General features: G+C 40.9%; 44 protein-coding genes, 2 tRNA genes and 3 pseudogenes (2 of these 49 running past the window's edge). 32 read left to right on the top strand and 17 right to left on the bottom strand.

Translation table 11 applies throughout. The annotated features are described in order from the left end of the window. Window positions 1-470 carry the end of an MFS transporter gene (locus tag CXF95_RS08365; RefSeq protein WP_101198256.1) on the top strand. It extends 1,000 nt beyond the left edge of the window, so 470 of the gene's 1,470 nt are visible here — the last part of the coding sequence; the start codon falls outside the window, past its left edge; it ends in the stop codon at window positions 468-470. A 216-nt stretch (window positions 471-686) separates the two neighbouring features. Here the strand turns inward: CXF95_RS08365 and CXF95_RS08370 are convergent, their stop codons facing one another. The 6 genes from CXF95_RS08370 to CXF95_RS08395 all read right to left on the bottom strand — a co-directional run bounded on the left by CXF95_RS08370 (window position 687) and on the right by CXF95_RS08395 (window position 11,593). Continuing rightward, window positions 687-2,186: a tryptophan halogenase family protein gene (locus tag CXF95_RS08370; RefSeq protein WP_101198257.1), complete on the bottom strand. Its 1,500-nt coding sequence runs from the start codon at window positions 2,184-2,186 to the stop codon at window positions 687-689. Between the two features lie 65 nt (window positions 2,187-2,251). Next, entirely contained in the window at window positions 2,252-3,268 is a 1,017-nt protein-coding gene (locus CXF95_RS08375) for a cupin-like domain-containing protein (RefSeq protein ID WP_101198258.1), read from the bottom strand. A gap of 32 nt (window positions 3,269-3,300) precedes the next feature. Continuing rightward, the gene (locus CXF95_RS08380) at window positions 3,301-4,029 is read right to left on the bottom strand and encodes a SapC family protein (protein WP_101198259.1); all 729 of its coding nucleotides are present in this window, start codon (window positions 4,027-4,029) and stop codon (window positions 3,301-3,303) included. A 60-nt stretch (window positions 4,030-4,089) separates the two neighbouring features. Then, window positions 4,090-5,655 carry a tryptophan halogenase family protein gene (locus CXF95_RS08385; protein ID WP_101198260.1) on the bottom strand — a complete coding sequence of 522 codons (1,566 nt, stop codon included), beginning with the start codon at window positions 5,653-5,655 and terminating at the stop codon, window positions 4,090-4,092. A gap of 275 nt (window positions 5,656-5,930) precedes the next feature. After that, window positions 5,931-8,924 carry a TonB-dependent receptor gene (locus CXF95_RS08390; RefSeq protein WP_101198261.1) on the bottom strand — a complete coding sequence of 998 codons (2,994 nt, stop codon included), beginning with the start codon at window positions 8,922-8,924 and terminating at the stop codon, window positions 5,931-5,933. A gap of 95 nt (window positions 8,925-9,019) precedes the next feature. Beyond that, window positions 9,020-11,593: a carbohydrate binding domain-containing protein gene (locus tag CXF95_RS08395; protein WP_101198262.1), complete on the bottom strand. Its 2,574-nt coding sequence runs from the start codon at window positions 11,591-11,593 to the stop codon at window positions 9,020-9,022. Between the two features lie 891 nt (window positions 11,594-12,484). Between CXF95_RS08395 and CXF95_RS08400 the strand changes: the two genes are divergently transcribed. The 4 genes and pseudogenes from CXF95_RS08400 to CXF95_RS30485 form a co-directional block, all read left to right on the top strand. Then, window positions 12,485-15,931 carry a hypothetical protein gene (locus CXF95_RS08400; RefSeq protein WP_101198263.1) on the top strand — a complete coding sequence of 1,149 codons (3,447 nt, stop codon included), beginning with the start codon at window positions 12,485-12,487 and terminating at the stop codon, window positions 15,929-15,931. A gap of 39 nt (window positions 15,932-15,970) precedes the next feature. Continuing rightward, window positions 15,971-16,858, top strand: coding sequence for a glycosyl hydrolase family 17 protein (locus tag CXF95_RS08405; protein ID WP_101198264.1), 888 nt, complete (start codon window positions 15,971-15,973; stop codon window positions 16,856-16,858). Next, window positions 16,848-17,801 (top strand): glycosyl hydrolase family 17 protein, encoded by a 954-nt coding sequence (locus tag CXF95_RS08410; protein ID WP_101198747.1) that lies wholly within the window; start codon window positions 16,848-16,850, stop codon window positions 17,799-17,801. Before CXF95_RS08405 ends, CXF95_RS08410 begins: the two co-directional genes overlap by 11 nt. A gap of 13 nt (window positions 17,802-17,814) precedes the next feature. Next, window positions 17,815-18,067 (top strand): annotated as a pseudogene (locus CXF95_RS30485) (transposase); the annotation flags it as partial. 103 nt (window positions 18,068-18,170) lie between these two features. Here the strand turns inward: CXF95_RS30485 and CXF95_RS08420 are convergent. Then, on the bottom strand, window positions 18,171-19,742 hold the full coding sequence (locus tag CXF95_RS08420) for a sugar porter family MFS transporter (RefSeq protein WP_101198265.1): 1,572 nt from the start codon (window positions 19,740-19,742) through the stop codon (window positions 18,171-18,173). Window positions 19,743-20,134: 392 nt separating this feature from the next. Between CXF95_RS08420 and CXF95_RS08425 the strand changes: the two genes are divergently transcribed. From CXF95_RS08425 to CXF95_RS08435, 3 genes are all read left to right on the top strand, one after another. Then, window positions 20,135-21,142 carry a sensor histidine kinase gene (locus CXF95_RS08425; protein ID WP_101198748.1) on the top strand — a complete coding sequence of 336 codons (1,008 nt, stop codon included), beginning with the start codon at window positions 20,135-20,137 and terminating at the stop codon, window positions 21,140-21,142. After that, window positions 21,139-21,960 carry a LytTR family DNA-binding domain-containing protein gene (locus tag CXF95_RS08430; protein WP_101198266.1) on the top strand — a complete coding sequence of 274 codons (822 nt, stop codon included), beginning with the start codon at window positions 21,139-21,141 and terminating at the stop codon, window positions 21,958-21,960. Before CXF95_RS08425 ends, CXF95_RS08430 begins: the two co-directional genes overlap by 4 nt. Before the next feature lie 341 nt (window positions 21,961-22,301). Beyond that, window positions 22,302-22,850 carry a chemotaxis protein CheD gene (locus CXF95_RS08435; RefSeq protein ID WP_101198267.1) on the top strand — a complete coding sequence of 183 codons (549 nt, stop codon included), beginning with the start codon at window positions 22,302-22,304 and terminating at the stop codon, window positions 22,848-22,850. A 187-nt stretch (window positions 22,851-23,037) separates the two neighbouring features. On the opposite strand, the gene CXF95_RS08440 is transcribed toward CXF95_RS08435, so the two are convergent. Next, a complete protein-coding gene (locus CXF95_RS08440; protein ID WP_101198268.1) occupies window positions 23,038-24,327 on the bottom strand; it encodes a DEAD/DEAH box helicase in 1,290 nt (429 codons plus the stop codon). Window positions 24,328-24,617: 290 nt separating this feature from the next. Between CXF95_RS08440 and CXF95_RS08445 the strand changes: the two genes are divergently transcribed. From CXF95_RS08445 to CXF95_RS08475, 8 genes are all read left to right on the top strand, one after another. Continuing rightward, a complete protein-coding gene (locus tag CXF95_RS08445) occupies window positions 24,618-25,097 on the top strand; it encodes a CreA family protein (RefSeq protein WP_101198269.1) in 480 nt (159 codons plus the stop codon). A gap of 32 nt (window positions 25,098-25,129) precedes the next feature. Beyond that, entirely contained in the window at window positions 25,130-25,654 is a 525-nt protein-coding gene (locus tag CXF95_RS08450; RefSeq protein WP_232787728.1) for a rhodanese-like domain-containing protein, read from the top strand. A gap of 333 nt (window positions 25,655-25,987) precedes the next feature. Beyond that, window positions 25,988-26,110, top strand: a complete 123-nt coding sequence (locus CXF95_RS29545) for a sigma factor-like helix-turn-helix DNA-binding protein (RefSeq protein WP_157828105.1) — start codon at window positions 25,988-25,990, stop codon at window positions 26,108-26,110. A 24-nt stretch (window positions 26,111-26,134) separates the two neighbouring features. Then, window positions 26,135-26,509: a DUF6768 family protein gene (locus tag CXF95_RS08455; protein WP_101198270.1), complete on the top strand. Its 375-nt coding sequence runs from the start codon at window positions 26,135-26,137 to the stop codon at window positions 26,507-26,509. A gap of 11 nt (window positions 26,510-26,520) precedes the next feature. Continuing rightward, complete coding sequence (gene modA, locus CXF95_RS08460) at window positions 26,521-27,300, top strand: molybdate ABC transporter substrate-binding protein (protein ID WP_101198271.1); 780 nt, start codon at window positions 26,521-26,523, stop codon at window positions 27,298-27,300. Beyond that, entirely contained in the window at window positions 27,297-27,992 is a 696-nt protein-coding gene (gene modB / locus CXF95_RS08465) for a molybdate ABC transporter permease subunit (RefSeq protein WP_101198272.1), read from the top strand. Before modA ends, modB begins: the two co-directional genes overlap by 4 nt. Continuing rightward, the gene (modC, locus tag CXF95_RS08470; protein ID WP_101198273.1) at window positions 27,982-29,112 is read left to right on the top strand and encodes a molybdenum ABC transporter ATP-binding protein; all 1,131 of its coding nucleotides are present in this window, start codon (window positions 27,982-27,984) and stop codon (window positions 29,110-29,112) included. Before modB ends, modC begins: the two co-directional genes overlap by 11 nt. Window positions 29,113-30,069: 957 nt before the next feature. Further along, window positions 30,070-30,798 (top strand): hypothetical protein, encoded by a 729-nt coding sequence (locus CXF95_RS08475; RefSeq protein WP_232787729.1) that lies wholly within the window; start codon window positions 30,070-30,072, stop codon window positions 30,796-30,798. Window positions 30,799-31,371: 573 nt separating this feature from the next. On the opposite strand, the gene CXF95_RS08480 is transcribed toward CXF95_RS08475, so the two are convergent. Beyond that, the gene (locus tag CXF95_RS08480; RefSeq protein WP_101198274.1) at window positions 31,372-32,274 is read right to left on the bottom strand and encodes a LysR family transcriptional regulator; all 903 of its coding nucleotides are present in this window, start codon (window positions 32,272-32,274) and stop codon (window positions 31,372-31,374) included. A 141-nt stretch (window positions 32,275-32,415) separates the two neighbouring features. Here CXF95_RS08480 and CXF95_RS08485 point away from each other — a divergent pair, with 141 nt between their 5' ends. The 11 genes from CXF95_RS08485 (at window position 32,416) to rpsO (CXF95_RS08535) (ending at window position 44,040) form a co-directional block, all read left to right on the top strand. Further along, window positions 32,416-32,865, top strand: a complete 450-nt coding sequence (locus CXF95_RS08485; protein ID WP_101198275.1) for a MaoC family dehydratase — start codon at window positions 32,416-32,418, stop codon at window positions 32,863-32,865. 299 nt (window positions 32,866-33,164) lie between these two features. Next, window positions 33,165-35,879: a TonB-dependent receptor domain-containing protein gene (locus tag CXF95_RS08490; RefSeq protein WP_101198276.1), complete on the top strand. Its 2,715-nt coding sequence runs from the start codon at window positions 33,165-33,167 to the stop codon at window positions 35,877-35,879. A 176-nt stretch (window positions 35,880-36,055) separates the two neighbouring features. Further along, window positions 36,056-36,358 (top strand): 4a-hydroxytetrahydrobiopterin dehydratase, encoded by a 303-nt coding sequence (locus CXF95_RS08495; RefSeq protein WP_101198277.1) that lies wholly within the window; start codon window positions 36,056-36,058, stop codon window positions 36,356-36,358. Window positions 36,359-36,595: 237 nt separating this feature from the next. Continuing rightward, a tRNA-Met gene (locus CXF95_RS08500) sits at window positions 36,596-36,672 on the top strand. A gap of 120 nt (window positions 36,673-36,792) precedes the next feature. Next, window positions 36,793-36,869: transfer RNA gene (locus CXF95_RS08505), tRNA-Met, on the top strand. Between the two features lie 620 nt (window positions 36,870-37,489). Continuing rightward, the gene (gene rimP, locus CXF95_RS08510) at window positions 37,490-37,948 is read left to right on the top strand and encodes a ribosome maturation factor RimP (protein WP_101198278.1); all 459 of its coding nucleotides are present in this window, start codon (window positions 37,490-37,492) and stop codon (window positions 37,946-37,948) included. A 50-nt stretch (window positions 37,949-37,998) separates the two neighbouring features. Further along, window positions 37,999-39,492 carry a transcription termination factor NusA gene (gene nusA / locus CXF95_RS08515; RefSeq protein ID WP_101198279.1) on the top strand — a complete coding sequence of 498 codons (1,494 nt, stop codon included), beginning with the start codon at window positions 37,999-38,001 and terminating at the stop codon, window positions 39,490-39,492. Window positions 39,493-39,513: 21 nt separating this feature from the next. Then, the gene (infB, locus tag CXF95_RS08520) at window positions 39,514-42,114 is read left to right on the top strand and encodes a translation initiation factor IF-2 (protein WP_101198280.1); all 2,601 of its coding nucleotides are present in this window, start codon (window positions 39,514-39,516) and stop codon (window positions 42,112-42,114) included. Between the two features lie 103 nt (window positions 42,115-42,217). Then, window positions 42,218-42,661, top strand: coding sequence for a 30S ribosome-binding factor RbfA (gene rbfA / locus CXF95_RS08525; RefSeq protein ID WP_101198281.1), 444 nt, complete (start codon window positions 42,218-42,220; stop codon window positions 42,659-42,661). A gap of 5 nt (window positions 42,662-42,666) precedes the next feature. Next, the gene (truB, locus tag CXF95_RS08530) at window positions 42,667-43,623 is read left to right on the top strand and encodes a tRNA pseudouridine(55) synthase TruB (RefSeq protein WP_101198282.1); all 957 of its coding nucleotides are present in this window, start codon (window positions 42,667-42,669) and stop codon (window positions 43,621-43,623) included. Between the two features lie 147 nt (window positions 43,624-43,770). Beyond that, the gene (gene rpsO, locus CXF95_RS08535; protein ID WP_101198283.1) at window positions 43,771-44,040 is read left to right on the top strand and encodes a 30S ribosomal protein S15; all 270 of its coding nucleotides are present in this window, start codon (window positions 43,771-43,773) and stop codon (window positions 44,038-44,040) included. 12 nt (window positions 44,041-44,052) lie between these two features. Here the strand turns inward: rpsO (CXF95_RS08535) and CXF95_RS30490 are convergent, their stop codons facing one another. Further along, complete coding sequence (locus CXF95_RS30490) at window positions 44,053-44,196, bottom strand: hypothetical protein (RefSeq protein ID WP_157828106.1); 144 nt, start codon at window positions 44,194-44,196, stop codon at window positions 44,053-44,055. Between the two features lie 167 nt (window positions 44,197-44,363). Here CXF95_RS30490 and CXF95_RS08540 point away from each other — a divergent pair. Next, window positions 44,364-44,809: pseudogene (locus CXF95_RS08540) on the top strand (transposase); the annotation flags it as partial. A gap of 91 nt (window positions 44,810-44,900) precedes the next feature. On the opposite strand, the gene CXF95_RS29935 reads toward CXF95_RS08540, so the two are convergent. Beyond that, window positions 44,901-45,212, bottom strand: a complete 312-nt coding sequence (locus CXF95_RS29935; RefSeq protein WP_198556565.1) for a DUF6444 domain-containing protein — start codon at window positions 45,210-45,212, stop codon at window positions 44,901-44,903. 168 nt (window positions 45,213-45,380) lie between these two features. On the opposite strand from CXF95_RS29935, the gene CXF95_RS08545 reads away from it, so the two are divergent. Continuing rightward, a complete protein-coding gene (locus tag CXF95_RS08545) occupies window positions 45,381-46,832 on the top strand; it encodes a hypothetical protein (RefSeq protein ID WP_101198284.1) in 1,452 nt (483 codons plus the stop codon). A gap of 450 nt (window positions 46,833-47,282) precedes the next feature. After that, window positions 47,283-48,451 (top strand): IS3 family transposase gene (locus tag CXF95_RS08550; protein ID WP_101198285.1). Its coding sequence is split into 2 segments (ribosomal slippage): window positions 47,283-47,529 and window positions 47,529-48,451, totalling 1,170 coding nucleotides; the frame shifts between segments, so codons are not numbered across the junction. 378 nt (window positions 48,452-48,829) lie between these two features. Here the strand turns inward: CXF95_RS08550 and CXF95_RS08555 are convergent. The 6 genes from CXF95_RS08555 to CXF95_RS08585 all read right to left on the bottom strand — a co-directional run bounded on the left by CXF95_RS08555 (window position 48,830) and on the right by CXF95_RS08585 (window position 55,476). Next, window positions 48,830-49,615 carry a hypothetical protein gene (locus CXF95_RS08555; protein WP_101198286.1) on the bottom strand — a complete coding sequence of 262 codons (786 nt, stop codon included), beginning with the start codon at window positions 49,613-49,615 and terminating at the stop codon, window positions 48,830-48,832. Window positions 49,616-49,919: 304 nt separating this feature from the next. Further along, window positions 49,920-51,176 carry an IS4 family transposase gene (locus CXF95_RS08560; protein ID WP_369809307.1) on the bottom strand — a complete coding sequence of 419 codons (1,257 nt, stop codon included), beginning with the start codon at window positions 51,174-51,176 and terminating at the stop codon, window positions 49,920-49,922. A 244-nt stretch (window positions 51,177-51,420) separates the two neighbouring features. Further along, window positions 51,421-51,693 carry a GIY-YIG nuclease family protein gene (locus CXF95_RS08565; RefSeq protein ID WP_101198287.1) on the bottom strand — a complete coding sequence of 91 codons (273 nt, stop codon included), beginning with the start codon at window positions 51,691-51,693 and terminating at the stop codon, window positions 51,421-51,423. Window positions 51,694-52,004: 311 nt separating this feature from the next. Next, window positions 52,005-52,838 carry a hypothetical protein gene (locus CXF95_RS08570; protein WP_101198288.1) on the bottom strand — a complete coding sequence of 278 codons (834 nt, stop codon included), beginning with the start codon at window positions 52,836-52,838 and terminating at the stop codon, window positions 52,005-52,007. Window positions 52,839-53,011: 173 nt separating this feature from the next. Further along, window positions 53,012-54,180 (bottom strand): IS3 family transposase gene (locus CXF95_RS08575; RefSeq protein ID WP_101198285.1). Its coding sequence is split into 2 segments (ribosomal slippage): window positions 53,012-53,934 and window positions 53,934-54,180, totalling 1,170 coding nucleotides; the frame shifts between segments, so codons are not numbered across the junction. Window positions 54,181-54,912: 732 nt separating this feature from the next. Continuing rightward, window positions 54,913-55,476 carry a hypothetical protein gene (locus CXF95_RS08585; RefSeq protein WP_101198290.1) on the bottom strand — a complete coding sequence of 188 codons (564 nt, stop codon included), beginning with the start codon at window positions 55,474-55,476 and terminating at the stop codon, window positions 54,913-54,915. A 63-nt stretch (window positions 55,477-55,539) separates the two neighbouring features. Between CXF95_RS08585 and rpsO (CXF95_RS08590) the strand changes: the two are divergent. Together rpsO (CXF95_RS08590) and CXF95_RS08595 are read left to right on the top strand one after the other, a co-directional pair. Beyond that, window positions 55,540-55,719: pseudogene (gene rpsO / locus CXF95_RS08590) on the top strand (30S ribosomal protein S15); the annotation flags it as partial. Window positions 55,720-56,182: 463 nt separating this feature from the next. Then, window positions 56,183-57,671, top strand: the 5' portion of a protein-coding gene (locus CXF95_RS08595; protein WP_101198291.1) for a tetratricopeptide repeat protein. 89 nt of this gene lie beyond the right edge of the window; the window shows 1,489 of its 1,578 coding nt (coding positions 1-1,489); the start codon lies at window positions 56,183-56,185; its stop codon lies beyond the right edge, outside the window.

The raw sequence follows: 57,671 nt of genomic DNA on the forward strand, positions 1-57,671 counted from the left end.
CATTTTATGTGGCGACTGTTGTATCTATTGTAGGTTATGGATTGAAGTGGGTTTGTTACCATCCCGATTATCCGTTACTGACCTTAGTACCCGCTCCTTTTATGGCTTTTGGCTTGGGTGCACTCTTTACCTTGATGGGTTCAATGATTGCCGACGTATGTGATATGGATGAGTTAGCGACGGGGGAACGACGTGAAGGTATGTTTGGTTCTATTTATTGGTGGGTAGTAAAGTTAGGTATGGCTGTCGCATTAGCTGCAGGCGGATTTTTGCTTAATATCACAGGTTTTGATGTTGCCTTGGGTGGCGCGCAAACTGCCGAGACGATTCATATGATGAGATTATTTGATGTGGTTATTCCTATAGTGGCTTCTGCCATCGCAATATGGATGGTGTATACCTATCCGATTACCGAACAAAAAGCCCATGAAATCCGCGAAGAGTTAGAACAGAGAAGACAAGCGGCGTAGACGTCATAAGAGCATGAAATCAATGATTTCATGCTCTTATGACAAAACATCAAGAGACACGCGTTTTTATACACGGTTGAATACCCGATATTTATTTGGTTTATTCACCCAAGACGCACGCGACTTAGGGGCTGACTGTTCGTCAATAGGGTTCAACACCCCTCTTTTATCTTCTGGAATGTAGCTATGATTTTTGGGTGTAAATAGTGTAAAAGGCTATGTATTCACGCTCGACGGGCAATAGTGTTTGATAAAGTCATTGTGATCTGGCCAGCTTTGTACTTTCTTTTTCACCCCAGACTTAATTGTATTTAAAAAATTACGCAGTTCTTCATCACCCATCATATCGACAATAGGATGATATTGCTCTGGCATTAGTCCCTGTCCCAACATTACCTGCACCCATGATGTTTCACCAAATAACTCCTCATCTTTTTGAAATGCTTGGGCGCTTTCTTTGAATAAGGCCATCCGATGTTTTAGGGATTCGGGCACATCCATCGTTTTGCAATATCGCCAAAAGGGTGTGTCTTTGCGATCGGTCAAGTGATAATGAAGAATAATAAAGTCTTTTATGTTTTCTGCTTCTTCTCTTGTTTGATCATTATACTCTTCTACATCTGACTGTTTGATGCCTTGCGATGGAAACATAAGCAATAAGCGTAAAATGGCTTTTTGAAATAGATGTATGCCAGTGGACTCTAAAGGTTCAATAAATCCAGACGAGAGCCCCATTGCTATACAGTTTTTGTTCCAACGTTTCCTGCGTTGACCTGTTTTAAATTTTATGACACGAGGCTCGTTTAAGCGCTCGCCTTCAATATTATTCAGCAGTATCTTAGTCGCTTCGGCGTCTGACAGATACTTGCTACAGAATACAAAACCATTACCGGTTCGATTTTGCAAGGGGATACGCCATTGCCAGCCCGCGTCTCTTGCAATGGCGCGCGTGTAAGGTATTGGCTTACTAACCGTTTTAGTTTGCACGGCTATTGCACTATCACAGGGTAATACATGGCTCCAATCGTCGTAACCAGTGTGCAATGCTTCTTCAATTAACAAACCTCTAAAACCAGTACAATCAATGAATAAGTCTCCTTCGATAAGCTGACCCGAGTCTAGGGTGAGTGAATCGATGTAACCCGAGTCATCGTCCAAGCTGACCTTATCAATCTTGCCTTCAATACGTATACATCTATTTTTTTCAGCAATTTTTCTCAAAAACTTGGCGTATAGGCCGGCGTCGAGGTGATAGGCATGGTTTAGTTCTTGGCCAGCCATGACGCCAAATCTTCCTTCTCTGGCACCTAAATGTTCTGGAACATAGTCACCAATGTCCGAGACTATGCCGCGCTTTTGTCCTTTTAGCCAAAAGTGCTGAAAATCAGCCGCCCAGCAACCTTGTCCTAAAAAACCAAAAGAGTGAAGGTAGTCTTTATTAACGTCGCGCCAGTTTTCAAAATTAATACCCAGTTTGAATGTTGCGTTAGTGGCGGCCATAAATTCTTGTTCATTAATTTTCAATAACTGATGAAAAGTATGTAGCGAGGGAATCGTCGCTTCTCCTACACCTACTGTTGGTATTTCATCTGACTCCACTAACACTACTTCGAGATTTTTACCAATTAATTTCGATAGTGCGGCCGCGGCCATCCAACCTGCAGTGCCTCCGCCGGCAATAACCACTTTGTTAATTTTTCTGTCTTGTTTTTTCAAAATACTACCTTAGTAAGTAATCTTTATCTGTAATCTGAGTAATGAAAAAGGCTAGGGCGATGCGTTTATTGTTTTAATTTGTTTAATAGATAGGCTCTTAATTTTCTTGCCGCTAACTCATTCAGGGGTTTTGACAACATCCCTTTAGCTTGCTCGGGAATATGATCCATATTGTCGTCGTCGTGATCAAAAACATAGTGCTCAAAATGTGCTTTCCAGGCCTGTCGTTGTGCCAGTGGTAAATCACGTAAACTCAGCATGGCTAACATTAATGCGTTATCGGGACGGCCCATAAAAGCGGGACTGTCACGCCACCAGTGGCTGACCAACACATTAAAGGCATCTAAACTTTGGACATGATGCCACCACATGCTAGGAAGAAAAAGTGCATCTCCTGCTTCTAAATCGGCTATTTGGGCTGCAGCCATTGCCTGTTTGAATTTTGGGTATTTAACAAGGTCGGGTTCATCAAAATCTACCACGCTTATATCCTGCCCACCAGGCGCGAAGCCCATTGGTCCAACATATAAATTAGCAATTTGTTCCGGTGGAAATAAGGTGAATTTGCGTCGTCCCACCACACAACAAGCTAAATTGTTTGGAAAATCGTAATGCGCCGCTATTTTACTGCGATTACCGATCCATACACTGATTAATGGGTGAAGATGGTCTATCGACGCATTATTGTGTTCATTGAACCCTGGTAAACAGCTATTGATTTCAGTTGAGCCTACATAGATGGTAGGAGGATTAGAATCGTTTGTATGTGCCAGTAACTTATCGAGAACTTGATTCAGGTTTGCTTTTGACCCGGTAAAATTAAACCCGGTCATTTTGTCATCGTAAAAAATACGTCCTTTATATTCTGCTTCGATATAGTTGGTGTTTACTGGTTTATCAGAATAAAAACTACGCAAATAATCTGCCGCCTTCTCAGGCGACTCTTTACCTGTAATCACTACCGGCCATTTGTCGGCAAAGCCTTTCAGAATTAAAGGCTGGGTTGAGGCTAAGACAAAATCAGGAATATCACCGGGCTGGCAATGATTAATTTCTTTCACTTTGTTATTTATCGTTAGCACCCAAATCCCCCTTATATCATGAGCTTGTAATATTACAGACCAAGTTTTCTGTTTTTACGATTTAATAGTCCACGTATATTAGATTGCGACGCGATAGCCATATAAATGGCTTGTAGATAGCCTCTGGCGTGCAATTTTGCCAAGGTTTCGGTATTAAGTTCACTTAACTTTTCTTCATTAATCGTATAAAAACCTACCATTTGGTGTTTGCTGTTGTCGTTTAATTCAAGGTCTAAAGTAAAAGTCTCTAACAATTCATGTTCAATTAACAGGTCTATAAATATTTTACTGTCCACAATACCATGATGAATGGCTTCCAGCATATCGGCGACCGTATCTAAGTAAGGTGTATTGCCTCCAAATTCTAAAAATAACGCTTTGCCGTGCTCCTGGTTGACCCTGGGATGGTCCATATCAATATGCAATACCCTTTGCTCTTTGTCTTCGCCATCCTCATTGGTTTTTTGCAGGCCAATCAAAAAAGGTTGTCTGGCAATGCTTAGTGGAAGATATGGCGCTTCCCAACTATTATCTGTCAAAAACAGATTTTCCTGATCTTGAAAACCAAACAGTGCCACTGCAAAGAATTGTCCGGTATTAGCATCTTTGTTAAAAAATATTGGGTAATAAGCTTGCACACTTCTAAATTCTGCTGGAAAAGTAAGGCTATACCACACATTATCACCGTACTTTTGAGAACGTTCAGTGACTACTTTTACATCTTTATGATCGATACTATTGAGTAATACATTGTTTGCCATTTTTCTTCCAAATTCTTTTGTTTATCAAACTTATAGTTATTTATTAAAATAATTTTGTGGCTATATTTTTGGTAAGCCGTATTGCTTGATTTTATTAATTAATTCACGGTTTTTAGGTAAGGTCGATAATAGATGTTTAGTGTGTTTGAGATTTTCACTAAACAAGTTATCTGCTTTTTTCGATGAATCTAGCCTTTTTTCAAGAGGCGGGTCGGTAACAAATCCCATACCGTATAAGATATATTGATAACTGGCTGAAGGAAACATTTCTTCTGTGTGTGTAGCATCATAATGGTAGGGGGGCTGGGTTTTCCAGAGTAACAGTTGCTCTTGCAAGGTGTCGGGACATTGTTTGTGATCACTGATTTCGCGCCAATAGTCTGAATCCGTTCTTTGACTCAAGACGTAATGTAACTTGAGAAAATCAACTATGTTTTGCCAGCGATGTAAAAATTTAGTGTTAAAGCGTTTGGCCACAATATCCATTGTTTGCCGATTTGCGGGTAACTGCTCGCTGATCATTTTGGCAGACAGCTCTATTAAGGCCAAAGCAGTGGCTTCTAATGGCTCAATAAAGCCCGCTGACAAACCTACGGCTATACAGTTTTTATGCCAGAATTTTTCTCTATGTCCAGGACTAAAGCTTATCTTTCGTATGTTTATAGACTCCGCGGCACTTGCACCCATTATAGGGGTGATATAGTCACGTAACTCTTTTTCTGCTTTATCGTCGGTGATATGCGAACTTGAATAGGTATAGCCCACACCTCTACGAGAAGGCAATGCTATATCCCATATCCAACCAGCCGTTTGTGCCGTAGAGCAGGTAAAAGAAGCAATAGGGCTGTCTGGACGCTGATGGGGCACATGCACCGCTAAGGCAGAATCGTTAAATAATATATGCTTTTTACTCACAAAAGGGATGCCGTAGTGTTTACCCAGCAAAAGGGATGAGGTGCCTGTGCAGTCTATAAATAAGTCCCCTGAAATTTCCCCATGGTTTTTGCTGGTGATGGAGGCGATATCTCCGGTTTCTGAGGGATTAACCTGAGTCACATGATCGATTATGTGCTTAACGCCTAAGTTTTTTGTGCAATGTTTTTGTAAGAATATGGCAAACTTACTCGCATCTAAGTGGTAACCATAATTGGCATTAAAGTCGTATTCAGCGGTAGAAATCTGTTTAGGTGCCAAACCATGTTCACCTAGTTGGCTTTGGGTACATACCGCATCGGCAAAGCTGATCTTATCCCGAAAGGGTTGCCAAAATGGTGCCAGGTTGGTGTCGTTAAAGCCATGGGGTAAGGTATAAGGATGATAATAATGTTCGTTGGTATTGGTGTGCCAATTACTAAACTTTGAACCTTGTTTAAAACTAGCATCACACTCCAATAAAAAATCTGTTTCTGAAATGCCCATTTTCTTCAAAGTACTGCGCATAGAGGGCCATGTACCTTCACCCACGCCAATAGGGGCTATATCTGGCGATTCAATAAGGGTTACTTCGAGGCCTGTAGCAGAATCTGTTGCATGGTCTATAGCATGTTCGGCCGCTATGATACCCGCGCTTAACCAACCTGCAGATCCCCCCCCTACTATGACAATTTTTTTTAAAGGTTTATGCATTGGCTCACCCGAGATTAAATACGTTTCAAAAAGACCCGAGCCGAAACTGCTGACATTAGCATTAAGCTTATTCTTAGGATCCTATATATTATTTCTTAAACGGCAGAACATAGTGTATGGATCTTAGAATAAAGGCAAGTTTAGTTAAACAGCGTGCCTTGTCTAGACTCTTTTGGAAAAACATTCTATTTATTGGACATAAAAAAGCCGCATCAATTGATTATCATTAATTGATGCGGCCAACATTACCTAGCTAACACATTATTAAGTGCTGACTAGAAACTATAACGGGCACCGACAGACCAGCGGGCGCCTTGTTGAATAGCAGAAATAACCTGATTTCCGTTACGTCCGACCTTCGTCGTATTTTCTTCTGTTATGTTTATTCCGTTAAGGTAAACACTTAATCCTTCAACCTGAGGTACCTCGTAACTGGCTGTTATGTCTAATTGTGCATATTCTTCAATATAAGCCGGTCCAGGTCCTGCTGAGCCATCTTGTACTAATTGCACTATATACTTACCACGCCAGTTGTAAGCGCCCCGAATAGAGAAGCCATCTTTTTCATAGAAGGCCACTATGTTAGCTGAATCACTAATACCAATTTCAGCCAATTGGGAGGCTAACGAAAAGTCATCGTGCTCGTTATCGGTGTCCGTTTTGGTATAGTTGATTATGCCGCCAAAGCCACTGTCGCCGAACAAGTGTTGTATCGCAAACTCGAAACCGGAATAACCCGTGGTACCATCAACATTCAGTGGTGTCTGAATTTTGAAGTTCAATAACTGATCGGTAGTGGGGTTACCGGCAATAACAATGTTGCCTCCAGCCATGTAAACATTAGGGTCGGTTGCACCGTAGGTAGCAAATATATATTCACGCTGTTTCGTACGATTATCACCGATAAGCTCTCCATCTTCATCTAGGGCAGCCATAGCTTCCTCTACATAAGGGCCGAGAGCCGGGTTATATATTCCGGCGGAGAAATCTAATGGCAATACCAATATATCATTCTCAACATCTTTAGTGAAATAGCCAAAAGATACATAACTGCCTTCGTCGTAATACCATTCAGCGGATAAGTCAATATTGGTCGACTCAAGAGGTTTTAAAGCTGGATTACCCGTAACCCCTGTACCGCCATCAACACGCGCTCCTTGGTCTACGGTGAGACCACCGATCATTTGACCGTATAGAGGTCGTCCTATGGTTTCACTGTAAGCTGCTCGCAGCACAATGTCATCGGTAGCATTTAAGTTAAAGTTAATGCTGGGTAACGTATGGTTATAGCTACCTTCTCTGGTACCAGAGGTTCTATTACCGCTACCTTGAAGCGAAACTTCAGTCGCGCCAACCCAAAGAGCTGGTATTAGAAATTCAGGTACGGAAGATGTTGCCGTTACATCGGTTTCTTCATAACGCACACCGACATGCACATCATAATACATGTCGCCAATATCACCTTCGTAATTATATTGTACGTAAATAGAGGCCATTTCTTCTTTGGTATATTGGTCTTTATCTGAGGCATAATCTGTAGATGGGCAGAATGAGTTGCCGCAATCGCCGATTCCTTGAACACTCAAATTTAGGGCGGCAATGTCTCTTACCCCTTCAAAATCAAATTCAAAGTAGCTCTCTAAAATCTCAACAGGATTGTTAGCAGCAAAGTCTCCTGTAGTAAAATTACCGCCACTCATGTTGTCAAAGCGACTACCTACACTGACCCGGGTGAATAAGTCGTCAGTGAAGTAACCAGTGGGGCCTTCCCCCCCCCAGTTATCTCGCCTTATTTGTTTACTTCGGGAACGGTTTTGTGAGTGGGTTAGGGCTATACCGAAGTCAATACTGCCTGCATCTTCTAGAATATACTCACCGTGAAATTGGCTTTGTGATACGTGAGATTTATTCTTGTTGTTGGTAAAAACACTGCCGGTAATCTGAAAATCTTCGGCTGATGCGGTGCTCGCACCTACGATTGATAGAGTGGGCCTTTCACCGGTAAAGTCAGTAGCAGTATACTCACGTACTAAAGCCCGGAGCTGAATTTCGTTAGCTGAACCCAATGGACTATTGGGGTTAGCGTAAGCACTAGACTCATGATGATCAAAGTTAAGGGTTAAGTTGTCCGTGGCTTGATATTCTAAGTTCAAGCCTAAAGACTTGCTGCCATCTTTAACGCTGAAAGAAGAGGCACCTATCGCCATGTCTGCAGCGTCAAGGGCTGCAGCGGTACCATCATGGATCTCAGAATAGATTAGAGGTGAAACATTTGGACCGTCTGACCAAATATTAACTGTATCTCCATAAGTATACCAAGCAGAGATAATGTTATTTTGGGTGTCGTTTTCTTTTTGAACGTAGGTGTAATCTACCGTAGCGGTAAGATTATCCATGGGTCTATATTGTAGCGTTAACTGGGCATTGGTTCTTTTACGCTGCTGCTCTTCAAACTTATAAGAGGTATTTTGCGGTACCGAGAAAATATCATCGTCACCGTAGCGGTTAATTTGTGTCACAGGATCAACAGGTACGCTGGGGCCGGCATCTGATGTACCTGCAAACGTACGGAAAAAATTCACATTAGCTTGCTGACTACCACTTTCCCGCTCTGAATAACTCGCTGAGAGTGAAACACCAAACTTTCCGTCGTCACTCGTGTTTGAATAAAGCCCAGAAAACTGCGGTGTCACACCGCCTTTTTGGGTGGTAGCATCGTCTAAAGCTTCTATAGCGAAGGTGGCCTTTTGACCGGGGCTATTGAGTGGCTTGTGGGTTAAAATATTAATGGTGGCACCAATACCACCGGTGGGCACATCTGCTTTAGATGTTTTATACACTTCTACGCCGCTGACACCTTCAGCCGCTAAGTTAGAAAAATCAAAATTACGCTCACCTGTGGTAGTCGGCATTTGACGACCATTTAAGGTAACTAAGTTACGATCTGGACCAAAACCACGGGCACTGACCTTGGCACCTTCGCCGTTTGAGCGTTCAATGGATATACCTGTTATCCGCTGCAACGATTCTGCCAGGTTACTATCAGGAAATTTACCAATATCTTCAGCACTGATCGCATCAACAATACCACTTGATGAACGTTTAATGTCCATTGACTGGATCATACTGCCGCGAATACCTTTGACCTGAATCACTTCAGTTTCATCATCTGCCGCTTCTTGTGCAAAAGCAGGTGCCATCATACTGGCGCCTAGTATGATAGAGAGACTGGCCGCTAAGGGGGTTTTATTAAATCTTTTTGTGTTCATGTTTGTCCTTAATGCTCTTAATTTGTGTGATATTTTTAAACTGTATAAAGGGATTAACGATCAATTCGAAAACCCCTTCAGCCAATTATTTTTAATTACTCAGCGGCAAGTAAAATAACACTGACGTCGTCAATGTTAATAGTACCCGTGAAAAGACCCATGTCGAAGAATACGCGGCTGCCGACTCCGCCAATACCTGTGGCAACAATGTCTGTGGTAAAGGTTTGCCATTCAGTCGTCAATTCAATGGTTTCAGCTATACTATTAAAAGTACCACTATTAAGACCTAGGCCGGCAATCATAGTGCGCTCTAAAGACGCTTTAGCTCTAAAAGAAAAGGTATAGGTTGCGCCTTCAATAATATCGAACACTTGAGTCTGATTAACGTCATAAACGAAAGTCGAGGCAGTTTCTATGACGGCTTCGAATATCATATTGTCGCCATCTGCTACGACTTCACCTACATTATCTTTCCAACTGGCAAGGCCATTCTCAAAATCGCCATTGGTTAAAGCTTCATCACCAATTTCAAGGACGACAGGGTCAACAACAGGGTCACCCCCGTCTTTCACCTGTACACTGACGTCGTCAATGTTAATAGTACCCGTGAAAAGACCCATGTCGAAGAATACGCGGCTGCCGACTCCGCCAATACCTGTGGCAACAATGTCTGTGGTAAAGGTTTGCCATTCAGTCGTCAATTCAATGGTTTCAGCTATACTATTAAAAGTACCACTATTAAGACCTAGGCCGGCAATCATAGTGCGCTCTAAAGACGCTTTAGCTCTAAAAGAAAAGGTATAGGTTGCGCCTTCAATAATATCGAACACTTGAGTCTGATTAACGTCATAAACGAAAGTCGAGGCAGTTTCTATGACGGCTTCGAATATCATATTGTCGCCATCAGCAACGACTGCACCTACATCGTCTTTCCAACTAGTAAGACCGTCTTCAAAATCGCCATTTGTTAACGCTTCATTGACAACAACATCACCGCCGGTATCGCCGCCAGTATCGCCGCCATCTTTGACCTTAAGACTCACATCATCAATGGATACCATGCCAACTTCGGCTCCCATATCAAATAAGATACGGCTGTTGTCATCACCAAAGGGAGTACCATCAGCATCGTTCACAGTGGTTATAGTATAAGTAAAAGTCTGCCAGTCTGTCGTGAGTTGTGGGTTTTCAACTGCGCTGTGCCATGGATCTGCATTCAAACCAGGGCCAGCAATCATGGAGCGTTCTACCGATGCCTTCGCTTTAAAGGAAAATACGTAGGTTGTGTTGGGAATTAAGGTCATCACTTGACTTAAATTAACGTCCCATGGATTACCGGCAGCAGTAACATCGACTTCAAAGAAACTATTGGCACCGTCTGCAACAATATTAGTATCTCCAGCCGTCCAGCCTGTAGTGCCACCTTCGAAATTACCATTAGTTAGCAACTCCGGGCCATTAGGATCAACAGCATCAACGCCGCCAACAACACTGACTATCTTGACGTTATCAACAAGGTACACGGCACCCTCGCCTGGTCCATAGGCAGGAAATATCATGAATATGGTAATTTCGCTGGGGTTCAAACCTCGAGGCGTCAAGTCAGCTAAATCGAAGGTGTAGGTCTGCCATTCACCGGTGACTGGGGCCAAACCTTCATTGCTGCTGGTCAACTGAATATCCACAAAACCAGGAAGAGTAGTACTAGAGCCATCGGCAGCTTCTAGTTTTAGAAACCATGGCGTCGCTTCGCCTGCCGTTGGAGCAGTAACCACTTTCATCTCAAAACTGAATTGGCCATTGCTTGCGAATTCAGAGGCATCAAACGGTGTACCCGCGTCTCTGGAGTCGAAACCGGCTACGGTTGCGCCTGTAATGGTAAATTGGGCAACCTGATCATGTTCTAAATCATCGGTAACCACGTCGGTTTCTGCCGCAGCATCACCCCACAGTGCCCATTCAGGCAGCTCAAAAGTTTCAAATACGACAAGCTCTGTGGTCACTACGGCAGGCCCAGTAATCAAAATATTAAAGCTTTGACTTATATCTAAGGTGCCATCAGTGACCGTTAATTCTACGGGGTAGCTACCGGGTATCTCTGGCTGACCCGATAAGGTATTCGTAGTCATATCAAAGGTCGCCCAGTCGGGTAAAGTCGGTGCGGTGAACGTCAAGTCATCAAAGTTTGCGTCAGCCGCAGTCACTGCGTATGAATAAGCAGTCTCTATATCGCCCATTACGACTGGGTCGCTAGTAAATTCGGGGGCGACATTATCAAGTGGCAATGCTTGCACAGCAATAGTAAATTCCTGAGTAGCTGAATCCGTACCATCTGTAACAGTGATGGTAACAACAATATCACCCACATCTGCAAGTGTCGGTGTTCCAGACAACAGTCCTGTAGCAGTATCGATGGTTAACCATGATGAATCTGATGAGGAATAAGTGAGTGAATCTGCGTCCGCATCTGTTGCTGTTAAAGCATAAGCGTAAGGCTGGCCTTCATTTGACACAGTAACGGCGTCGCTGATTATTACTGGCACACTGTTAATACGAGGCGGAGGAGGAGGCGGCGCTAAATCATCAGTGTTACATGCCGTCATACCGAAAACGAGTCCGGTGATCAGCACCAGTCTTTTTAATTTGAATTGTTGTGTAATAACTTTCATTGTGCATCCCTATAAAATTTTTCTGGTCTTTTAATACCGACTTCGACTGTGACTGCAACGATTAACGGCATGCTGCTCGCTACTCGCGTGTAATAAAATGTTTTCATTGGTGTATGTCCTTTATTGCTATGTTTTAACTAATATTGCTACTTTTCGAGTAAAGAGCTTGCACGTAATAACTGATGTTTTTGTTTTTATGTCAGCAATGTATGCAGGTTAAAGCCATTACAGTGCGCCCACTCGTCGCGCTGCACTGGCTTCAGTCATCTACAGAGCTACCGCCGCTAGAGTGCTATTAGTAACCTTGGTGATCTCCGAGATGTGGCATCCAAGATTTACAATACCCCCCATTACTTCAGGTCACTGAAAGCACCTTTGGTTTTAAGGTTTACTATTTTCAAGAAATTTAATGTTTATAACAAAACAATTATGTAACACAAAGGTTAATAGCGACGAATTGAAATGCGTTGAGACGGTACAAACAAAAGGTGGAATGGACGTATTGAGTTGCTATGCCGCCTAAATGGTTTACATTGCTTAACATTTCTTTAACTCCGTTCATAACAAAAAGTTAACCGCAGCAACGAGTTTAATCAAGATGAAGTTAAGTCAAAAGCAGCGGTGTTTTTTATCGCAAGTTAAGTCCCTCTGGACGTATTTATATTGCGTTAGATTTTGCTTAACCTATTGTCTCACGAATTTTGAGAGCGCTAATCTTATTTTTGTTTCAGGTTATTTAAGGTGCAGGGCGAAAACTGTGCATGTTTATAACGCTTAGTTGAATTTAGGGTTTGGCGTTTAGAAGAGTAATATTATGAGTTGGGACTTGGTTTATCGGCTTTAAGAGCGCTACCTTCCCGAGTTTTATCGATCCAAGAAAGTTGAATTAATATGAATATTGAAAAATCGCACAGTAGTGCAGTGTCAGGTGACTTTACGACTATTGGCGGCGAACGCTTTTACGCTATACACAACGTTGACAAAATGGCACCCTTTTTTGTTAGTTTGATTTCTGATAGTGACCACTGGTTATTTGTTTCCTCAACTGGAGGATTGACCGCCGGCAGAGTGTCGCCAGAAACTGCTTTGTTTCCCTATGCGCCAGTGGATAAGATCCATGAGAGTGTCAGTAATACAGGTTGTAAGACCCTGTTACAGGTCACTAAAAACGGCCAAACCTATAAGTGGGATGCCTTTAACAAAGTTTTTAACCACCCATATCAAATTAGCCAAAATTTATATAAAAATACCTTGGGTGATAAAATTTGTTTTGAAGAAATTAATCATGATCTGGAATTGGTATTTCGTTACACCTGGACCACCAGCGATGAGTTTGGTTTTTGTCGTCAGTGTGAATTACAGAATTTGGCTGAACAAGATGTTTCGGTAAAAATGATTGATGGTTTGCAGAATATATTACCGGCTGGGACACCACGTTTTACTCAAACAGTTTCAAGTAATCTAGTCGATGCCTATAAATGGAGTGAGCTTGAAAAAACGACTGGCTTGGCTATGTTCACGGTTTATTCTGGTATCACCGATCGCGCAGAGCCTAGTGAATCTTTAAAGGCTAACACCGTATTTTCTCTGGGTTTTGATGCACCTAAAATATTGCTTTGTAACGCACAATTAGAAAGCTTTTGGCATAATGCAGAAATTGAAACTGAGGCTACAAAACGCGGAATTCGTGGGGCGTATTTTTTGAACGTAGAGTTCGAATTACCTGCACAGCAGAGAAAAAAATGGCAGTTGGTGGCTAATCTAGAACAAAATCAGTCTCAGGTCAGCGCCTTAATTCAATCACTAGGCAACCAAGATAAAGTGGTCGCTGACTTATCTGCTTCTATAATTGAAGGTTCAGATGTTCTAGCGCGTATCATGGCCGCGTCTGATGGATTTCAGATGACCAGCGAAGAAAATGTGTCAGTTCATCATTATGCTAATACGCTGTTTAATAATTTAAGAGGGGGAGTGTTTGACAATCAATATTCCTTATCAACAAGAGATTTTATTGCCACCTTAAAAACTTTTAATATCGATATTTACGATAGACATCTACAAGCTTTGTGTAAATTGCCGGAGCAGATCAGCTTACAGCACTTTTCCAGCACCATCACCTCTCTTAATGACCCACAGTTAGAACGATTGGCTGCTGAATATTTGCCTATCACTTTTGGTCGCAGACATGGCGACCCTAGTCGTCCATGGAACCAATTTGAAATCAAATTGAAGGATGATGCCGGACATCGTTTGTTGTCTTATCAAGGTAACTGGCGAGATATTTTTCAAAACTGGGAAGCATTAACCTTTAGTTATCCGGAATTTATAGAGTGTGTTATCGCTAAATTTGTTAACGCATCAACCATAGATGGTTATAACCCTTATCGCATTACCAAGGGTGGAATAGACTGGGAAGTGGAAGAGCCCGATGACCCTTGGAGCTACATTGGTTATTGGGGTGATCATCAGATCATCTATTTACTAAAAATGTTGGAACTGTCTAAACAATTTCATCCAGCGTTGTTAGCACAATTACTCAAAAAATCGATTTTCAGTTATGCCAATGTGCCTTATCGAATCAAGTCATTTGACGAGATGTTGAATAATGCAAAAAGCACAGTGACTTATGATGAGGATTCTGCAGAGCGTATTTCTGAAAAAGTCGCACAGTTTGGTGCTGACGGTAAGTTAATACTGGATGAAAATGGTGACGTTTATCAAGTTAATCTATTAGAAAAACTATTGGTGCCTTTGTTGTGTAAATTGGGCAACTTGGTCGTCGACGGTGGTATTTGGTTAAACGCCCAGAGACCAGAGTGGAATGACGCGAACAATGCCTTAGTGGGTCAAGGCTTGTCGATGGTGACACTGAATTATCTGAGACGTTACATATGTTTTTTCCAAGATTTAATGAAGGATCAGTCTGAAACCACTGAATTATCTTATGAAGTAGCATTGTGGCTCAAAGAAACAGCCAAAATATTACAAAATTTAAGTCCGAAATTAGAGGGTGTACCGGTATCTAACACATTGCGGTTTACTGTGTTACAGGATCTAGGCCAAGCAGCGTGGCGTTACCGTCAGGCCGTGTATAACACGCAGAGCTTTAGTCACAAAGAAAATTGCTCGGTTGAAGTGGTTAATCTATTACTCAGCAATGCACTACTTGTGATTGATCATACGATTCAAACCAGTGTCGGTGATGATGGTTTGTATCAATCCTATAACTTGTTGGGTTTTCATGGCGAGCAAGCTTCGGTAGAAAATCTTTATCCCATGCTTGAAGGGCAAGTGGCTGCTATCAGTTCTGGTGCGATCAACCCCGAGCAAGCTGCAGATGTATTGGATGCGTTGTTTGTCAGTGATGTTTATCGTGACGACCAAAAAACCTTTATGTTGTATCCAGACCGCATTCAAACACCATTTTTATCTAAAAATGTGATCACTTCTGCAGCGTTTGCTGAGGTACCCGTATTTGCGCAAATGCTGGCTGCATCTGATAAACGTATCGTCATGCATGACGTGAAAGGTTGTTATCGTTTCAATCCTAATTTAAAAAATAGCGGTGAATTGACGATTCAACTTAATCAACTTAGTGCAGATTACCCTGCATTGGATAAAACAATGGTGTCTAAAATTGAAGGTCTGTATGAAGAAGTATTTAATCATCAATCTTTTACCGGTAGATCGGGCGGCATGTTTGGTTTTGAAGGGCTAGGTAGCGTGTATTGGCACATGGTGTCAAAACTGTTATTAGCATTAAAAGAGAATTTCTATGCTGCCGTTGCAGAAGATGCCAAACCTGAACTCATCCAACGTTTAGGCGCTCTTTATTACCGGGTGCGTGGCGGTATTGGTTTTAACAAATCACCTCAAGAATATGGTGCATTTCCTTGTGACCCATACTCCCATACGCCTAAACATGCTGGGGCGCAACAACCTGGAATGACAGGGCAAGTCAAAGAAGAAATTCTGAGCCGTTTTGGTGAATTGGGTATTCATGTATTTCAAGGTGAGGTCGAATTTAAACCAACACTGCTTCGTTGTCGTGAATTTGTAACTACACAACAGACTTTGCGTTACCTTGATGTTAAAAATGATTGGCAGGAAACCACAGTTCCCAAAGACGGTATCGGCTTTACTTGGTGCCAAGTACCTGTTGTATATGAATTGAGCACCGGTTCACCCGCACTTACGTTAACCTTGTCTGATGGAAAACAAATTACAAACAGCGACTTGACGTTGGGTGGTGAATATAGTCATGCATTATTTAACCGAACGGGTTTTATTAAACAAATACACATTACCTTAAACGCCACTCAGCTGCTTGGTGAGTAAAATACCCACTTTGTTGTAATAAATTAAATAGAGGTCATTATGTCTGGAAATTTTTATAGAAACCGCGCCAATTTACTTCACGCTGGTAAGTTGTCGATAACAGAGTTACAAGCTGAGGTCAGTCGATTGTTGGCTGACAAGATCCATGGTTTGTCTTTTAGCCCTTATATTACAGGGCAGGGGCCCGGCACCCAGATTACCGAAGAACAAATTCATCAGCGTTTGCAACTTATTGCGCCCTATGTGAAATGGGTTAGAACCTTTTCCTGTACTGAAGGCAATGAGTTAATCCCAAAAATAGCCGCTGAATATAGTTTGAAAACCTTAGTGGGGGTATGGCTAGAAGGCGATCTTGAGAACAACGAAAAAGAGCTCGCCAATGCTATTAAATTGGCACAAGCGGGACACGCCGATTTACTCGCTGTGGGCAACGAAGTGCTGCTTCGGGAAGAAATGTCTCAGGATCAATTAATAGATTATATTCAGCGTGCTAAACAAGGTGCGCCTGGAGTACCCGTAGGCTACGTGGATGCGTATTTCTTATTTGAAGACAATCAGAAAGTGACAGATGCCTGTGATGTGATTTTTGCTAATTGTTATCCGTTTTGGGAAGGTTACCCCGCAGAACATGCGCTGGTATACATGAAAGATATGTACCACAGAGCGCAAAGAGTCGCGCCGGGCAAACAGGTAATTATCAGTGAAACTGGCTGGCCAGACCAAGGCAGTGCAGAGAGAGCCTCGGTCCCATCTTATGAAAATGCGCTCCGTTATTTTGTAGACTCTCACCACTGGGCACAAGAAGAGGGCATTGACTTGTTTTATTTTTCCTCATTTGATGAAGATTGGAAAGTGGCAGATGAAGGTGATGTTGGAGCGTATTGGGGAATTTTAGATAAAGATGGTAACCACAAATATGCAAAATAATGTCAAATATCAATCTGCCATCGAAAAAATGACAGGCCTTAAACATGGCAATAGCATTTGTTATTCAGGGTACAGAGATGGACAAGATCCTCGGTTAGGGATTTTCCCAAGTTATGGGCAAGTGAAAGAAGATTTACTTTTATTGGCTGATAATTGGTCCTTCTTACGTCTGTATGATTGCAGCAAACACGCTGAAACTGTACTTAATGTAATTGAAACAGAAAAATTAGACTTTCATATTATGCTGGGTGTGGATATGGCTGCAGAAGTCAGTAATCCTAATTGTCCTTGGGGAGCGCATTTTGACGATGAAAAACTCGCGGAAAATAAACGTCACAACAGTGATGAAATTGACCGCCTTATTGCATTAGCTGCCCAATATCCAAAATCCGTGTTTTCTGTGTCTGTGGGTAATGAAGCCAGTGTGGAATGGACCGATCATATGGTACCGGTAGACAGTCTGGTGAATTACGTGCAACGTATCAAAGCCAATATTGCACAACCTGTGACTTTTTGTGAAAACTATGTACCTTGGACTAACAAATTAACACCTTTAGTTGAGGAATTAGATTTTATTTCAATCCATACTTATCCAGTTTGGGAATTTCAAAATATTGACAATGCCCTTGAATATACTAAAAATAATTACCATCAGGTGTTGGCTTGTCATCCAGATAAACCTATTGTCATTACCGAAGCGGGATGGACTACCCAATCAAATGGCCAAGGTATTGAATCATGGAATGCATCAGAAGTATTACAAACTGCTTATTATGCTCAGTTGTTACAATGGACCACAAAAGAACGCATACTAACCTTCGTATTTGAAGCATTTGACGAGCCTTGGAAAGGTTCAGATGATCCACAAGAGCCAGAGAAACACTGGGGATTATTTAAGGTTGACCGTAAACCTAAACAAGTTATGCAGGGTGCTTACAGCTAGTCCAACTAGAACACAGGATCGATGCGAATTGATAGACAACACTGGCTGGTATCCGGGATGATAAAACAGGGCACATAGAGCACAGCCATAGCCCTATATTGGAGCGCCTAGGCCTAAACTGTGAACAATTGCTCACTCTTACGACATAATTTGAAAAACACTTTTGTTATGTTGCAGGTACCGAGCAGATGATGAATAGTTTTACAGTACACCAACGAATGCTGGGTATGAGGCAGTGCAAACATCTGCTTGGTCATAGTGGGTGACTTCAATCCTATTCAATTTGCATAGTGAAGTTTTACCTAATAGAAACAACAACTAGGTACTAATTGGTTTACTCTTCAATCAATACCTAGTTTTCCAATTATGTTATTTAATTAATATTGCTTCCAATTCTTCCAAGGTTTTACCTTTAGTTTCAGGTAAAAACTTAAGAACAATGATCAGACCAATAAAGGCGAATCCGCCATAAATCGCAAAAGTAAAAGTCGCGCCTAAGTTTGCCAATTCCCATGGAAATATAAGCTGCACTAAGAAACTTACGCCCGAGTTGATTAACCCCACAAATGAGATCGCGATACCGCGAATTCGGTTTGGGAACAGTTCTGAAAACAGTACCCACATGACTGGACCCAAAGACACCGCAAAGCAGGCTACAAAACCTAATATACTCACTAGGATCATCGTGCCATTCATTTGAATGGCTGCTGACACCAATGTGGATTCAAATTGCACTGCTTGTGTTGCGCCTAGCAAGCCGCTTATTGCTGATTTGAATGCTAAGTCACTGCTAAAAGTCATGCCAATGATAGGTTGCAACGCTTGAATATCTATTTCTGCTGACAAGCTACTAATAGCTTGAGCGGTTAACGTGTAAGTTGCAGCATTGAACTGGTAAGCCAAACTAAACATGCACACAATAATTCCAGAGACACCGGCTACTAATAATGATTTACGGCCTATTTTATCAATCAGTGCGATGGCAATTAAGGTAAATACCACATTAGTAACCCCCACTAATATCGCTTGCATAAATGAGGCGTCAGTACCTAAACCGGTTTGTTCAAAAATCATTGGAGCATAGAAGAACACAGCGTTGATACCAGTAATTTGCTGCAATATGGCAATGGATATACCAACAATCATCACCAAGCGCATTGAGGGCTTAAGTAAGTCTATAAATGCCCCTTTAGCTTTGTTTTGTTCAAGATTGATACTATTGTTGATTTGCTGAATTTCTTGTTGCGCATTTTGTTCACCTAAGGCCCGCTTTAGTATTACGGTTGCTTCTTGAATACGGCCTTTCATCATCAACCAGCGTGGGCTCTCTGGCACTATGGATAAGCACAAAAAATATACTAGGGCTGGGATCGCTTCAATACCTAACATCCAGCGCCAATTCCACTGAGCAAAACCTAAGGTTTGCACCCATTGAGAGTCCGAGTTAGCGGATTGTAAAATCAAATAGTTGGTAAAAAACGCTACTGATATACCCAGAACAATATTCAGTTGGTTAAGAGACACCATTCGGCCACGATATTTAGCTGGACCAATTTCTGCAATATACATAGGGGCAATAATCAAAGCGGCCCCTACTCCTAAGCCTCCTAACATTCTAGCCATCACCAGCATTAAAAAACTGGGTGCAAAGGCTGAGGCAATAGCGGACACAAAAAATAACGCTGCGGCTATTTTTAATATGACTTTTCTACCAAATTTGTCACTTAGCGGTCCAGCTGTAATCATGGCGAACGTTGCTGTGAGTGATAGTGAAGCCACGGCCCAGCCTAATTGAATTTTAGTTAAATTAAATTCTGGTTCAATAAATTTCACCACACCTGAAATAACAGATGCGTCAAAGCCCATTAGGAATCCTCCCAATGCCACTATGATAGATACATAAAACACGTAGAAAATGGATTGAGGCTGGTTGTTTTTCATTCTTATTGCCTATAAATTAGTTTATTAGTAAATACTATTCACATAGAGCTTGCCAAGCTAGACTATTGCTCTTAAAAATATATTAAATTGCGATAGAGCGGTCATCGTTAGCGATAGTACGGACTGAATTGCTGGCGAGCAACCTATACTCTGTGTAAACTAAAATTTGCAGTTAATGCTAACGTTGTTGGCTTAATAGGACAGCCATGTTGACATCATTTTTTGAACATCACCCCACTATGATCGACCGTTATAAAGTCTACCAATTTGGCTTATTGCACTTAGGGTTTTGGGCATTTGTCAGTACTATCAGCTTTTTTTCTTTAACGCTGTGGTATGGACCTTACGATTGGAGTCACATTGTACATATTATTCTTCAGGCGATACTAGGGCTGATCCTTACTTTGTTTTTATATCTGGGTTTTATGCGTATATGGCACAGGCCTTTTATTTATCGCGCCACTATGGGATTTATAATGGTGTTGGTGGTATCGCTGATTTGGACTCTGTTTAGAATTGAAGCCTTTATTCGTTTAACTGAGATCAGTACTGAATGGAGCGAATTCGGAGGTTGGCAATTTGCCAGCTTGTTTATATTTTTATGTTGGACCGGTCTATTCCATGGCATGCGTTATAACGACCTGTTACAAACTGAACACCGGATCATGCTAAAAGTGGAGGCTGAAGCCCGTGAAGAGCAGATGAAGCGTATGCATGCACAAACTATTGCCAGAGACGCTCAAATAAAAATGTTACGTTACCAGTTGAACCCTCATTTCCTGTGCAACACCCTAAATGCGATTAGTTCACTGGTAGAAGTGAATGAATCAGAAAAAGCACAAAGTATGACTGTGCAATTGAGCCGGTTTTTACGCCACTCTCTGGATAATAATCCAGATACCAAACTGTCATTGGCAAATGAAGTGAAGGCACTTAATTTATACTTGGAAATCGAAAAGACACGATTCGGTGATAGATTGAATTTGGACTTTCAGATTGATCAGCAGGCTAAATTAGCTATGGTACCCAGCCTTTTGTTACAGCCAATTATTGAGAATTCCATGAAACATGCGATTGCCCAAAATGAATTAGGTGGCACTATTTCAATCCAGGCTAAAGTGGTGCAGCAACGCCTGATCATGCAGTTAAGTGACACAGGTAGTGGCAGTAAAATAGGTAAAAGCAAAATTGAAAGTTCTAAGGGGCGGGGGGTTGGTTTACGTAACACCAATGAACGACTAAAAGCACTGTATGAAAACGACTTTACGGTGAACATTGATCTTTTACCGTCGGGTGGCTTAAGAACCACTATAGAGATCCCCTGTGAATATAACAGCACGGGAAGTGGTTATCCGGTGAGTAGCCAAGAACGCTTGTCAGAAAATGAGTATAAAGTATGATCAAATTAAAAACGCTGATAGTTGATGATGAACCATTGGCGCTAAAATTGCTCCGCGCCAAATTAAATAAAATCGCTAACATTGAGATTGTAGGTGAATGCAAAAATGGCCGTGAAGCCATAGCTGCAACTTTAGACCTAGCTCCCGATTTAATTTTTCTAGATATTCAAATGCCGGGTTTAGATGGCTTTGACGTAGTTAAAGGTTTGCAAAGTGATATTTTACCCCTTATTGTTTTTACCACCGCTTATGAACAATATGCACTAGATGCGTTCGACGTTCACGCGGTCGATTATATTTTGAAACCCATTGATGATGAGCGGATTGTGCGTGCGGTACAAAGAGCCCAAGAACGATTGGAAGGCGTTGACACTCAAGAAGACAAACCGCGAATTTTGGGAGCGATCGATAGCATTAATCAAAGAAAAAACTCTGAATCAAGCAACGGTAGAAATCTACCCGGTTTATCTCCCACTAATACCTTTGTAGATAAAAAAATAGTGATTAAAGACCGTGATGAAATCACTATCTTAAAACAAACGGATATTGAATGGGTCGACGCTGCTGGCGATTATGTGTGTTTACATTCCCAAGGAGAAACCCACATCAAGCGCAGTACCTTAAAAGAGTTATTATCTGAATTGGATGACAATATTTTTAAGCGAGTTCATCGCTCTACCATAGTCAATTTGAACTTTATCGATAAGGTTATTCCCCACACCAAAGGAGAATTTTTCTTGTTATTGGGCGAGTTTGAGAAAATAAAAGTTAGCCGTAACTACAAAGATGCAATTAAGCATTTTTTATTGGGAGAGTGAAATTGAGTTAGTTGGGGGTAACTTGCTCCATAGGCTCTAGACTGCTAGAAACGAAAAGCACACTTCGCGCCAGTGATTTTTTTAACAATAAAAAAGAGTCACCATAAAATATCGCAGGTTACTTAATTCCTTCAATAAAAAACCGAATGAACGGCTAAAATAACCTGACTTTGGATGGTTTATCTAGGTAAATAAGAGCAACCAGATAGTTATGAAGCAAACAAGATGGATTTCTTACTTAGCTTGTTTGCAACAATACGTCTATCCTACAGATACTTTACTGGGGTGAAAGGCTGTTTCACCAATAATATACAGTATTAAAAAAGACTTAGAGTTATAGCATGAAGATGATTGGCACAAAAAATAAGAGCAGTTCTCCAGATGGAACCCACAGCCGCTTTCTTCTTCCCGGAGAGTTTTTTTTTGGTGGACCTAAATGTCAAATTAATACCTTACTAGGTTCGTGTATTGCCATTACACTTTGGCATCCTAAGCTTAAAATAGGTGGGATGTGCCACTTTGTTCTTCCATCTAGAAGAAATTCAAAGGCGTTACTTCCTTCTGATTACGATTATAATGGTAGTTATTGCGATGAAGTGATGGTGCTTTTTGAAAGAGAGGCCTTGCAACGAGGTACCAATCTTAAGGACTATGTAGCGAAGATATTCGGCGGTAGTAATATGCTGGCAAACTCAACGCTAGATGAAAACGATTTGATTGGCACCAAAAATACTGAGGCTGCAGTTAATCATCTAGCTGAAAAAGGTATCTCCCTTTTGATAGCACATGTTGGCGAGAAGGGACATCGTCGCATAGCATTTGATATAGAGACCGGTGATGTTTGGGTTAAACATGTAGCATTGCAGAAATTCATCCCAGATAACCTTTAGTTCATTCGAGTAATAAAGAGGAATAAAGAGGAATAAATCATCATCTTTTTTCAAAAAACATTACTTGGAACGTCTCAAGTTAAGAGCGTATGCGTGCCTACTGGAAGTCTAGGTGATGATAGATTGATTTTTACATGGGCGTGATGGGTACTTTCAATCTGCGAGCCTCTATCTAAGAGGCAATATGTTATTTCTTACCTTTGTTAGGTTTTGAAACTCTAGCTTTTGATTTCTTTGCTTGATAGGGTGACGATTTGTCGTGACTTATTTGGGTCTCACTGGTTTTGTTACTGCGGCTATTGCGAGTGTTTTTAGCCACACTTTTTAACAAACTGATACGATTACTGACTTCAAATCCTGCTTTAACAATCCGTTTTATTTTGCTACCAATCATTTTTTCTATGCGAGCAACGGTATTTTCTTCTTCACGGCTGACGAATGAGATCGCGTAACCTTCTTTACCAGCACGGCCAGTTCGACCAATACGGTGCACATAATCTTCAGGTAGATAAGGTAGGTTATAATTGACCACATAATCTAAACCTTGAATATCTAAGCCCCGAGCGGCTACTTCTGTCGCGATTAACACTTGTAGTTTTGCTGATTTAAAATCGGCAATAGCCCGGCGACGAGCCCCTTGGCTTTTGTCTGCATGGCACACTGCAGCGTCAATTTTGCTACGTTTTAATGCAGCCATCAGTTCATCTGCTTGTTGCTTAGTACTGGTAAAGACCAACACCTGATACCAGTTTTGCTCTTTCAATAAGGCTTTGAATAAATCAATTTTGCGTGACTCTTCCACAGGATACATAACATGTGAAACAGTTTCGGCAGTGGCATTAATTTTGGTTACTCTTAATACCTGATGATTGTGCAATAACTTATGGGATAATTCATTTACGGCTGGAGATGAAGTCGCGGAAAATAACAAGGTCTGGCGTTTTTTAGCGGTGAACTTCAATATGTTTTGTACATCAGCGATAAAACCCATATCTAACATACGGTCTGCTTCATCAAGTACCACAAACTCAGCATTGGCAAGATTAACGTTACTGAGTTCTAAATGTTCAATGAGACGTCCTGGTGTTGAAATTAGAATATCCACGCCATCTTTAAGCTTATTAGCCTGACCGCCCATTTTCACGCCGCCATATAGGGCAGTTACCTTTAAAGGTAAAAATTGTGCATAGGCACTTATGGTGTTGGCGAGTTGTTCAGCTAACTCTCTAGTCGGCGTTAAAATCAATGCGCGTGGGCTACCTGACAACCTGTCTTTAGGTTTATCCAGCATTTGCTGTAAAATAGGTAAGGCAAAGGCAGCGGTTTTACCTGTACCTGTTTGAGCATTAACCAATAGGTCTTTGCCTCTACGGGCAGGGACAATGGCTTGTTCTTGCACCGGTGTCATTTCAGTATAACCACAGACTTCGAGGGCCTGTTGGATTTCGTTGGCTAAACCTAAATTTGAAAATTTCATACTGATCCTGAGCAAGGGCAAAAAGCGAGGCGGGAATATACAGCATTTTAAGCAACAAAGTGCGACTGTTTGCGGTTTTTATAAGCACTAGCGCATTCTTTTTTATTGCTAAGTCATTTGAAGGCTTTGATAGACAGTAAAAAGCCGCTAGCATGATATTCACGCTAAGCGGCCCAGGGAGGTGGCAGTTCACTAGGCTGCCAATAGTAAGTCGTCAAATTAGGGTAAAAAGTTCAATACTAATTGAAAAATAGTCATTTGAAATTAACAGATAGGATTAGAGATACGAGATGAAAACTTTATATGTATTTTTGGGGATCACTTTGTTGTTAGTTGGTTGTGATAAAAACGAAGTGGGTGATATTTCACTGGGTGCGTTTACCACTAAGGATATTAAATTAAATACTTTGGTTGATCCCATTGTCACGGGTGTGACCTGCCATGTTGCGAGTATTGAAGCAGATCTCAGCTTGTCCGATCCTTCAGATAGTTCAATATCTTGCAGACAAACGGGAGAAATCAGTGCTGCGATGATAGCGGCGATTGATAAGTCAAAATCCGGTGATGTGGTATTTAAAAAATCAAAAAGTATCTTTTTTAAGAGTATGAAAATCCGCCGTGTATTTGATCAACAAAGTCAAACATTGATGTATGTGTCTTACTCCACCAAAGAAACATCAGGCAGTTTTAAACATAGTCTCTCGACTGTGCCATTGTGGGGCACTAAAGCGTATCAGACGCCTGTCAAACTTCCTTTAACTTCAGATTGATCGATCATTATCAGAGATCAGGAATAGACAGTATGAAAAAAGGACTGAATAGGTTGTTTTGTTTATTGATGCTAATGGTCGGATCCGTTATGGGAGTTACAGTGCGGGCAAATAATTTAAACAACGCAGTTGATGATATGCTCAAAGGTTCAATACCTGTAATACACACTGCTGAATTAGACACTCAATTGGCCGAAAATGACGAACTAGTGTTGTTAGATGCCCGTGAGAAAGCTGAATATGAACTCAGCCATTTACCTAATGCTCAATGGATTGGGTATGATGAGTTTTCACTAAAATCTGTCGCAGATGCTAACAAAGACAAAACCATAGTGGTGTATTGTTCCATCGGGGTGCGTAGTGAACGTATAGCCGAGAAACTCAAATTAAATGGGTTTAAAACTGTTTTGAATTTATATGGTGGGATTTTTGCCTGGGCAAATGAAGGCAGAATACTGTTGGATAAAAATCAATTGCCTACGCAAAGTGTACATGGCTATAACAAAAAGTGGGCTCAGTTACTGGAACCTCATGTGCACCGCCCTCAAGCACAATAATCATCTATTTAACCTGAACTCTGGTTAAGACGTGCCGCTTCCCTTAAATTAATTGCAATAATAACAGTTAGTTAGAGAATAATAGTTGCATTGAGAATACATTGTACACATCCAGTGCTGCTATTATTGTGTTTATCGAGGCGAACTTGTGAAGCAATAGCGCGCTATTGTAAGCAAGTTCAACGAAGATAGGCGCGATAATAGTGGTGCTGGACGGTATGGCTTATCCAGAGTTCAGGTTATTTAAGTTAAGCATTTTTCTGCTTGCTGTAAGCCCACCTAATAAATGCAATTTTATCGAACCCAAATTTATTTTGATGCGACCTATACGTTATGAAAAGAAATAGTGAACACATGCTTGAAATAAGTGATTTACTGGGTATCCCAACAGGAACCGTAAAGTCCCGCCTGCACCAAGCAAGAAAACTTATTCAAACTAATCTACAAGCTGATTAAAAGTAACCAAAGTGGAGAAATATGATGAAAAACATCAATCAAAAAATTCTTGAAGCAATGAAAGATGACACAGCAGCCCATGAGTTTTCAGAAGAGCAAGCCAATGGATTGCAATTAATTGGGCAAAGTTTTAAAGGTACGTTTCGATTAACCTTTGTAGTGATTGTTACTATGCAATTGATTTTTGCGGGAATGGCCATTTATTGTGCTTATCATTTGGTGAACGAGATGGATCTCGGTTTAAAAATAAATTGGCTGGCAGGTACCTTATCAACGGTTGTCGCCTTTGCTATTGCTCGTATATGGTTTTTTATGGAGCTAAACCGTTTGTCTGTAATACGTGAAATTAAACGGGTAGAGCTACAAGTTTCTTTGTTAGCTGAAACTTATCAAAAGTAATAGGCTGAAGTATGAAATTTAAAAAGTGGCTTGGATTAATTGTTTTATTTCTTTTTACCTTATGTGCTGAGTCAAAATCAGTACATGTTGCAGTGGCTGCAAACTTCAGCAACACTATGAAAAGTCTGGTGAAAGAATTTGAGAAAACATCTGACTATCAAATAGCCTTGTCTTTTGGTTCCTCGGGAAAATTTTACGCACAAATCAAACAAGGCGCACCTTATGAATTGTTTTTTTCTGCTGATCAGGCTAAGCCCGATGCGTTGGAAAAAGATGGACTAGTGATTGCTAATAGCCGTTTTACTTATGCTATTGGGCGCCTTGCTTTGTGGAGTGCTCGACCTGACTTTGTCAATAAAATAGAAACAAAATTAAAACAGGGAGCATTTAATAAACTGGCCCTCGCCAACCCAAAGTTAGCCCCATATGGAGCTGCTGCATTAGAGGTACTCACAAGTTTAGCGTTAATCGATACGACTCAATCCAATTGGGTGATGGGCGAAAATATTGCGCAAACCTATCAGTTTGTCAGCTCTGGCAACGCAGATTTAGGTTTTATCGCATTGTCTCAGTTGTTAGGAAAAAATACACTACAACAAGGGTCTTATTGGTTGGTACCTAACATTATGCATCATCCAATTAAGCAAGATGTTGTGTTATTGCGTTCTGCCAAAAAAAACCAAGGAGCCAAAGCCTTTTTAGATTTTATGCAAACTAATAGGGCTCAACATATTATCGCTGAATACGGTTATCTGGCCTCAAATAGTTTGAATGTGGAGCATGAACTATGAGTCTTACTGATGGCGATATGGCGACTATTTGGTTGACGTTACGCCTTGCCACTACTGTCACTATACTATTGCTGATATTCGCCACTCCCGTTGCCTGGTGGTTGGCCACAACAAAATCTTGGTTTAAGGGCCCTATGAGCGCAATAGTGGCGTTACCTTTAGTACTTCCTCCCACAGTGTTAGGTTTTTATTTGTTGTTAGCTATGGGGCCAAACGGTGCAATAGGGCAGTTCACCCAAGCACTCGGACTCGGCACTTTACCTTTTACCTTTTGGGGGTTAGTGGTGGCGTCTATGGTGTATTCATTGCCTTTTGTGGTGCAGCCTATTCAAAATTCGATAGAAGCTATTGGTAATCGACCTTTAGAAGCGGCCGCTACTCTTGGGGCAGGTCCTATAGATCGATTTTTTACTGTGGTGTTGCCATTAGCTAAACCAGGTTTTATGACGGCAACCATTCTTGGCTTTGCCCATACGGTAGGTGAGTTTGGCATTGTATTGATGATCGGTGGCAGTATCCCCGGTGAAACCCGCGTGGTATCTGTGCAAATTTACGACCATGTCGAGGCTCTGGAATATGCTCAAGCTCACGCTTTGTCTGGTGTCATGATTGTCTTTTCGTTTGTGGTGTTGTTAATGCTTTATACTTTTCAGCGCAAGCGTAAAGCGGTAGGTATGACCTATGGCCGATAACATGGAAGAAATCAAAAAGGCGACAACATCAGCGCAGGGAATTCAGGCCCGATTTCAATTAGGTTTCGGACAATCAGCAAAAACTCACTTTGAACTCGATGTTGAGATTGCTATTCCGGGGCAGGGTATCACTGCTATTTTCGGCGAGTCTGGCTCGGGAAAAACGTCCTTGTTGCGTTGTATTGCTGGGTTGGAGAAAAACGCTTGTGGCTGTTTGCACGTCAATGGCGAACTTTGGCAAGATGCTGCTGTGTTTGTCCCCACCCATAAACGTAGTCTTGGGTATGTGTTTCAAGAAGCCAGTTTATTTGAATATTTAACCGCTATGGGTAATCTACGCTACGCGATCAAACGCAATAATCAAACAACTAACCCTGAATTATTAGAGCAAGTAATCGGCGTGATGGGAATTGCAGGCATCTTGTCACAATTGCCTGAAGCACTCTCTGGTGGCGAAAGACAACGAGTGGCAATAGCCAGAGCATTGTTGAGCCAACCCAAATTGTTGTTGATGGACGAACCGCTAGCGTCACTAGATACCGCACGTAAGCTTGAAATTTTGCCTTACTTAGAACGTCTGCGTAACAGTTTTAATATCCCTATTTTATATGTCAGTCATGCCGTCGATGAAATAGTACGACTGGCTGATCATGCTGTGATCATGGCTCAAGGAAAAGTGATTGCCCAAGGTGGTATAACACAGCTGTTTTCTAGAGCTGACTTATCCTTGGGAGTAAGCAACGAAGTAGGGGCTATTCTCGAATGCAAAGTAATGGAAAGAGACAAACAATGGCATTTAATGCGAGTGGCTTTTAACGGAGGTGAACTTTGGTTGCCCAATGTTGAAAACAAACAAAACACTACCCAAAGAATACGTGTGTTGGCGAGTGACGTTAGCCTAACGTTAACGCCTCATACTGACAGTAGTATTCTCAACGTATTATCTGGTGAAATACAAGAAATAATTAATGACCAAGACCCGGCTATGTCTTTAGTACGCTTAAAAGTAGGGGAGAGTTATTTACTGGCTCGTTTGACCCAAAAGTCCTTACAGAAACTGGCTTTGACATTGGGTAAGAGCGTTTGGATACAAATTAAGTCAGCCGCAATAGTGCGTTAGAGCATGCTACCATCTGTAGCCAATAGGCTTTAGGATGGTATGAAATACGCGGTTGTTTTAATGGCTCTTTGGCACATGCAATGTGGAATGGGTGAGTTAAAAACACGGAGAACAAATTAATGTTCTTCACTTTTTTACCTTTTATGGCCATGATTTTAGACTGAGTCGTTATCGCGACTCTACCCAGTATGGATATGCCTATATTGCCTTAGGTGTGGTTGACTTCATCTATTTACTTTTTACTACCTACACCTTAGGTGAATTCTCTCAGGTATAGCTCATTTTAAGTGGATTAGCGCCTATGTTAGTGTTGTACGCCAGCATGTTTGTTGTACAAGACAACTTAGCCCGTTATTACATTATGGGCACTTAGTTTATCTGTGTTGGTTTGATGTTTTGGCCTTAAGTAAGCTAACAATTTTGCTTGGCCTACTCATTTTTGCTTTAGCAACTGCTGAGATGTTGGTTGTTAGTTTTATCAAAAGAGACACAGAAATGGACGCTTTCGGTCTTCGCAATTGAAACATAGCAGCCTGACCGGAATATTGTGTATTGGAGGTTATAGTGCTGCTTTTTGGACAATGACTAAAGTGCCTATTTCGTCTGTGGCAGTGCTAGGGAGAACCAGTGTTTTTTTGTTGCATTGATTGGTAGGTATGTGTATGAACAAAAATTTACCTTGGGTCGTGTTATCGCTTCCTGCAAAGTCATTACGTGAATCGATCGATTAATTATAAATGGCAACTCGACAAAAGCATATCATCCACATTGACGGATGTGTTTGCAAGGTGTTGTGCTGAAGCCTTCCTTTTATTTTCAAATCAAATATAATTGAGTTAAGTCATACACTTTTTGAAATTTTAAGTCTGTTAAATTTTATTTTAAGTGACGAGAGGTTATAAAAATCAATTCTCTCTTACTTAATGTCATTTATTTTTTCGTATTGGAGCCCCAAGATTGAACAATATTTTAAACTTCTCAGCAGGTATTCTGCTTCTTTCATTTACCGCATATAGTGATGCTTCAAATACCTCAGGTGTCCATGGTCCAGGAGTCAAAGAAGATGATCGTAGTATACAACTCCGGCTAGCCTTATCGCCAAGTGATGAAAATGCTGAACAGGATAACTGGGCCTCTCGTTTGCACTATCAATATGCCTTTAATGATGAATTCAGAGGCCGCATGATTTTACAGTATCGTGACCGTGGCAGTTTTCAATATGAGTATATTCGTGGTGAGTTGCTCTATAATTTCAAGAAAAAAGCGGACGATAGTAAGTGGTCAAGTGGTGTACTTTTTGATATTCGTCAACGCAGAAGCGCTAACCCAGAGATGTTTGCGATAAATTGGACAAATCAATGGGATTTATCAAACGGTATCCGTGTTCGTGGGATTTTAATTGGCGCTTGGGAATTTGGTAGCGATCGGGCATCCAATGGAACTAAAGTTGAAACACGTGGTAGCGTAACCAAAAAACTAGAAGGGGGACTAACGGTAGGAGTCGAGATGTTTAATGGTTTTGGACGTGTTGGTGACTTTGGCTCTTTCAACAATCAAAGCCACCAAATGGGTCCTATGATAGGTGGAAGCCTAGGAGGTCTTAAGTTTGAGGTTAGATATCTTGCGGGTATGTCCAATGGATCCAGAGATCACAATTTTGGTTTGAGGTTCAATAAAGCATTCTGATAAATTGCAATGGTTTAATATGCAATAGGTTAACCTTTATGTTGTCAAATAGCTGAGTGTAAAAAAAATTTTTTACCACAGTATTCAAAGCAACGTGGCTGCCGCGCGCAGAGGAACAGATTATTAAGTAGTCAGTTTCTTTTCTCTGTTGCCTCATTGCTGGGCAACCGTCTTTCTCAGGGGGAATTGCATCTAGGCATCATTTGACCCGTTTGCTCTTCAACTGTCGGTTGTATTCTTTCAGTAGCAAGTATGCCATTTTTGAATGTGGTTTCTGGCAAAAAGACTAAGCACTGTTATTATTCGCATTTGTATAAGAGACCAATAATGTGTCTTAGCGAGTCTAAGTTTTACCCTCTGTGATATTTCTATATTAACCCATAATAAAACGGCCTCAAAAGAGGCCGTTTTTAAAGTTAGGCAGCATAAGCTACTCGCCTTTTATGTTGAATATTTCTGTGGTCTTCCCAAAGAACAAAAGCAACTAAGAGGCATGTTTTTTTAAAACTTGAATTCAAGATTAAAGTGCTTAGGATCATAGTGTATACGGGCTGGCAATAGTAAGGCTATTCACTAATCAGGATGAAACGCCTGCGCAACCTGCGCAATCTGATCTCGCATCCAAATATGCGCATCGTCTAAGTCAGCGCTCACATGCCAATATAAAAAGTATTCAAGTGGTGGTAATTCAAAGGGTAATTCGTACATAGACAAATCATAGTGTTTGGCTAAGTGATAAGGTAAACAAGCTATCAAGTCGGTTTTAACTAGGGTTGAGGGGATGGTTAAAAAGTGCTGACTACGCATGACTACCCTGCGTTTTTGACCTGCTTTATCTAAGGCTACGTCTATTGGCCCTGCACCGGTTTTTCTATGAGAAACGTTAATATGCCCGAGCTCTAAAAATGCTTCCATGCTCATACCCTGAGATAATGAGGGATGATTTTTACGTGCTAAGACTACAAATCTGTCTTGAGCAATCTTTAGTTTACATAAATGTTGGTCGCTAAATGATGAGGCATCAGCGTAAAAATCTAGATTGCCACTGGCCATGGCCGAAACGATATTTTTACGCTCCATTTCGTAGTTGGTCAATGATATTTTAGGTGCGCGTTTTTGTAATTGCCCCAGTAAACGTGGTATGAAGCTGACTTCAAGTAAATCCCTGAAAGCAAAATTAAAGGTTTTTTCCGCTTTAATTGGATCGAAAATATGACTTTCTTGCACACTTCTTCGTAATAGACCCAGCGCTTCTCGAGCGGGGCCAATGATATTTTGTGCCACGGGTGTTGGGGTCATGCTGTGTCCCGTTCGCACAAACAAAGGATCGTTCAGCATTTCTCGCAAACGGGCAAGGGAGTTACTCACCGCTGGTTGAGTAATACACAACACATCTGCGGCTTTAGTTAAGCTACCAGCAGTGTAAATAGCATCAAAAACAGCAAATAAATTTAAGTCAATACGGTGCAAATTCATAAACATTACCTTTACAACAAATCTGCAAACAGGATACGTTATTTATTAGTTAAATCAATGTTTAGCTATAGTTAATATTCATTACATTGATATATAGAAGCTTGTTAGACTATTGAATCAATATATATAGGAGACCGTAATATGGCTAAAAAACTATTAGAGTTAACACTGGGAGAGCAACTGCCAGTAGGTGATTGGATAAGCATTTCTCAAGCAGATATAGACTTGTTTGCTAAGGCTACTAATGACCATCAATGGATACATGTTGACCCACAGAGATGCGAAAAAGAGAGTCCATTTGGAACCACCATTGCCCATGGATATTTGAGTGTCACTTTGATGCCCAACTCACTTTATCAATCTATTAAACCAGACCCAACAAATCAGTCGTTGCTTAATTATGGTGTCGATAAGATTCGATTCATTGAGCCTGTGCGCGTAAATGACAGGATAAGGTTTCTATCAACTTTAATTAAAACAGAACAAAAAGCCTCGGGTGTGTTGTTTTACTTTGAAACCACGACAGAAATAGAGGGCCGAGATAAACCAGCGATGAAAGGTGTTTTTCTGACTTTATTAGCAGGGGCTTAGCAGCTGTGTTTAGGTAAACCATTTGTAGTCATAAAAGATATTATATCTTTAGCTCACTGGTCAGACCATTCTGAGAATTAATGTTCACATATAAATAACAATCTATTTACATGCCCGTCTCTCCAACTTATTATCATTGCTGAGTGTCTATAATTCTGTTTATCAGGCACTTAGCAAACAATAATATTATTAGAATCGAATAGTTTGATGGTCTTTTATTTAGGTTGTCCTACAACGTCCACCTTTGGAATAGATACTTAATATCTAATTGCTAATAGCTCACCTATTGGGAACACATTATGAAAATGAAAACTAAACTAACAGCATTGGCAGTGGCAATTTCTGCCCAGCTAATACCTTTGGGCAACATTGCAATTGCTCAAGAAGAAAGTGCCGATAAAGAACAAGAATTCGAATTGATTATGGTAACGGGTAGTTTTGTAAGGCGCAGTGAAAACTTTTCATCACCCTCACCGCTAGCTGTTATTGATAGTGTGGCTATTGATGCCATAGGTGCCAAAAGCATTGGTGATATCACTCAAACACTGACTATTAATACCGGTGCAGAAAACACGCCTGATGCCTTTACTCAAAATGCAACCGCAGGTACATCAAATATTAATTTACGCGGCCTTGGTGTTGCATCAACTCTAGTGCTGCTAAATAGTAAGCGACAAGTCGTCACCGCTCAGCCTAACAATAGTGGGGTTAATTTTGTCGACACCAGTTCTCTGATCCCTATGATTGCTTTAAATCGCATGGAAATAGTGAAGGATGGCGCTTCGGCTTTATATGGCTCTGATGCGGTAGCAGGTGTTGTCAACTTTATTACTAAGCGCGATTACGAAGGCACACAAATATCCCTTGATTATCAAGATGGCGCACACGGTGATAACAAAGAATATACTGTGCAAGGTTTGTGGGGAACGGTAGGCGATGATAGCAGTCTGATGGCTGCTATTAGTTATACTAACCGTTCTCCTATGTTTACCGGAGATCGTCGCTTGAGTCGTCCTCAAGATGATACAAGCTCGTTAGGTAGCCCAGGTTCTTACTTTGTAACTTTGGCTCCTGGCCTTACTTTACCCATTATCGACCCTACAGGCTGTTCGGAATTTGGTGGTTTCCCAAATCTGCTTGCACCATCGGGCACAGTGCCAGGTCTAGAAGTTGGATTTTGTGGTTTTGATTTTGGTAATGGTTATTCATTTGTGCCTGATGAGTCACGTTTATCTACATTTGTGCAAGCAACAAAACAATTGACTGATGATATTGAGTGGACGACTGAAATTTCTACTGCTAGAAACAGAGCTGTACGAGGGGGTTCACCGAGCTTTCCTATATTAACTTTCCCAACTGTTCCTGCTGACCATCCTAATAATCCTTTCGGTGCCGATGTGTCCTACTTTGGTCGTGAAGTGGGTAACGTAGGAGATGGCACTTCTTTTCCTGGTGACCCAGCTAATACAGAATCTGACACGTTTAGATTTAGTACTATGTTGCAAGGCGAGTTGGATTCTGGGTTTTGGGAAGTCAGTTATACCGCTGCTAGAAACAACTTCTTATTTACAGTAAATGATACCTTGGGGCAACAATTTCAAAACGCTTTAAGAGGATTTGGTGGACAAGGTTGTGATCCAATTTCAGGGACTGCAGGTGTTGGAGCGTGCGAATATTTTAATCCTTTCGCTACCTCGTTGTCTTCTGCCCCTAATTCACAAAATTTGTTTGATTCCTTTACCGGACGTCAAGAAATCGACTCTACTTCAAATCTTGAAGTAGCTGAAGCGTTCATTTCTACTGAATTATTTGAGATGGATGGCGGTGCCGCTGGATTTGCATTTGGTGCTCAGTATCGTTATCAAGATTTGACCCAAGATTATGATTCTTTGTCTAACCAAGACAGCTTTTCGTTTGTAATTGGTAATGCCGATATATACGGTAAGCAGGATGTGATTGCCTTGTTTGGAGAATTAGCCTTGCCAGTTAGCGAAGCTGTAGATGTTCAAATTGCATTACGATATGAAGATTACGGCGGTACTATAGGCGATACTATTGATCCTAAGCTAGCTGTATCTTGGCGTGCAACGGATGATTTTTCGCTTAGAGGATCTATTTCAACCTCTTTCAGAGCACCTTCTATCTTTCAAAAAGATGGCGGCGGTACTAGCTTAAATCAGATGGTTGATCCTTTAACAGGTTCTGCCGCATTCGCTGCGGATAGAACGTCGGGAAATGATGAATTGGTACCCGAGGAGTCTACAGCGTTCAACCTTGGATTTTCGCTAGAGCCTTTTGATGATTGGTCTATAGAAATGGATTACTGGAGCTTTGACTTTACCGATTTGATCATTAAAGAAAATTTCCAAGCAATCTTAAATGCTGAGCCTCAAAACCCTGACAGAGTTGTTAGGGCAGGAGACCCATTAAATGGTCCGTTGCTACAGGTTTTAACTACTTATGTGAACGCCAGCTCTCTGGAAACTTCAGGGCTTGATATTGTTTCTAGTTATAAATTAGAAACGGATGCGGGTACCTTTACTCCAAGTATTAGTGCCACTTACATATTGGCATATGATTTGGTCGACCCTCAAGCGGGTCCAATTGATGGTGCGGGATCTCGTAATAATAGTAATATTGGTGTGTCTACACCTGAGTTGCGTGCAAATTTAGGGTTAAATTGGAAACATGAAGAATACTCCGCCAATCTTTTTGCCCGTTATGTAGATACTTATAGCGATGATCAAAACTGTGCAGATGGTGTGTTGATTTCACCTACAGCGTTATGTACGTTAGGTTTTAAAGATATTGATAGTCATTTGACCTGGGATGCGCAAGTTAATATCGACTTGGGTAGCATATTTGAAACTGATGGTGCTTACGTCCTAACATTTGGTGGGGTAAACCTTACAGATGAAGATCCACCTCAAGTATTCACTAATGCTGGTTTTGATTCTAAAGTGCATGACCCACGAGGCCGTCAGATTTATGCCCGTGTTGCGATTGAGTTTTAGTTAATATCGAATTTCAAATATAGGTATTGATAATCCCCGGCTATGACCGGGGATTTTTTTGTAAACAACTTTTTCCAGTTGTTGTGATATTAGTTTATGGCTATACACTTTTATTCTCTGATTTAATTTCACACTATAAGTCAATCCTTTGATGCAAATATGATGAGATACCTATTATGGAAAAATATTCACAAGATCAAATCCACATTCAACTGAAAAATATAAATCAACAATTAGACGTGCAACAACAGTGGCAAGTGGTTGAAGGGAAGTTGACAAAAACCTTCAAGTTCAAAAGTTTTATCCGAGCTTTTGGTTGGATGACACAAATCGCTATATGGGCTGAAAAACTCAACCACCACCCTGAGTGGTTTAATGTCTACAATAAGGTTGAAGTGCAACTTACTACCCATGATGTAGGTGGTATAAGTGAATTAGACTTTAAATTAGCTGAAAAAATGGAATTATTTTTAAAATAACTGAAGTTCTACTTTGTGTTGTCCACAACACAAACATAAATAATGTCATTAGGAAACCTGCGGAAATATCATTAAGTTGTTGCTTAATTCTACATATCGTATGTAGTTTAAACGGTTGAAGTGGTTTTTAAGATTTATCTGTATTAACCCCTTGCGCGCCTAAGTTTGCTATGTATAATACGCCCCACTTGAGGAGAGGCAGAAAATAAGAGCTTCCCACTCAAAGAAGATTTCAGTCGCGGGATGGAGCAGTCTGGTAGCTCGTCGGGCTCATAACCCGAAGGTCGTAGGTTCAAATCCTGCTCCCGCAACCATCTTTCATATGGTGTATATGTAAGGCGTTCATACACACTAGTGATATTTGGTAATAGAATAGTAAATGTGTAATATGTGTATAGAGAGACAAAAATATGTCTCAATTAAAAAGTTTCAAGCGCGGGATGGAGCAGTCTGGTAGCTCGTCGGGCTCATAACCCGAAGGTCGTAGGTTCAAATCCTGCTCCCGCAACCATATTTAAACGGACCAACAATTTCATTGTTGGTCCGTTTTTTTTTGAATGGATTTTATACTCAAATCGATTAATCAAATGTATGTGATGTTTTGCCAAGTAGGCAGGAAAGTTAATGTTGTTGAATTTCTAAAAATACCTAAAATGAAATTTTAAATAATTAGTGTCTATGTTTTTGGCAAAGGGACGCTGTCTACAATCACATTATTGAGTAGCATATAGCCTGCACCTCACTCTGAATTCCGATTTATGTTTTGGTAAAACAAACATCATCAAGGTAATAATTTCGTTGCTTGTGTTTTTTTTAGACATTCAGTCCCACATAGCCTTGCAAGTCACCTTTGTCCTCTGTAGAATACGCCGCACTTGAGAAGCGATCTCCCTCGTCTTACGATGATAGTAACGTTTCATAGTGTGGATTTTTTTTTGCGTACAATTGTTTATTCAATTGGTATCGCGCCTTCCACAACCACTTTTAAAACAAGGTTTTATACCAAGTTTTAGTAATATAGTGGACTAGGGTCCAGAAACAAATAACCCCGCTTGTACGGGGTTTTTTGATTTTTAAATTTCGATTTTCTTTCTGGGCATTTGGCCCTTTTTTTGTATTTGGAGCAAAGCTTTGTCGCAACTCGAACAAAAGCTAACGGATATGTTAATGGCACCTGTTGAAGCATTAGGCTTTGAGATGGTTGGTGTTGAATTTTTGCGCGCAGGTAAACATTCCACTTTGCGTGTTTTTATTGATCATACTGATGGTATTAGCGTTGAAGACTGTGCAGAGGTGAGTCGCCAAGCTAGTGCAGTGCTGGATGTTGAAGATCCTATCAGCGTAGAGTACAACTTAGAGGTGTCATCACCTGGAATGGATAGGCCTTTATTTAAAGAATCACACTACCTTGAATGTTTAGGTGAAGTGGTGTCACTTAAATTAAGAATACCTATGGGTGACAGAAGAAATTTTAAAGGAAAAGTGTTGGCTTGCGAAACAGGTAATTTAACATTAGAAATTGATAACCAAACCCATGTTTTGGCTATTGCGAATATTGAGAAAGGTAATCTAGTCCCATCTTTTGATTAAGATGGTGACCTGACAAGGGCTGTCGTAAGAGAGTAATCAGTGAGGCAACAATGAATAAAGAAATTCTGTTAGTGGCTGAAGCCGTTTCAAACGAAAAACAGGTTCCAAGAGAAAAAATCTTCGAGGCATTAGAGTTTGCTATTGCCAGCGCCACCAAAAAGAAGAGTGAAAGCGAAATCGAAGTACGCGTTAGCATCGACCGCGAAACAGGCAGTTTTGACACCTTTCGCCGTTGGTTAGTGGTGGCAGATGATCACGAACAAGAAAACCCTGTGGCAGAAATGTGCCTATCTACTGCTCAGATGGACGAGCCAGACAAACTGTTGGGTGAATTTGTTGAAGAACAAATTGAATCTATTGCATTTGACCGGATCACTACACAAACAGCTAAACAAGTTATCGTTCAAAAAGTGCGTGAAGCAGAACGAGATCAAGTCATTGCAGAATATGAAGACCGAGTGGGCGAATTAGTCACAGGTACCGTTAAAAAGGTTAATCGTGACAACGTCATTATTGATTTAGGTAATAATGCCGAAGGCGTTATTTATCGCGATGATATGTTACCTCGTGAAACATTCCGACCTGGTGATAGAGTACGTGGTTTACTCTACGTTATTCGCCCTGAGGCTCGTGGTGCACAGTTATTTATTAGTCGTACTCATCCTGATATGTTGGTTGAGTTGTTCCGCATCGAAGTGCCAGAAATTGCAGAAGAAACCTTAGAAATTAAAGCTGCGGCACGTGATCCAGGTTCTCGAGCTAAAATAGCGGTTAAAACTAACGATAAACGTTTAGATCCAGTTGGTGCATGTGTTGGTATGCGTGGTTCTCGTGTGCAAGCCGTATCGGGTGAGCTAAGCGGTGAAAGGGTTGATATCGTACTGTGGGATGATAATCCAGCGCAATTTGTTATCAATGCAATGGCACCAGCTGAAGTCGCCTCTATTGTTGTCGATGAAGACAGACATTCAATGGATGTAGCGGTCGAAGCAGACAACTTAGCTCAAGCCATTGGTCGTAGTGGTCAAAACGTTAGATTAGCCAGCCAACTAACTGGCTGGGAATTAAACGTAATGACAGTCGAAAACTTAAATGCGAAACATGAAGAAGAAAACGCTAAGGTCTTAACCGTGTTTACAGCTGGTTTAGATATAGACGAAGACTTTGCTTCTATTTTGGTGGATGAAGGTTTCACGACACTTGAAGAAATAGCCTATGTGCCTATTAATGAATTGCTCGATATCGAGGGATTAGAGGAAGAAATGGTTGAAGAGTTGCGTAACCGCGCTCGTGCAACCTTAACGACTCGCGCACTAGCTACAGAAGAAAGCCTTGAAGCTGCAGAGCCTAAAGAAGAGCTGTTAAATCTTGAAGGTATGGACAGGCACGTTGCCTATACTCTAGCAAGTCGCGGCATTACGGATCTTGAAGGCCTTGCAGAACAAGGCACAGATGAGATTTCAGATATAGAAGAATTAAGCGATAAGAAAGCCGGTGAATTAATCATGGCCGCCCGTAATATCGTTTGGTTTAACGAAGAATAGGTCAACAGGAGGAATTCCCATATGGCAGAAGTATCCATAGAAAAACTTGCCACTGATATAGGCACTTCGGTTGACCGGTTGGTTCAGCAATTTAAAAGTGCAGGCATTGATAAAACAGCTGGCGGTGATGTAACCGAAGACGAAAAAGGCATATTGTTAGATTTTTTAAGCAAACAACATGGCGGTGCAGGCTCTGAAGGACCTAAACGCATGACGTTACAACGCAAGACAACCAGTACATTGAGTGCGGGTAAGTCTAAAGGTGTGACAGTTGAAGTGCGTAAGAAGCGAACTTATGTGAAACGTTCTGAGGTTGAAGAAGCCAAAATGGCTGTAGATGAAGTTAAACGTTTAGCCGAAGAGCAGCAAGTTAGGCTTGAAGCTGAGCAGCAAGCGGCTGAAAAAGCTAAAAATGCGGCACTAGAAAAAGCCCAAAAAGTGGCTGAATCCAAAGCCAAATCAGATGCAGAACGTACTGCTCGTGCTGAAAAAGCCAAAGAAGTTCGTGCTGCTGAAGAATCAGCCTTAAGTCCAGAAGAAAAAGCAGAGCAAGAACGCAACCGTGCTGAAGCTGAAAAACTTCGCAAGGCTCAAGATAAAGAGATTCAACGCAAACTTGAATTAGATGCGAAAAATGCTGCAGAAGAAGCTAAAAAACTAGCTGAAGAAAATTCCCGTCGCTGGAAGGAAGAAGAAGAGCGTCGTAAGAAACAAGAAAAAGAAGAAGTGCATGTGCATTCAAACCGCTATGCCCAAGAAGCCGAAGATGCAGATGATATCAAAACTGAACTTGGCGGCCGTAGACGGAAAAAATCCAAGAAAAATGCTGGTTCAGATTTGAAACATGCTTTTAATAAACCCGCACAGCCTGTTGAGCGTGTTGTTCGTTTGGGCGAAACCATTACAGTGAGTGAACTAGGTAGTAAATTAGCTATAAAAGCTACCGAAGTCATTAGAGCCCTTATGAAAATGGGCGAAATGGTAACTATCAACCACGTACTTGATCAAGAAACTGCTGTACTAGTAGTGGAAGAAATGGGTCACAAATACGAACTGGTTAACGATAATGCACTTGAAGATGAATTAATTGCTGACGCCTCTGGTGGCGAAAAGTCCTCTCGTGCTCCTGTTGTAACTATAATGGGCCATGTTGACCACGGTAAAACGTCACTACTTGATTACATCCGCCGCGCGAAAGTTGCAGATGGTGAAGCGGGTGGTATTACTCAGCATATTGGTGCTTACAGTGTTGAAACCACTAACGGCCGTATCGCCTTTTTAGATACGCCTGGTCACGCTGCGTTTACCGCTATGCGTGCCCGTGGTGCCGTTGCAACTGATATTGTTATTTTGGTTGTTGCTGCTGATGATGGTGTTATGCCACAAACGAAAGAAGCAGTACAACATGCAAAAGCTGCAGGTGTACCCTTAATTGTAGCCGTTAACAAAGTAGATAAAGAATCTGCAGATCTTGACAGAGTGAAAACTGAATTATCGCAAATTGAAGTGATTTCAGAAGAGTGGGGCGGAGAACACCAGTTTGTTTACGTCTCTGCTAAAACAGGTCAAGGGGTGGATGAGTTATTAGAAGCCATTAGCTTACAAGCCGAGTTACTCGACTTACAAGCCGTACCTACTGGCCCTGCAAAAGGTATCGTAATTGAATCACGTCTGGATAAAGGTCGTGGTCCTGTTGCCTCTGTGCTTATTCAAGAAGGTGAACTTCGAGCTGGTGATATCATGTTATGTGGTGAGGAATACGGACGTATTCGCGCCATGCGAGATGAAAATGGTAACGATGTAAAAGTCGCGGGCCCGTCAACACCGGTAGAAATCCTTGGATTGTCAGGTGTGCCTATTGCTGGTGAAAATGCGTTAGTGGTTCAAGACGAGCGTAAAGCCCGTGAAGTAGCCACTAAACGTCATACCAAACAACGTGAACTCAAATTAGCCAAACAACAAAAAGCCAAATTGGAAAACATGTTTGCCAATATGGAAGCTGGCGATGTTAGCGAGTTAAATGTTGTACTTAAAGCTGATGTTCAAGGTTCTGTTCAAGCCATATCTGAATCTTTGACCATGCTGTCGACTGATGAAGTAAAAGTGAACATTGTTGGTAGTGGTGTAGGTGGTATTACCGAAACTGATGCAAGTTTAGCTGCGGCTTCAGGTGCAATTGTTGTTGGTTTTAACGTTCGTGCTGACGCCTCCGCCCGCAAAGTCATCGATACTGAAGAGATTGACTTACGTTATTACAGTATTATTTATCAATTGATTGATGAAGTGAAACAGGCCATGAGTGGAATGTTGGCACCTGAATTCAGACAAGAGATAATCGGCTTAGCTCAAGTTCGTGATGTATTCAAATCACCTAAAATTGGTGCAATTGCTGGTTGTATGGTCACAGAAGGTATTGTTAAACGTAGCAGTCCTATCCGTGTCTTACGTGACAATGTCGTCATTTATGAAGGTGAGCTTGAGTCATTAAGACGCTTTAAAGACGATGCACAAGAAGTCCGTAATGGGGTGGAATGTGGTATTGGCGTGAAAAATTACAATGATGTGAAAGTCGGTGACCAAATCGAAGTATTTGAAACTGTTGAAATTAAGCGCGAACTGTAAGTTTGCATTAAGTTCAGTCAGCTTTTAGCTAATAAGATTAAACGGAGGCTACGGCCTCCGTTTTGTTTGTGAAACGATATATTAGGTATTAGGAGAAATTAACATGGCTAGAGAATTTTCACGTACCGACAGAGTCGGTCAACAAATTCACAAAGAAATTGCAAGTATTTTACAGAATGAATTTAAAAATCGTGATCCTCGCCTTGGCATGGTGACCGTGTCTGGTGTGGAAGTCTCACGGGATTTAGCTCACGCTAAAATTTACGTGACGTTTTTCGAAAATGATGAAGAACAAGTCAAAAATTATCTGACTATTCTTGAAGATAACAAAGGTTTTATCCGGACATTATTGGCAAACCGCATGCGTATGCGCGCTGTACCCGCCTTGAAATTTGTTCGCGATGGTTCTTTGGCTGAAGGGATACGTATCGCCAACTTAGTGAGTGACACATTAAATAAAGATGAAGCACGAGCTAAATTGGCAGGTCGCTCTTTAGACGATCAAGCATCAGACGGACAAGAGTCAAACACAGACGAGCAAAAGTAGTCGTTATGGCAAGAACAAGAAAAGGTCGTGCCGTTAACGGCATTATACTACTGAATAAAGGCTTATGCCTGTCGTCTAACCATGCATTGCAACAAGTTAAACGTATGTTTAATGCTGCGAAGGCAGGACATACAGGCGCTTTAGATCCCCTAGCAACAGGTATGTTGCCAATTTGTTTAGGTGAGGCGACTAAGTTCTCGCAGTTTTTATTGGAGACTGATAAAACCTACCAAGTCACAGCAAAGCTAGGAGTGCGCACGACTACTTCAGATGCAGACGGTGAAGTCGTTGAAACACTGCCGGTCAATGTGACTGAAGCACAACTGTTTGCTGCCTGTGAACAGTTTAAAGGGCCCATAAAACAAGTGCCTTCTATGTTTTCAGCACTAAAACATCAAGGTAAACCTCTGTATTTTTATGCCCGCCAAGGCATTGATATACCAAGAGAAGCTCGAGACATCACTATATTTAGTTTATCCATTGATAGATTTGCAGCAGATGAAGTGGATATGACAGTGCACAGTAGTAAAGGTACCTACATTCGTTCCTTGGTTGATGATCTTGGTCAGGTATTGGGCTGTGGTGCTTACGTCAGTAAGTTGCACAGAACACAAGTGACTGATTATCCTGCGGATAAAATGATGACGATGGAGTCCTTGCAAGCACTCAGAAACGAGATAGATAGCGAAGCAGATGTATCAGATGACCAAGCATTTATTGCCATGGATCAATTATTAATGCCTATGGATTCTGCCGTTAAAACTCTTGATTCAGCTGAACTAGAGCGAATAGCTGAAGGTTTTTTTAGGAATGGTAACCCCGTTAATTTTATGGGTACGACTGAATACCCAGAAGAATCTTTGATCCGAGCTTATAGTCAGGACAGTGGATTGTTTTTAGGTGTGGGTTTTATTGATTCTGACGGTAAAATTGCACCTAAACGTTCGGTTGTTTACACCTAAACAGATAACATTTTGTATGCGTGTAATAATTGCCAATATAAGACTTGTTATTAGGCTTGGCATCGCTATAATACGCGCTCTTTTTTGACTCGCTGAATTAGTGATTGGCGGGTTGTATCTTTAAACTCTTATTTACTGGAGAAAAACATGTCACTAACTACAGAACAAACGGCAACTATCATTGCTGATTATGCAGTTAAAGAAGGCGATACAGGTTCACCTGAAGTTCAAGTTGCTTTATTAACTCATAACATCAACAAATTACAAGGTCACTTTGCGGATCATAAGAAAGATCACCACTCACGTCGTGGACTGCTTCGCATGGTTAGCCAACGTCGTAAGTTACTTGATTACCTTAAAGGTAAAAACGTTCAACGTTATCAAGATCTTATCAAACGTTTAGGCATACGTCGTTAATCGACTTAGGCTTTAAAAAAAAGACGCGAAAGCGTCTTTTTTTATGCCTGAAGGAAAGTGCAATACTGACTCGAAATATATCGTAATAATGGAGCTTGAGTTGAGTGTTTTTGTACTGATTGCTAAGGCAATAGTGGGCTCTTTGGTGTCGTTCATTCTTTTTTGCCTATAGACGGCTTCGAGTGCAGACTCTGTGAAAACTATTGATCACCTTTTGGACTAAGCAGCGTGTTTTTATGATCAAATAATCTTGATGTTATCGGCTGCCATTTAGCCTGTTTACTATACTTATTAGTAGGTTAACAAGAACAAGAATCGCTGATATGTCCCACCATATGACAGGCCAAGGTCGCAACCAAGTCACTCTGTTCCCAGAAGCATTAGATGATTTCGTTAATGTTGAAAATCCCGTTAGAGTGATTGACGTATTTGTAGATGAACTCAACTTAGCATCTCTGGGGTTCAACAAGGTAACCCCTAAAAACAAAGGTCGCCCAGGGTATCACCCCGCCACCATGTTGAATCTCTACATTTATGGCTGCCTAAATCGTGTTCAGTCTTCACGACGGTTGGAGCGGGAAACCCAACGCAACGTTGAAACGATGTGGTTACTCGAACGCCTGACTTTAAAACCATTGCGGGTTTTAGAAAAGACAACGGCAAAGGTATTAAAAACGCATGCCGTCAATTCGTTGAGCTATGTCGCCAAATGAACATGTTTACCGATGCTGTTGTGGCGATTGATGGCAGCAAGTTCAAAGCGGTCAACGCTGACTGGAACAAGGTGCACGACGATGCCCCCGCGCCGCTGGTCGACATTGAACGCGTGATCGACACAAGCGAACACATGCTAACTCAAGTCACACATGAGGCCCGATTTGGACACCTGCTTTCTTGTCACTGGGTTTGGATGATGACTTCTTGCGGTTACTATCCTTGGATGGCGGAATACTACTATTTTGGCTGTTCAATCCTAAGCGTTGGGCCAGTAACACCACTACCAATAATATTAGCTCTATCGAAGCTTTCAGCGCAGGCGAAGCATCCGCATCGTTTTGCAACAGCGCCTTCGTTCGCTCTACTACTTCAGTAATATTAATGCCGCTTAGGTTCATAGTCGAAGAGAATGGAGTGCCATGTCGATAGCATGACACAACAGAATGATCGGGCAATAGGATCGCCAGTTCAGTGCAACTTTATTTTTTTAACAGGCTGAATAGTTACGTTTGCTTTAGGTATCAATTACAAACTGTAAGTTCTCAATAAATATATTTTATTGAAAAAAATTAAACTATAATTCTTTATAAATAAGTTGAGCCTAGTTTTAGGTAAACAAAGATATGCATGGAACGATTGGAGAATCAACTTTTACCAAGGCAGTAAATAGTTTGGTCAAATACATTCAAAGCAGCTCACCTATAAAAGACTCCCTTTTCGAACAAGCTCAGCTCTACTTTGAAACTTCTGATAAAGATAAACAGACCCTTCTCGAGCTGCAGCGAAAAGCTAAAAGCATAAAAAGTTCACTACAGGCAGCAGACGTAAAAACCACAACCAACATTGGCAAAAAGTTTGATGCGGCCCAACTTTTATTTAAGAAAGAACGGACTCGTCAACAACAAGCTTGCTCGGTTAGAAGCCGAAAAGTTAAAGATTTATGTACCAAGCTATTGGTATTGTCTGAAGCAGATAATTGGCAGGAAACTCAGGTAAACAGTGCAAAAGTACTCGGAACATTGCAACTTCTCTCTCCCGGCGAGGGCGCAAGGCTAGCGCAGCAAAACCAAAGGTTCAAACCCGCTTATAAAGGGGTTATAGCCCTGAGATTACTAGACAAACTGCTTATAGATGAAAAAATCAGTAATCACTACATCAATGAACGTTACCAAGAAAAACTGCGTTTTCCCTTACAAGAAGGTGATTTGACTCTGTTCCAACGGGATGTGGCTATACCATTACTCATAGCTGCGATATTTCAAGATGTGGGTTTAATGCACCCCAAAGCACAGTTAATCCTAAAAGGCGAAGATGGAACGCTGGATGAATTCAGGGTGCTAGGCAAAGAGGATCGTCTGGCCTTGTTAAAAATCAACCATGAGAAAACCCTTGATTTCATTACCCATGGTTTGGGAATGGAACCCTATATCGGAAATTCCAAACAAGAAAGGACCGCTTTTGAGCGAAATGAAAAAGAAAAACTGATATTTACCCGTACACTGTTGATCGACGCACTTAAGCCTAAATTGGGCGTTGGAAACTTAATCAAAGTCCCTCAGATTTATGCTTCAATCATTTTCTCTTCCAAGCAAAGCTATAATTTTATGGATCTACCTAAAGCAGGCTTAGTTATTGCCAGAGCTGCAGAAGGAGGATCCATAAGTAAGGTAATAGCTGACAGTTTATTGTCTATAGTCGGGCACTTTCCTCAGGGATATGGAATTACTTATATCCCAAAAGATGATGATAGGCAGGACATGGATAGTTATGAATATGCCATAGTCACAGAGCTCAATCCTGCAGACCCTTATACACCAAGGTGCAGGGTTGCAACCCGCAAACTAACCTTTATCTCCAGCGGTCAGACAATCTCTGTGAAGGTGGAAAATAATCTATACTTCGGTGCTACGAAAAAGAAACTAGAAAAAATTAATCCTGCTCGCTTGGAGGAAATACTGAGTAAGTTGGTTTCTAACTTTGAAGAACGTAAAAAATTAGATTTGATCCCCAGTTATTGGAATCCTTATGGTTTCTTTTGTTACAAAAAACAGCAAAATTTATGGAAGAAAGTCTAACTAATTACAATGGTTCGAGGACAAATAGAGCCAAATCTAATCCAAGATAGGAAAAACCATTAGAACCCAAGACATGAATACCGCATTTTCGGCTGTCTCCCCGATGGATACCTCAGGGTCAGGTTCGTTGAAATCGACAGGGTCAGTGACGCTGATTGATCAAAAGTTCAACGACCGCTCCTGGCACAGGCCGTGTAAAAACTCCAACGGCCAAATTAATCTTGCACTGCTGCGTGAAATGCAAGTTTGATTGGTTAGAAAACTTGGTCAGATTTTAATGTAGAACACATATTCACATGAATTTTTGTTCAAATGATGGTTTAAAAATAGTTTTTACACAGTCTGGGCACATTTGCGAAGCACAGCGAATGGCTCCAGTGATATAGTGACGTGGTTAACTAGATCCGACTACCTCAGTTAAGACATAATAAGCTTAACTGGAGATAGATAATGACAGCACGTAAGAAATACTCAAAAGAATTTAAATTGGATGCCATCGCATTGGTGGTAGAGCAAAAATACAGTCGAGTCGAGGCCGCTAGGAATTTAGGCCTCAGTCCTCAGATACTCGGTCGTTGGCTCAAAGAGGCCGAAGACGATGATGGTCATGCTTTTCGAGGTAACGGCACCCTGACACCCGAACAAGCCGAAATCCGCAGCTTGAAGGGGCAAGTCAAGCGTCTCGAAATGGAGCGTGAAATATTAAAAAAAGCGACGGTCTTCTTTGCCAAAGAAACGAAGTGAAGTATTCGTTTATTACCCGATATAAGAAGACCTGGCCTGTGCGCTTAATGTGCAGGCTGCTCGGTGTACAAAGTAACAATTATTACAGTTATCAGAAGCGTCAAACGAATAAACCTGATGATCTAACGCATCAAGAGATGCTGGAATGGGTAAAGGATATCGCCAAGTTCAGCGATAATACCTATGGCGAACGACGCATTCAAAAAGTATTGAATGCGCTGAGCTTTCCTGTGAGTCGCAGGAAAACAGCCCAATTGATGAAAGAAGCAGGCGTGTGGGTGCGGTATAAAAAGAAATATAAAGCCACCACCAACAGTGACCATAAAAAGCCTATTTATGACAATGTACTTAAGCAAGACTTTGTAGCACAAAAGCCTGACCAAGCTTATGTGCAAGATATCACCTACGTTTGGACATCAGAAGGCTGGTTGTATTTAGCTGTGGTGATTGATTTATATTCACGCAAAGTCGTGGGTTGGAGTATGAGTTCAAGAATGAAGGCCAGTTTAGTCTGTGACGCATTAACCATGGCGATATGGCAACGACAACCGAAAGCAGGATTGATTGTGCATTCAGATCAAGGCGTACAGTACGCCAGCAAAGCTTATCGACGCCTTATAAAGACATATGGTTTTGTAGGGAGCATGAGTAAAAAAGGATGTTGCTGGGACAATGCTGTAGCAGAAAGTTTCTTTGGAAGCCTAAAACAAGAGCGGGTGCATTGGCGCAATTACTCAACACGATTTAGCGCCCAACAAGATATATTGAATTACATGACCATGTGGTACAACAGCCATAGACTTCATTCGTACTTGGATTACCAAAGTCCTAATGACTTTGAAAGAGAAAACAATGAATTACAAAAAGTAGCTTAACTAAGGTGGTCGTATTAGGTTGACCACGTCATAGATTCTCCGTTGCCTGTCATTCAAACAAATGGCTCACAACAAAGTGCCTAAGGACAGGCGACGGATAATCTAAATCTAATTGGAACTTCGGCTATGTGCCATGAAGAGTCATTCGCTTATGAAAATATTACGGTCACTTTTGCCACACTGCGGAAGTTAGCATTTGAAAATTCATACTGAAATTTTTTGTATGTTTTGATCTACAGCGGACATGGCTGAACAAACATATTAGGCTACAAGTTTTCTGATAGCTGACGTTGTCCATAGATAAAAACATGAGTCTTTTGATGATGATTTTTATCTATGATTAGTTCAGCCTGAGAAATCCTACCACTCACTACCATACTAGTGAGTGTGATTATTGGCGTGTTCCAGTGTCCAGGTTACATGTGTAATCCGTTTATTGTTGTTACCTAGATCCATTTCGAAAACTTCCATTGGCCCGTGCTTGGACACAAGACGACCCCATCCAGGGGGAACTGCGGCCGGATTACATTTTGGAGATTTTGGATTACAACTACTTCCGCCACCGTCACCACCACTATCAATATCTAAATGGGTATAAATATCATCTAACTCTAAGTAGTCATGCTCGTTTGGATGTTGATTACTGCTAGGGTCACTTGTGTAATCCATGCAAGTGCCTAGGTTGTTATTACTAAAATTCTCATCTTGATGACCTAAACCAAAGGTATGGCCAATTTCCTGGCAAGTAACCATTTGTCGCCATTCAGGCGTATTATAAGTTGCTGTATCAAAATAACTATCGTTTAATTTTACGTATCCGGCGGTTATATGACCACTGCTTACTGATATACCCGCTATTCCTAGCCAGCCGTTATTGCCATACCTGAGATTACATACCTGCACATTACCTGTTTGAGCCTTACAGCGTCTGGCGCTTGTAGAACCATCAACAATAGTTGTATCAATGACTGAAGACACGTTCCAGTCAATTGATGCGTCCACTAAATGAACGAACCACTTGTCGGGGGTAACATTGTCACCTAATTCCAAAAATAATGGATTGCTAGATCGTTCCCAATGGTATGTGCTCCATGCATGGTCTGCTAATGCGTTCGATGTGAATGCGATTGTAGATAAAATAAGTAGTGTATTAATTGTCTTCATTTTAATGCGCTCCTAAAATCTTTACAGCGATAATATCAAGTGTAGATTCTTGTCTAATAACTATAGCAAACATTTATTAATAGGCTAGTGTGTGTTACTTGCATTTTATGCTCATAAAATGGTCTCAAAAGCGATTTCGGCAACGTCTGCTAAGTTGAATTTTTTGAAGTTAGCTGTAGACCCGCTTAAGTCAACTAACTGGTGTACAGTTGACCTCGACAAAAAATCACAATTTTATACTCTTACTTCCGGTATACACCCAACAATGTCATTAACTTAAGGATTTAACACATATGTTTATAATTCATTGGGTACTTATTTGGCTTGGTTCTCCGACCTTTTGAACAAACTTACGGTTGGGCCTAATGACACTTAAATTCTTTGATATTTTGCTTATTAACAGTTCGTATAATTCAAGCTCAGCTAGCTTCATTGTGAACCGTACAACATTATCTTTGAGCTGATTTACTGCAAAGGTGAAATTGATTTTATATTCATAGAGCCTATTGTTTTTAGCTTTCTTTATTTTTTGTTTTGCATCATGTATTGCACAAGCGGCAAGGTTTTTAGTTAATAGCTTAACGTGTAAGTCTTGTAAAACACCTTCAACAGAAACACTAGAATAATTCTCAATATTAAGGCGACTTTTCAATACTTTGTAATCTTCTTCAACTCCCCAGCGTTGGTGATATAAATCAGCAAAAAGAGCAGTAGGATAAGCTTGTAGATCTGTTAATGACGAAACTAAAATCTCCGATTCACCTGATGGCAGATCAACTCGCACTAATCGTAAACGTAGTGATTCTGTCGATATTTTATCTTTTCTACATCGGCGAAGAGACTTCTCAGTACAAGGAAAGTCAACGACATCACTATATTTTCCACTTTCTAAGAAGGCTTTAACCACATTAGAGCTTTGAACAATGCGCATGCAGAAATCAACATTCTTTAGCCTATGGTACTTATAAAACCAAACGGCTGGATAACCTCTGTCGTAAACGACTAAATAGCCTGCTTGGGTTTTATTTAAATGCTTTAGTGCCATTTCACGCTCTCCTGTTGAATGGCTCTCGACCTGTAAATCTACCGTAATATTATTCTTAACATCATAAAGTTGAGAAAGACGAACGGCAGGCATAGCAGCATGTGAGCGAGCTTTACCAAAATGCTTAAGTAGTTCGTTAGAGGTTGGTAATTGTGTGACTGCCCCATCAACGGCTAACAGTCTGTGTCCTTGCCATTTATCGATGGTTGCAGCTTCATAGAATGCTTGAACTAAATCATCGTTTAACTCGATAAATGCCTGATGAGATAGTTTCATTCTTGCTTTACAAAAAGCAGCGGTGCTAACTGATTTTGTTGACAAGTAGCTATCATCGATAACATTGAAAAACCGAACAAGTTCAGCCTGAATTGAACTATTGAGAGCATTCAACATAAAACTCATTAAACGTGGAAAAGTAAGGGTGCGATTTCGTGTGAAATCGGTAGGTTTTTTACGATGCTTTTCTAAAAACTCAGTTGAATGAATTTTAGTGGTTAAATTTTGTACTATTTGAATTAAATACTGAACAGCGCATTGGTAATTTCTCTAAATTTTTAATTCATCGACAGATTATCAACTAGGTAACTTGTTGTAAATACGCAAAATAAGCTTAAGTTAATGACATTGGTGAGCGAAAAGCGGTCAGTCGAGCGTTAAACTTGGCTGGGGAGTTTGTGCATTACCTGGCGTTGGTGAACCACTTACTTAACGATTACAAATAGCAGATGGCGGATGATGAGAATTTACAAGCTATTACACGTCATTCCCGCGAAGGCGGGAACCCCCAAATAGCCCCAGTAAGCTCAATCCATTCTCGGTTCCATTTCTTGAGCCTTTTCTCTCGACGTATTGCGCTATCCATATCTTCAAGTTGCTCAAAATAGACTCGTTTATTCAAGTTGTATTTTGAGCTAAAGCCCTTAACTTGTTTGTTTTTATGTTGATAAATACGCTGCACTAAATGACTTGTTACCCCGATGTATACCGTGCTGTTGTTATCATTAGTGAGAATGTATATGCAGGGCCGTTTCATAGTTAAATTTCTTTTCAATCGTTTAATAAATATATGCAAAAATTGCCATGTTGAAAAGGACGATTCTTTTAGATTAGCCAGTTGGTTTGGAGGTTCCCGCCTTCGTGGGAATGACGGAGAATAGAAGGGAAGATGTCACCATCTGCTTCCTCAGTATAGGCGATCGTCACCGCTACTTAATCCTATGATTGGTTTTCGCTCAAAGGAGTCGATTAAGATAGTTAAAAACATAAATCAAAGACCCCATGGTCTCTTTGAGGATATTCAAGCAGAGTGTGAGGTGTCGTAGATAGTCTCTATGCACGAAGCTATTAAGGCATATCACAGCAAATCCGTTTTCTATAGGATAGCCCAGAACGATTAGTTTCGTAGATGCAGGAAGAAACTTGCACCTTCGCTACAGATGGCAAGTGCTCGGTAATTCCAAGTGCCGACTTGCACATATTGATGTACTCTAGCTTGAATCGCTCAGAATCTATATTACGCCCAATATGTTCGCATTTTGGCCCTGGGTAATATATTTCTTCTGTTTCAAGGCTAATTTGATTGCTTGCGCAATCTTCTGGCTTGACCTGATTGACAGGTTCAGTTTTCTTAACTGTTGCTGCTTGTTTGGGCTGTAAAATGGCATCCAAATAATTTATTTCATTTTCGCCGACAAACTGAATACGGAGAGTGGTGTAGACGAATTTATATTCAGATGCCTTTTCAAGTATTTGATTTCGGTTTTCAGGTGTTTCGAGTGCCAGACTTTTACGTGCTAGCGTTGTACCACTTCTTGGCAAATAGATATCACCAGTTACCCAGTTGGTCAGTGCAATGCTAGTGATGCTGTTGTTGTTGCTATCCAAGACTTCTAAAGAGCCTAAGATATTATCAATGTCTTTAACCGTTTCATTTGTTAATTCAACTTCCAGAAAATTGTCATCGACAGATACAAATCGGGCACTGATATAACTTCTTTGTTTAACAAGCGTTGCTTCCCGTACTTTGTTTTCAGCCTCAATACGTTGCTTATTTTCCTCAAATAACTTTTGACTTGCCTCAATTTCCGCTTGAATTTCCTCAGAGGTCTTAGTGTTGTTGCTACTTGAGTCACAGCTTGATAAAGCCAGTAGGATGGTTAAAAGGAAAAGACGTTTCATTATTTCACCTCGATTAGTTCGAGCTCAGTGTATAGGAAATACATATGCCCTTCTTTTGAACATAACGCTTAACAAGTGTGGAGTTTTAAGAGCGTTTTTTCAGCGAGTAAAATTCCCACAATTATGTTTTTGTTAGAGGTAATGACGTGGTCAACCTAATACGACCACCTTAGTTAAGCTACTTTTTGTAATTCATTGTTTTCTCTTTCAAAGTCATTAGGACTTTGGTAATCCAAGTACGAATGAAGTCTATGGCTGTTGTACCACATGGTCATGTAATTCAATATATCTTGTTGGGCGCTAAATCGTGTTGAGTAATTGCGCCAATGCACCCGCTCTTGTTTTAGGCTTCCAAAGAAACTTTCTGCTACAGCATTGTCCCAGCAACATCCTTTTTTACTCATGCTCCCTACAAAACCATATGTCTTTATAAGGCGTCGATAAGCTTTGCTGGCGTACTGTACGCCTTGATCTGAATGCACAATCAATCCTGCTTTCGGTTGTCGTTGCCATATCGCCATGGTTAATGCGTCACAGACTAAACTGGCCTTCATTCTTGAACTCATACTCCAACCCACGACTTTGCGTGAATATAAATCAATCACCACAGCTAAATACAACCAGCCTTCTGATGTCCAAACGTAGGTGATATCTTGCACATAAGCTTGGTCAGGCTTTTGTGCTACAAAGTCTTGCTTAAGTACATTGTCATAAATAGGCTTTTTATGGTCACTGTTGGTGGTGGCTTTATATTTCTTTTTATACCGCACCCACACGCCTGCTTCTTTCATCAATTGGGCTGTTTTCCTGCGACTCACAGGAAAGCTCAGCGCATTCAATACTTTTTGAATGCGTCGTTCGCCATAGGTATTATCGCTGAACTTGGCGATATCCTTTACCCATTCCAGCATCTCTTGATGCGTTAGATCATCAGGTTTATTCGTTTGACGCTTCTGATAACTGTAATAATTGTTACTTTGTACACCGAGCAGCCTGCACATTAAGCGCACAGGCCAGGTCTTCTTATATCGGGTAATAAACGAATACTTCACTTCGTTTCTTTGGCAAAGAAGACCGTCGCTTTTTTTAATATTTCACGCTCCATTTCGAGACGCTTGACTTGCCCCTTCAAGCTGCGGATTTCGGCTTGTTCGGGTGTCAGGGTGCCGTTACCTCGAAAAGCATGACCATCATCGTCTTCGGCCTCTTTGAGCCAACGACCGAGTATCTGAGGACTGAGGCCTAAATTCCTAGCGGCCTCGACTCGACTGTATTTTTGCTCTACCACCAATGCGATGGCATCCAATTTAAATTCTTTTGAGTATTTCTTACGTGCTGTCATTATCTATCTCCAGTTAAGCTTATTATGTCTTAACTGAGGTAGTCGGATCTAGTTAACCACGTCATAAGTCTACTTGGCATTTATAGTACCTATCCTTCGATAATTCAAATAAGTTGAAACAGTAATCAATAAAGATAAGAGTATATAAATTGAAACTGCTAGACCAAACGCCCCATCATCAGTCTCAATATTGATAAAATACTGTGTAAGGAATTGTAATGATACCTAAAGAGTACAGCACAGAATCAACCTTGCATTGAAAGGATTGACGTTACTGCGACCAATGCCAACGCACATAGCCCAAGAATTAGTCCCCATCCAAAATACCCAAATAACATGAATAGTATAAGAAGGAACGTCATCGCTCCTTGATAGATTAACGTCAGTAGCAAAACGCTAAGTCCGAGAACCGTGAACAGTTTATAAGCTAATTTTTGATTTCTAATGGCTGGCATATCGTGAATAATTCGGTCCTATAAAACCTTGCTATGCATCACTTACTCAATTTTAACCAGTTCTTTATAGGCCGTTCTTAATTATGCGTTAAATTAAAATTTCAGTATATTCATAGTGTCACTTTTTACTTTGACATAAATCAAGTTACACTAATTTTGCATAAAACTCTTTCAAACCTTGGATGACCGTTCGCTCATTGGAGCCAGTCAGCCTATCAGGCAGGTAGGTGCCATTAGCTGACATTAACAATGCGTACCCCATATCACAGGTTAAGTTTTATGTGAGTAAGATAGCCTCTGTGGGACACTTAAAGAAATAAACCTTATCAAAAGATGAAGCTATCGGAAGGTTCATCTTAAGCTCGCTAAAATTAGTTGCTATCGACGGAAGACTTAAGTTCGGCGCTGTATCATGCTCTACAAACAGAGGAGGAGCCTGTCCAGAAACAATAACCAACCAGTGCTCGTCACATTTAGCGTAACCCAAAAGGGCTTTATGCTTCCTATGTAGCACAGGAAATAAATTATCCTCTGTGAAATTCTCTAGAAGGCATCCTCTATTGCCCGTCACAACAGAAGCTTTATGTCCATCATTGAATAATTGAATGTATTGGAGAAAATTTGGAAGTTGAGGACAGATATGTTTGCGCTGCTTACTATCCTTTAGGTCTGTTTCTGTCCTAACCATTAGCTCAATCGAATGCCGACTCATTGATGCTGATACTGTATTTATCAAAGAGGCTATTTCGGACAATGTATCATTATAATTATTGCTATCAACAGTAATACCATCCTCGAAAATCAGATCTATCTCTAACGGTAAGCTAGTATCAATTTTCAACTTCTCTAAAAATCCCTCACACTGGCGGGATAACTATTATTTAAATTGACTACGACCCCTTTATTATTAACTCATAACATCAACAAATTACAAGGTCACTTTGCGGATCATAAGAAAGATCACCACTCACGTCGTGGACTGCTTCGCATGGTTAGCCAACGTCGTAAGTTACTTGATTACCTTAAAGGTAAAAACGTTCAACGTTATCAAGATCTTATCAAACGTTTAGGCATACGTCGTTAATCGACCTAAGCTTACAAAAAAGACGCGAAAGCGTCTTTTTTTATGTCTGAGAGAAAGAGTGTAAATTGAGGTTACTGTCAGAGGGGAATAAAGATTCATGTTGAACAGCTCTTCAGACAATATCTTTGGCAACTAAAACAAAGCCTGAAATAGTTAAATATCATACGAGCTCTCATTACATCCTAATAATGGAATCCAAATTGAGTATTAAAGCGTCATATTTAACGGTTCAAAAGTATTATTAACTGCACCGCTCTCGCGGGAGGGTTGCCGCTTCTAAGTTCATGATTTCATCTGCCGTGGTAATAGACTCACTAAAGCCTTCAGAGGATCTTTTAAATTTCCATGCTTTGTCTATACTTTGGTTGCTCAATCCAATCATAAGGAAAGGCTACTATGGCTAAAGTTCCACTCCAAATTCCCACTCTATTAACTGTACCATTTAGCATGGACAGCTGAGTTTATGGATATTGCTGGATTTTATCAGGAGCTCCGTCGTCGCAAAGTTATCCGTGTAACCTTTGTTTATGTTGTTGTAGCTTGGCTTATTGTTCAGATTGCCGAAACTACTTTTGAACCACTTCAACTGCCTGATTGGTCACTACCTTTTGTCATTATCATTCTTGCACTTGGACTTCCTATTGCCGTGGTGCTGGCATGGGCATTTGATTTAACTCCCGATGGATTGGTGCTAGATAGTCAATTAGCAAAGAAAAATAGCTTTAAAACAAACTCGACCTTGTCTGACGCACCTTCAATTGGGGTTTTACCATTTGAAGATATGAGTGAAGAAAAAAATCAGGGCTATTTTTGTGATGGCATTGCTGATGAAATCTTAAATTTGCTCACAAAGATAGAATCCTTACAAGTCGCTTCTCGAACGTCATCATTTCAATATAAAAACAAATTCGCAGATATTAAGGAGATTGGTCGGCAACTCAATGTAAAAAGCATTTTAGAAGGAAGCGTTCGTAAGCAAGGGAACCAAGTTCTTATAACCGCACAACTAATTAATGTTAATGACGGTTACCACCTTTGGTCCGAACGCTACTATCGTGACTTGGCGGATATATTCCTTATTCAAGAAGAAATTGCTAATTGTATTGTCACAGCTTTAGAAGTGACCCTGAGTAGTCAAGAACAGCGTGTTATAAAAATGCGTTCAACTAAAAATATTGATGCCTATGAGTACTATCTAAGAGGTTGGCACTATTTTCACAGAGCCACTCAAAAGGACTTACTACACGCTATCGAAATGTTTAAAAAAGCCATAGATAAAGATGTAGAGTTTTCACGTGCATGGGCGGGGACCGCCGATACTTATGCCTTTTTATATTTGTATTTTGATAATCAACCAGACTACAGAGAGAAGGCTAGCAGTTTCAGTAAACAAGCATTAAAAATATGTAGTGAACAAGCTGAGTCGCATGTATCACGAGGGATGGCTCACTTATTATGCCACGAATTTAAGGAAGCAGAAACAGAGCTTAATCGTGCTATTGAATTGGCTCCGCGTAGTTTTGAGGCTTTCTATTTTTATGGACGAAGCTGCTTTCACCAAGGCAAGCTAGCAGAAGCCGCTGCCATGTTTGAAAAGGCAAGTTCAATCAACCCTGACGATTATCAGTCAGTCCTTTTGTTACCTCAAATTTACCGGAGCCTAGGTAGAGTCGACGATGCGTTAAATGCAGGTAAAAAAGGGGTTGAAGTTGCAAGAAACTTTCTTCAGCTCAATCCAGATGACTCTCGAGCCTTATGTTTAGGTGCGATTCAATTAGTTTATCAAGGCGATATTGAAGAAGGTAAGCACTGGATAGAGCGAGCGATCGCTATTAACGCTTGTGACAGTATTATTCTCTATAATGCAACCTGCCTGTATGTGCGTATTGGTGAATTAGATATTGCTTTAGATTGTTTAGAGAACGTGGTTCTTACTGGTATGGTAAATCGAG

The sequence above is a fragment of the Paraglaciecola sp. MB-3u-78 genome (genome assembly GCF_002835935.1).
GTDB lineage: Bacteria > Pseudomonadota > Gammaproteobacteria > Enterobacterales > Alteromonadaceae > Paraglaciecola.

Coding starts and splice junctions, on each gene's coding strand:
- CXF95_RS08380 (WP_101198259.1), bottom strand. CDS start 4,029: ATGGCAAACAATGTATTACTCAATAGTATCGATCATAAAGATGTAAAA.
- CXF95_RS08385 (WP_101198260.1), bottom strand. CDS start 5,655: ATGCATAAACCTTTAAAAAAAATTGTCATAGTAGGGGGGGGATCTGCA.
- CXF95_RS08390 (WP_101198261.1), bottom strand. CDS start 8,924: ATGAACACAAAAAGATTTAATAAAACCCCCTTAGCGGCCAGTCTCTCT.
- CXF95_RS08395 (WP_101198262.1), bottom strand. CDS start 11,593: ATGAAAGTTATTACACAACAATTCAAATTAAAAAGACTGGTGCTGATC.
- CXF95_RS08400 (WP_101198263.1), top strand. CDS start 12,485: ATGAATATTGAAAAATCGCACAGTAGTGCAGTGTCAGGTGACTTTACG.
- CXF95_RS08405 (WP_101198264.1), top strand. CDS start 15,971: ATGTCTGGAAATTTTTATAGAAACCGCGCCAATTTACTTCACGCTGGT.
- CXF95_RS08410 (WP_101198747.1), top strand. CDS start 16,848: ATGCAAAATAATGTCAAATATCAATCTGCCATCGAAAAAATGACAGGC.
- CXF95_RS08420 (WP_101198265.1), bottom strand. CDS start 19,742: ATGAAAAACAACCAGCCTCAATCCATTTTCTACGTGTTTTATGTATCT.
- CXF95_RS08430 (WP_101198266.1), top strand. CDS start 21,139: ATGATCAAATTAAAAACGCTGATAGTTGATGATGAACCATTGGCGCTA.
- CXF95_RS08435 (WP_101198267.1), top strand. CDS start 22,302: ATGAAGATGATTGGCACAAAAAATAAGAGCAGTTCTCCAGATGGAACC.
- CXF95_RS08440 (WP_101198268.1), bottom strand. CDS start 24,327: ATGAAATTTTCAAATTTAGGTTTAGCCAACGAAATCCAACAGGCCCTC.
- CXF95_RS08445 (WP_101198269.1), top strand. CDS start 24,618: ATGAAAACTTTATATGTATTTTTGGGGATCACTTTGTTGTTAGTTGGT.
- CXF95_RS08450 (WP_232787728.1), top strand. CDS start 25,130: ATGAAAAAAGGACTGAATAGGTTGTTTTGTTTATTGATGCTAATGGTC.
- CXF95_RS29545 (WP_157828105.1), top strand. CDS start 25,988: ATGAAAAGAAATAGTGAACACATGCTTGAAATAAGTGATTTACTGGGT.
- CXF95_RS08455 (WP_101198270.1), top strand. CDS start 26,135: ATGAAAAACATCAATCAAAAAATTCTTGAAGCAATGAAAGATGACACA.
- modA (WP_101198271.1), top strand. CDS start 26,521: ATGAAATTTAAAAAGTGGCTTGGATTAATTGTTTTATTTCTTTTTACC.
- modB (WP_101198272.1), top strand. CDS start 27,297: ATGAGTCTTACTGATGGCGATATGGCGACTATTTGGTTGACGTTACGC.
- modC (WP_101198273.1), top strand. CDS start 27,982: ATGGCCGATAACATGGAAGAAATCAAAAAGGCGACAACATCAGCGCAG.
- CXF95_RS08480 (WP_101198274.1), bottom strand. CDS start 32,274: ATGAATTTGCACCGTATTGACTTAAATTTATTTGCTGTTTTTGATGCT.
- CXF95_RS08485 (WP_101198275.1), top strand. CDS start 32,416: ATGGCTAAAAAACTATTAGAGTTAACACTGGGAGAGCAACTGCCAGTA.
- CXF95_RS08490 (WP_101198276.1), top strand. CDS start 33,165: ATGAAAATGAAAACTAAACTAACAGCATTGGCAGTGGCAATTTCTGCC.
- CXF95_RS08495 (WP_101198277.1), top strand. CDS start 36,056: ATGGAAAAATATTCACAAGATCAAATCCACATTCAACTGAAAAATATA.
- nusA (WP_101198279.1), top strand. CDS start 37,999: ATGAATAAAGAAATTCTGTTAGTGGCTGAAGCCGTTTCAAACGAAAAA.
- infB (WP_101198280.1), top strand. CDS start 39,514: ATGGCAGAAGTATCCATAGAAAAACTTGCCACTGATATAGGCACTTCG.
- rbfA (WP_101198281.1), top strand. CDS start 42,218: ATGGCTAGAGAATTTTCACGTACCGACAGAGTCGGTCAACAAATTCAC.
- truB (WP_101198282.1), top strand. CDS start 42,667: ATGGCAAGAACAAGAAAAGGTCGTGCCGTTAACGGCATTATACTACTG.
- rpsO (WP_101198283.1), top strand. CDS start 43,771: ATGTCACTAACTACAGAACAAACGGCAACTATCATTGCTGATTATGCA.
- CXF95_RS30490 (WP_157828106.1), bottom strand. CDS start 44,196: ATGAACGACACCAAAGAGCCCACTATTGCCTTAGCAATCAGTACAAAA.
- CXF95_RS08545 (WP_101198284.1), top strand. CDS start 45,381: ATGCATGGAACGATTGGAGAATCAACTTTTACCAAGGCAGTAAATAGT.
- CXF95_RS08555 (WP_101198286.1), bottom strand. CDS start 49,615: ATGAAGACAATTAATACACTACTTATTTTATCTACAATCGCATTCACA.
- CXF95_RS08565 (WP_101198287.1), bottom strand. CDS start 51,693: ATGAAACGGCCCTGCATATACATTCTCACTAATGATAACAACAGCACG.
- CXF95_RS08570 (WP_101198288.1), bottom strand. CDS start 52,838: ATGAAACGTCTTTTCCTTTTAACCATCCTACTGGCTTTATCAAGCTGT.